The 55,565-nt window shown below is 63.9% G+C and carries 55 protein-coding genes and 1 tRNA gene (1 of these 56 only partly in view); 41 read left to right on the top strand and 15 right to left on the bottom strand.

Going from position 1 to position 55,565, the window contains the following annotated elements; genetic code table 11:
* A protein-coding gene (locus ACFVTG_RS06705; RefSeq protein ID WP_390279060.1) for a GlxA family transcriptional regulator crosses the window boundary here: on the top strand, positions 1-538 show its 3' portion. It extends 431 nt beyond the left edge of the window; 538 of the gene's 969 nt are visible here — the last part of the coding sequence; its start codon lies off the left edge, out of view; the stop codon is at positions 536-538.
* Here ACFVTG_RS06705 and ACFVTG_RS06700 read toward each other — a convergent pair.
* The 7 genes from ACFVTG_RS06700 to ACFVTG_RS06670 all read right to left on the bottom strand — a co-directional run bounded on the left by ACFVTG_RS06700 (position 535) and on the right by ACFVTG_RS06670 (position 5,462).
* On the bottom strand, positions 535-858 hold the full coding sequence (locus ACFVTG_RS06700; protein WP_390279058.1) for a protealysin inhibitor emfourin: 324 nt from the start codon (positions 856-858) through the stop codon (positions 535-537). The genes ACFVTG_RS06705 and ACFVTG_RS06700 overlap by 4 nt on opposite strands.
* Positions 859-891: 33 nt before the next feature.
* Positions 892-1,908, bottom strand: a complete 1,017-nt coding sequence (locus ACFVTG_RS06695) for a M4 family metallopeptidase (protein ID WP_390279056.1) — start codon at positions 1,906-1,908, stop codon at positions 892-894.
* Between the two features lie 115 nt (positions 1,909-2,023).
* Entirely contained in the window at positions 2,024-2,194 is a 171-nt protein-coding gene (locus tag ACFVTG_RS06690) for a hypothetical protein (RefSeq protein ID WP_284751241.1), read from the bottom strand.
* A 295-nt stretch (positions 2,195-2,489) separates the two neighbouring features.
* Positions 2,490-2,562, bottom strand: a tRNA-Arg gene (locus ACFVTG_RS06685).
* 86 nt (positions 2,563-2,648) lie between these two features.
* Positions 2,649-4,169 (bottom strand): FAD-dependent oxidoreductase, encoded by a 1,521-nt coding sequence (locus ACFVTG_RS06680; RefSeq protein ID WP_390279054.1) that lies wholly within the window; start codon positions 4,167-4,169, stop codon positions 2,649-2,651.
* Positions 4,166-5,038 (bottom strand): FAD:protein FMN transferase, encoded by an 873-nt coding sequence (locus ACFVTG_RS06675; protein ID WP_390279052.1) that lies wholly within the window; start codon positions 5,036-5,038, stop codon positions 4,166-4,168. Before ACFVTG_RS06675 ends, ACFVTG_RS06680 begins: the two co-directional genes overlap by 4 nt.
* Positions 5,039-5,042: 4 nt before the next feature.
* On the bottom strand, positions 5,043-5,462 hold the full coding sequence (locus ACFVTG_RS06670) for an FMN-binding protein (RefSeq protein WP_284751238.1): 420 nt from the start codon (positions 5,460-5,462) through the stop codon (positions 5,043-5,045).
* Between the two features lie 232 nt (positions 5,463-5,694).
* Between ACFVTG_RS06670 and argS the strand changes: the two genes are divergently transcribed.
* The 10 genes from argS (at position 5,695) to ACFVTG_RS06620 (ending at position 18,416) form a co-directional block, all read left to right on the top strand.
* Complete coding sequence (argS, locus tag ACFVTG_RS06665; protein WP_390279050.1) at positions 5,695-7,344, top strand: arginine--tRNA ligase; 1,650 nt, start codon at positions 5,695-5,697, stop codon at positions 7,342-7,344.
* A gap of 5 nt (positions 7,345-7,349) precedes the next feature.
* Complete coding sequence (gene lysA / locus ACFVTG_RS06660; protein WP_390279344.1) at positions 7,350-8,831, top strand: diaminopimelate decarboxylase; 1,482 nt, start codon at positions 7,350-7,352, stop codon at positions 8,829-8,831.
* A complete protein-coding gene (locus ACFVTG_RS06655) occupies positions 8,824-10,140 on the top strand; it encodes a homoserine dehydrogenase (protein ID WP_284751235.1) in 1,317 nt (438 codons plus the stop codon). The genes lysA and ACFVTG_RS06655 overlap by 8 nt, the downstream gene beginning before the upstream one ends.
* Positions 10,141-11,247 (top strand): threonine synthase, encoded by a 1,107-nt coding sequence (gene thrC / locus ACFVTG_RS06650; protein WP_284751234.1) that lies wholly within the window; start codon positions 10,141-10,143, stop codon positions 11,245-11,247. It begins immediately after the preceding gene.
* Positions 11,248-11,249: 2 nt separating this feature from the next.
* The gene (thrB, locus tag ACFVTG_RS06645) at positions 11,250-12,224 is read left to right on the top strand and encodes a homoserine kinase (RefSeq protein ID WP_390279048.1); all 975 of its coding nucleotides are present in this window, start codon (positions 11,250-11,252) and stop codon (positions 12,222-12,224) included.
* A gap of 301 nt (positions 12,225-12,525) precedes the next feature.
* Entirely contained in the window at positions 12,526-14,661 is a 2,136-nt protein-coding gene (rho, locus tag ACFVTG_RS06640; protein WP_390279046.1) for a transcription termination factor Rho, read from the top strand.
* Between the two features lie 177 nt (positions 14,662-14,838).
* Complete coding sequence (prfA, locus tag ACFVTG_RS06635; protein ID WP_028264759.1) at positions 14,839-15,912, top strand: peptide chain release factor 1; 1,074 nt, start codon at positions 14,839-14,841, stop codon at positions 15,910-15,912.
* Between the two features lie 18 nt (positions 15,913-15,930).
* Positions 15,931-16,803, top strand: a complete 873-nt coding sequence (gene prmC, locus ACFVTG_RS06630; protein WP_390279044.1) for a peptide chain release factor N(5)-glutamine methyltransferase — start codon at positions 15,931-15,933, stop codon at positions 16,801-16,803.
* Positions 16,804-16,815: 12 nt separating this feature from the next.
* Positions 16,816-17,622: an L-threonylcarbamoyladenylate synthase gene (locus tag ACFVTG_RS06625; protein ID WP_390279042.1), complete on the top strand. Its 807-nt coding sequence runs from the start codon at positions 16,816-16,818 to the stop codon at positions 17,620-17,622.
* Positions 17,619-18,416 carry a WecB/TagA/CpsF family glycosyltransferase gene (locus ACFVTG_RS06620; protein WP_390279040.1) on the top strand — a complete coding sequence of 266 codons (798 nt, stop codon included), beginning with the start codon at positions 17,619-17,621 and terminating at the stop codon, positions 18,414-18,416. The genes ACFVTG_RS06625 and ACFVTG_RS06620 overlap by 4 nt, the downstream gene beginning before the upstream one ends.
* On the opposite strand, the gene ACFVTG_RS06615 is transcribed toward ACFVTG_RS06620, so the two are convergent.
* A complete protein-coding gene (locus ACFVTG_RS06615) occupies positions 18,413-19,309 on the bottom strand; it encodes a glycosyltransferase (protein ID WP_284751227.1) in 897 nt (298 codons plus the stop codon). The two genes, ACFVTG_RS06620 and ACFVTG_RS06615, sit on opposite strands and share 4 nt — an antisense overlap.
* A 213-nt stretch (positions 19,310-19,522) precedes the next feature.
* Between ACFVTG_RS06615 and ACFVTG_RS06610 the strand changes: the two genes are divergently transcribed.
* The 14 genes from ACFVTG_RS06610 to ACFVTG_RS06545 all read left to right on the top strand — a co-directional run bounded on the left by ACFVTG_RS06610 (position 19,523) and on the right by ACFVTG_RS06545 (position 33,007).
* On the top strand, positions 19,523-20,632 hold the full coding sequence (locus ACFVTG_RS06610) for an MraY family glycosyltransferase (RefSeq protein WP_284751226.1): 1,110 nt from the start codon (positions 19,523-19,525) through the stop codon (positions 20,630-20,632).
* A 128-nt stretch (positions 20,633-20,760) separates the two neighbouring features.
* Entirely contained in the window at positions 20,761-21,249 is a 489-nt protein-coding gene (locus ACFVTG_RS06605) for a hypothetical protein (RefSeq protein ID WP_390279038.1), read from the top strand.
* Positions 21,236-21,574 (top strand): hypothetical protein, encoded by a 339-nt coding sequence (locus tag ACFVTG_RS06600; RefSeq protein ID WP_390279036.1) that lies wholly within the window; start codon positions 21,236-21,238, stop codon positions 21,572-21,574. The genes ACFVTG_RS06605 and ACFVTG_RS06600 overlap by 14 nt, the downstream gene beginning before the upstream one ends.
* An 81-nt stretch (positions 21,575-21,655) precedes the next feature.
* Entirely contained in the window at positions 21,656-22,456 is an 801-nt protein-coding gene (gene atpB / locus ACFVTG_RS06595) for a F0F1 ATP synthase subunit A (protein ID WP_284751224.1), read from the top strand.
* An 81-nt stretch (positions 22,457-22,537) separates the two neighbouring features.
* Positions 22,538-22,756, top strand: coding sequence for an ATP synthase F0 subunit C (atpE, locus tag ACFVTG_RS06590; RefSeq protein ID WP_028264751.1), 219 nt, complete (start codon positions 22,538-22,540; stop codon positions 22,754-22,756).
* A 54-nt stretch (positions 22,757-22,810) separates the two neighbouring features.
* A complete protein-coding gene (locus ACFVTG_RS06585; RefSeq protein WP_284751223.1) occupies positions 22,811-23,371 on the top strand; it encodes a F0F1 ATP synthase subunit B in 561 nt (186 codons plus the stop codon).
* Positions 23,371-24,198 (top strand): F0F1 ATP synthase subunit delta, encoded by an 828-nt coding sequence (locus ACFVTG_RS06580; protein ID WP_390279034.1) that lies wholly within the window; start codon positions 23,371-23,373, stop codon positions 24,196-24,198. The genes ACFVTG_RS06585 and ACFVTG_RS06580 overlap by 1 nt, the downstream gene beginning before the upstream one ends.
* A gap of 83 nt (positions 24,199-24,281) precedes the next feature.
* Positions 24,282-25,919, top strand: a complete 1,638-nt coding sequence (gene atpA / locus ACFVTG_RS06575; protein ID WP_078108478.1) for a F0F1 ATP synthase subunit alpha — start codon at positions 24,282-24,284, stop codon at positions 25,917-25,919.
* Positions 25,920-26,012: 93 nt separating this feature from the next.
* Positions 26,013-26,900, top strand: coding sequence for a F0F1 ATP synthase subunit gamma (locus ACFVTG_RS06570; protein ID WP_284751221.1), 888 nt, complete (start codon positions 26,013-26,015; stop codon positions 26,898-26,900).
* Positions 26,901-26,986: 86 nt separating this feature from the next.
* Positions 26,987-28,441, top strand: a complete 1,455-nt coding sequence (gene atpD, locus ACFVTG_RS06565) for a F0F1 ATP synthase subunit beta (RefSeq protein WP_284751220.1) — start codon at positions 26,987-26,989, stop codon at positions 28,439-28,441.
* A gap of 1 nt (position 28,442) precedes the next feature.
* The gene (locus tag ACFVTG_RS06560) at positions 28,443-28,727 is read left to right on the top strand and encodes a F0F1 ATP synthase subunit epsilon (protein WP_059387616.1); all 285 of its coding nucleotides are present in this window, start codon (positions 28,443-28,445) and stop codon (positions 28,725-28,727) included.
* Between the two features lie 10 nt (positions 28,728-28,737).
* A complete protein-coding gene (locus ACFVTG_RS06555; protein ID WP_284751219.1) occupies positions 28,738-29,169 on the top strand; it encodes a DUF2550 domain-containing protein in 432 nt (143 codons plus the stop codon).
* A 23-nt stretch (positions 29,170-29,192) separates the two neighbouring features.
* A complete protein-coding gene (locus ACFVTG_RS06550; protein WP_390279031.1) occupies positions 29,193-30,446 on the top strand; it encodes an alpha/beta hydrolase in 1,254 nt (417 codons plus the stop codon).
* Between the two features lie 68 nt (positions 30,447-30,514).
* Complete coding sequence (locus tag ACFVTG_RS06545; RefSeq protein WP_390279342.1) at positions 30,515-33,007, top strand: bifunctional lysylphosphatidylglycerol flippase/synthetase MprF; 2,493 nt, start codon at positions 30,515-30,517, stop codon at positions 33,005-33,007.
* Between the two features lie 140 nt (positions 33,008-33,147).
* Here the strand turns inward: ACFVTG_RS06545 and ACFVTG_RS06540 are convergent, their stop codons facing one another.
* The 3 genes from ACFVTG_RS06540 to nucS all read right to left on the bottom strand — a co-directional run bounded on the left by ACFVTG_RS06540 (position 33,148) and on the right by nucS (position 35,679).
* Positions 33,148-33,351 carry a cold-shock protein gene (locus ACFVTG_RS06540; RefSeq protein WP_028264741.1) on the bottom strand — a complete coding sequence of 68 codons (204 nt, stop codon included), beginning with the start codon at positions 33,349-33,351 and terminating at the stop codon, positions 33,148-33,150.
* 320 nt (positions 33,352-33,671) lie between these two features.
* A complete protein-coding gene (gene nagA, locus ACFVTG_RS06535) occupies positions 33,672-34,919 on the bottom strand; it encodes an N-acetylglucosamine-6-phosphate deacetylase (protein ID WP_284751217.1) in 1,248 nt (415 codons plus the stop codon).
* A 64-nt stretch (positions 34,920-34,983) separates the two neighbouring features.
* Positions 34,984-35,679, bottom strand: coding sequence for an endonuclease NucS (gene nucS / locus ACFVTG_RS06530; protein WP_284751216.1), 696 nt, complete (start codon positions 35,677-35,679; stop codon positions 34,984-34,986).
* Positions 35,680-35,748: 69 nt separating this feature from the next.
* Here nucS and ACFVTG_RS06525 point away from each other — a divergent pair, with 69 nt between their 5' ends.
* Positions 35,749-36,081, top strand: coding sequence for an ATP/GTP-binding protein (locus tag ACFVTG_RS06525; protein WP_284751215.1), 333 nt, complete (start codon positions 35,749-35,751; stop codon positions 36,079-36,081).
* 18 nt (positions 36,082-36,099) lie between these two features.
* The gene (locus ACFVTG_RS06520; RefSeq protein WP_284751214.1) at positions 36,100-36,894 is read left to right on the top strand and encodes an alpha/beta hydrolase; all 795 of its coding nucleotides are present in this window, start codon (positions 36,100-36,102) and stop codon (positions 36,892-36,894) included.
* A 24-nt stretch (positions 36,895-36,918) separates the two neighbouring features.
* Here the strand turns inward: ACFVTG_RS06520 and ACFVTG_RS06515 are convergent, their stop codons facing one another.
* Positions 36,919-38,109 carry an AI-2E family transporter gene (locus ACFVTG_RS06515; protein ID WP_284751328.1) on the bottom strand — a complete coding sequence of 397 codons (1,191 nt, stop codon included), beginning with the start codon at positions 38,107-38,109 and terminating at the stop codon, positions 36,919-36,921.
* Between the two features lie 299 nt (positions 38,110-38,408).
* Here ACFVTG_RS06515 and ACFVTG_RS06510 point away from each other — a divergent pair, with 299 nt between their 5' ends.
* The 8 genes from ACFVTG_RS06510 (at position 38,409) to ACFVTG_RS06475 (ending at position 48,027) form a co-directional block, all read left to right on the top strand.
* Positions 38,409-40,223: a hypothetical protein gene (locus tag ACFVTG_RS06510; protein ID WP_390279028.1), complete on the top strand. Its 1,815-nt coding sequence runs from the start codon at positions 38,409-38,411 to the stop codon at positions 40,221-40,223.
* Between the two features lie 36 nt (positions 40,224-40,259).
* Positions 40,260-41,225: a co-chaperone YbbN gene (locus ACFVTG_RS06505; protein WP_390279027.1), complete on the top strand. Its 966-nt coding sequence runs from the start codon at positions 40,260-40,262 to the stop codon at positions 41,223-41,225.
* Positions 41,225-42,328, top strand: a complete 1,104-nt coding sequence (locus ACFVTG_RS06500) for an NADH:flavin oxidoreductase/NADH oxidase (RefSeq protein WP_390279025.1) — start codon at positions 41,225-41,227, stop codon at positions 42,326-42,328. The genes ACFVTG_RS06505 and ACFVTG_RS06500 overlap by 1 nt, the downstream gene beginning before the upstream one ends.
* A 145-nt stretch (positions 42,329-42,473) precedes the next feature.
* Positions 42,474-43,265, top strand: a complete 792-nt coding sequence (locus ACFVTG_RS06495; protein WP_284751210.1) for an ABC transporter ATP-binding protein — start codon at positions 42,474-42,476, stop codon at positions 43,263-43,265.
* Positions 43,247-44,818 (top strand): transporter, encoded by a 1,572-nt coding sequence (locus ACFVTG_RS06490; protein WP_390279023.1) that lies wholly within the window; start codon positions 43,247-43,249, stop codon positions 44,816-44,818. The genes ACFVTG_RS06495 and ACFVTG_RS06490 overlap by 19 nt, the downstream gene beginning before the upstream one ends.
* Positions 44,819-44,910: 92 nt before the next feature.
* A complete protein-coding gene (nagB, locus tag ACFVTG_RS06485) occupies positions 44,911-45,693 on the top strand; it encodes a glucosamine-6-phosphate deaminase (RefSeq protein WP_390279021.1) in 783 nt (260 codons plus the stop codon).
* 36 nt (positions 45,694-45,729) lie between these two features.
* A complete protein-coding gene (locus ACFVTG_RS06480; RefSeq protein ID WP_390279019.1) occupies positions 45,730-46,068 on the top strand; it encodes a DUF3039 domain-containing protein in 339 nt (112 codons plus the stop codon).
* A 180-nt stretch (positions 46,069-46,248) separates the two neighbouring features.
* Positions 46,249-48,027 carry a DEAD/DEAH box helicase gene (locus ACFVTG_RS06475; RefSeq protein WP_284751206.1) on the top strand — a complete coding sequence of 593 codons (1,779 nt, stop codon included), beginning with the start codon at positions 46,249-46,251 and terminating at the stop codon, positions 48,025-48,027.
* Positions 48,028-48,051: 24 nt separating this feature from the next.
* Here the strand turns inward: ACFVTG_RS06475 and ACFVTG_RS06470 are convergent, their stop codons facing one another.
* Both ACFVTG_RS06470 and ACFVTG_RS06465 read right to left on the bottom strand, forming a co-directional pair.
* Complete coding sequence (locus ACFVTG_RS06470; protein WP_284751205.1) at positions 48,052-48,678, bottom strand: isochorismatase family protein; 627 nt, start codon at positions 48,676-48,678, stop codon at positions 48,052-48,054.
* Complete coding sequence (locus tag ACFVTG_RS06465) at positions 48,679-50,007, bottom strand: nicotinate phosphoribosyltransferase (RefSeq protein WP_390279017.1); 1,329 nt, start codon at positions 50,005-50,007, stop codon at positions 48,679-48,681.
* A 201-nt stretch (positions 50,008-50,208) separates the two neighbouring features.
* Here ACFVTG_RS06465 and clpS point away from each other — a divergent pair, with 201 nt between their 5' ends.
* The 6 genes from clpS to rdgB all read left to right on the top strand — a co-directional run bounded on the left by clpS (position 50,209) and on the right by rdgB (position 54,627).
* Positions 50,209-50,628, top strand: a complete 420-nt coding sequence (clpS, locus tag ACFVTG_RS06460; protein ID WP_284751203.1) for an ATP-dependent Clp protease adapter ClpS — start codon at positions 50,209-50,211, stop codon at positions 50,626-50,628.
* Positions 50,621-51,187 (top strand): DUF2017 domain-containing protein, encoded by a 567-nt coding sequence (locus tag ACFVTG_RS06455; protein ID WP_284751202.1) that lies wholly within the window; start codon positions 50,621-50,623, stop codon positions 51,185-51,187. Before clpS ends, ACFVTG_RS06455 begins: the two co-directional genes overlap by 8 nt.
* A 104-nt stretch (positions 51,188-51,291) precedes the next feature.
* A complete protein-coding gene (gene murI / locus ACFVTG_RS06450) occupies positions 51,292-52,380 on the top strand; it encodes a glutamate racemase (protein WP_390279014.1) in 1,089 nt (362 codons plus the stop codon).
* Entirely contained in the window at positions 52,377-53,174 is a 798-nt protein-coding gene (locus tag ACFVTG_RS06445; protein ID WP_284751200.1) for an MBL fold metallo-hydrolase, read from the top strand. Before murI ends, ACFVTG_RS06445 begins: the two co-directional genes overlap by 4 nt.
* Positions 53,175-53,230: 56 nt before the next feature.
* Positions 53,231-53,989 (top strand): ribonuclease PH, encoded by a 759-nt coding sequence (gene rph / locus ACFVTG_RS06440; RefSeq protein ID WP_078108499.1) that lies wholly within the window; start codon positions 53,231-53,233, stop codon positions 53,987-53,989.
* Positions 53,986-54,627 (top strand): RdgB/HAM1 family non-canonical purine NTP pyrophosphatase, encoded by a 642-nt coding sequence (gene rdgB, locus ACFVTG_RS06435; protein WP_284751199.1) that lies wholly within the window; start codon positions 53,986-53,988, stop codon positions 54,625-54,627. Before rph ends, rdgB begins: the two co-directional genes overlap by 4 nt.
* Before the next feature lie 74 nt (positions 54,628-54,701).
* Here the strand turns inward: rdgB and ACFVTG_RS06430 are convergent, their stop codons facing one another.
* Positions 54,702-55,466, bottom strand: coding sequence for a VTT domain-containing protein (locus ACFVTG_RS06430; protein WP_390279339.1), 765 nt, complete (start codon positions 55,464-55,466; stop codon positions 54,702-54,704).
* Positions 55,467-55,565: the final 99 nt, after the last annotated feature.

Below are 55,565 nucleotides of genomic sequence, written 5' to 3'. Positions count from 1 at the left end.
CGAAAATGTGCTCTACGTCCAGGACGGAACGATCATCTCAAGTGCCGGCACGGCGGCCGGCATTGACGCCTGCCTGCATCTGATTCGCGTCGAGCTCGGCGCCAACGTTGCCGCCGCCATCGCCCGCGACATGGTGGTTCCGCCGCACCGCGACGGCGGCCAGGCCCAATTCATCGACCGGCCCATGCCCACGTGCGGCTCCGCGCCCATGGAGGCCTTGCTTCGCTGGATGGTGGAGAACCTCGAGCACGAACACAGCGTCGGAGAGTTGGCGTCCCGGCTGCACATGTCAGCCCGGACCTTCGCACGCCGGTTCCGGGCCGAAACGGGTGCCACACCGGCGGCGTGGCTCAACTCGCAACGGGTGCTCCGGGCGCAGGAGCTCCTGGAAACCACGGAGTTGAATATCGACGAGGTCGCGCGCGAAGCCGGGTTCGGACATTCCGTGCTGCTGCGGCACCACTTCGCCAAGGTCCTGGACACGAGCCCGCAGTCGTACAGGAGGGCTTTCCGCGGCCAGCTGGCGGAGGTTGGCTAGCGGCGGAGGGTCTCCCGGCCCTCTACCTTGGCATTCTCAACGAGGGTGTGCCAAGGTCCGGTGACATCGGTCTCGGGAAGGGTGGCCCTGTGTTGTCCGGCGCGGATCGAATACATGAACCGGTCGGCTTGCCCGGACGCTTTCCCGGCTGCCCGCGCGGACGTTTGCCCTTTGGCCTGTGCGCCGGATGGCACCTGGTCCCAAGGGCAGGCCTCCACGATCGGCATCCAGCGCTGTTTATCTTCGGAGGTGGCGGCATCCACGGTCCAGACGCGTGTGATCGCGGCGACGCCACCGCTGCGCTGGACAGTGATTTTCATGTTCTGCGGCTTCCACTGCTCTGAGAGGTGTTGCTAGAGCTTTACCTTCACAGTTTCCCATGCCTTACGGACTGCGTCATGCTCGTTTGAGCCAGCGCCGAAGAGTTCCTCTGCCGACGCCACTGTGGCCTTGGCGAAGCGCCCGAAGGTGCACGTGGCAGGCAGTGAGCCGCTAGTCAGCGTGTTGTACCAGATCTGTCCCGGGGCCTCCCACGCATTGCCACCCAGCTCCAGGGCGACAAGGGAGAACGCCCGGTTGGGGATGCCTGAGTTGATGTGGACACCGCCGTTGTCCGCGGTGGTGCGGACGTAGCTGTCCATGGAGTCCGGTTGCGGATCCTTGCCGAGCACGTCGTCGTCATACGCGGTCCCTGGTGCTTTCATGGACCGGAGCGCGGCGCCTTGGACGGCGTCGGTGAACAAGCCCTCGCCGATCAGCCAGCTCGCCTCGGCGGCAGATTGCTTTTTGGCATATTGCTCCACGAGCGCCCCGAAAACATCAGACATGGACTCGTTGAGCGCTCCGGCCTGGTTCCGGTAGGCGAGGGCTGCCGTGTACTGGGTGACGCCGTGGGCGAGCTCGTGCCCTATCACGCTGAGCGACTTCGTGAACCTCTGGAAGATCTCGCCGTCGCCGTCACCGAAGACCATTTGGCTGCCGTTCCAGAAGGCATTGTCGTACAGCTCGCCGTAGTGGACGGTGGCATCGAGTTTCAGCCCGGCGCCGTCGATCGAATTCCGGCTGAACGCCTCGGCATAAAGCGCGTGTGTCTCGCCCAATCCGTCGTAGGCCTCATCCGCGGCCGCATCGCCCGTCGCCGGACCCTTCTCCTTGCGGACGAGCTTGCCGGGCAAGGCTTCGGTGGAGTTGGCATCGTAGATGGTCCTCTTGGGCGGACCGGGCTTGGCCTGGCGCGCTGTGGGCACCGGGACCGGCACCGGAAGCGAGCGGGCGGCCTGGAGGTTCTTGATGTGGAGCAGGGACTCCTTGGCCGCGCGCGCAATCACCCTCAGGCGGGGCTCGTGCTGTGCCGCCAGCCTTCGCAGCATGTAGGGAGGAATGATGGAACAGATCACGGCGAACCCTTTCGCACCTGTTGGACGGGTACGAACAGCTTAGGAGCGGCCACTGACTTTATAGCCGGCCCGGCGCGGCATGTCCGCTTCACGACGACGATGAGGCCTCATGCGGGCATGCCGGCAACGGTTCCGCGTCGCCTTCGGGGCCCTTCAGGATCCGTTGCAGCTTGCCGAGGTTCACGATGCCATTGCCCCATGCCAGCTCGATTTCGTGGAGGGCTTGTTTGTTGCGGCGGGCGGCTTCACATTCAGGCATGGGTGTCCTCGGGTTGTGGGCAAAGGATGGTTGCGAGTTGCCCTGCTGGGAGCCGCGAGAGTTTCCCGGCGAGGACCGGGGCCGTGGCATCGAGCTCGGGGAACGCTGCCGCGGGCTCCTCTTGAGGTGTCTGCTCAAGTCTTTTTGTCGTCTGCACAAGAACCTTGTGTTGGCAGACGGCCAAACGTGACGCAGTTTTCCACCTTTTGTTGCCTGGTACGGAACCTGCCAGGCGCAACGTGGCCACGCAAAGAAAAACCCCGCCGGTTCCTTGAACTGGCGGGGTTTTCTGTTGTGCCCTCGATAGGATTCGAACCTACGGCCTTCTGCTCCGGAGGCAGACGCTCTATCCCCTGAGCTACGAGGGCATCCGGGGCTCCCGTCCGTTGCCGGAGGGACGTCCACGAGCTTAGCAGGTCACCGCGCCGCAATGGAAAACGGGCGCGGCGAGCCGTCAGTAGCCCGCGAAAGCGTCCACGTGGATTCGCCGGGCTCCGGCATGGCGGGCGGCGGAGCGAAGGGTGTCCACGTTTGCCGGAGACCCTGAGATATACACGTCCCGCTCGGCCACATCGGGGATGAGCTCACGCAGGGAGTCGCCGTCGATGCGGCTCCGCCCGGCGTCGTGCATGAACGACGGCGGCGGGGAACCGTCCGAAAGGCGGGCGATGACCCGTGCGCCCGAGGCCTCCAGGACATCGCTCCCGGCGAGTTCTGCGGCGCTGGGGGCGAGATACAGCACGACGATGTCCCTTCGCGCGGAGTCGCCGGACGCCAGTTGGGAAAGGAAAGGCGCAATCCCGATTCCCGCCGCGATGAGCAACACGGGTTTGCCGGCGTCGGGCGGCAGAACAAAGTCGCCACCCACCGCGGTTCCGCTGACGCACTCTCCAGGCTCGAGCGCGAGCAACGCGCGCTTGGCGGCGGAGACTGGTTCCGCCGTGCCGACGCCGAATGTCATCTGGGGCGAGTCGGGCGGGCTGGTGATGCTGAAAACCCGTCGCCGCCCTTTACCGTCCGAGCGCGAGTGCGGAAGGTTGAGTTCCATGAACTGCCCGGGGAGGAAACGGACGGGCCGTCGTGGTTCAAAGCGGAATTCGGTAGTGAACGGCGTCAGAGGACGCGAACCCTTGAACGTCAGCATGATTCCGCCCCGCTGTCCCACGAGGAATGCGAGGAGGTTCCCGATCAGCAGAGCGAGTTCCGGCGAATTGGCCACGCCAGCCACGTTGTACGGCACAGCAAAAAACAAGGCCACGACGGCGGCCAGTGCCACTTGCTGCCAGCGGCGGGGAGGCAGGGTGAGGGGCTCGGTGAGCATGAAGCCGACGAAAAAGAGAAGCGGCTGCTGCGCGATCGGTTGCCACAAAGCGGGTCCGAAGGTCATGCCGCCCCGCAGGAGCACGGCGCACACCACCGACAGCGCCACCACGAGGAAAGCGCAGGCCATGAGCACCTTCAGCGTCCGGTACAGCACCAGCAGCACACCAGGGACCAAGAGCCACAACATGGCTGGAGTCGCTGCCCACCACGTGGCGATGTTCAAGCCGGTGAGCCCGGCGATGAAGGCGCCCGCCGCAGCGGGATTGAAAATGTGCCGGCCGCGGAAGGCCAAGACGTATTTGGATGCCGAGGCCAGGACGCATGCCACGGCGACTCCGGCGAGATCGGGGATCTGGACCGAGGGAATCAGCGCGGTGGGCCAGAACAGGAAGTACAACAAAAGGCCCGTGATGAGCGAGGATTCCGAGTGCGGCTGGACCTTGAAGAGCATGGCCATGAGCCGGTTGGATGCGTATGTCAGGCCCAGGCACAGCACAAGGTGGAAAAGCATTTCGGGCAGTCCGAAGCTCAGCCAGCCCAAGGCGTTCAGCACGAGGCTGTACGCCGCGAGCACGGCAAGGACCCACAGGATCAGCCGGTACATCGTGAAATGGCCGAGCCAGGCATCCACTCGCGCTTTGATGGCAATCATGAAAACAGTGTCCCTTCGAAGCCGGCCGAATAGGCGGCGTGTCCGTCCGAAAAGACCTTGAGCCAGGAGAACTCGAATTCTCCCTCAAGCACTTTCGGATCCACCATGAAGAGCGCCGTGGCCAGGGCATCGGCTTCCATTGCCGTTGCAGCCATCGTCCACGTGGCCACCACCGTCTCCACCGGGCGCCCGGTGGCGCCGTCGAGGACATGGTGGAGGCCGTCGCCCCACGCGCGGCGGTTGGCGGCGGAAGCGCAGAGCGCGCCGTCGTGGAGTTCGACGACGCCGATCGCCTGGGTGGGGTCGTAAGGGTGCTCGAGGCCCACGCCCAACGGCTCCGCCCCGCAATGGAGCATGTCGCCGCTGGCATCGACCAGGAACTCAGTGATTCCGGCCCCTCGCAGGACTGCAGCCACAATGTCCACCAATTGGCCCTTTCCGGCGGCTCCGATGTCCAGGACTATCGGTGCGGAAGCGGAGATCTCCGTGCCGCTCCATACGAGGACGTCTTCCCAGCGCGGTGCCGGCACCGGATGGCCGACGGGCCGCAAGGCATAGTCCGCCCCATAGCCCAGCCGCTCGAGGCTGCCGCCGATGAGGGGCGTCATGGCGCCGTTGCTGAGGCGGTACAGCTTCCTGAAAAGCTGTTCCAGTTCGCCGGCCCCGGCCGGGAGGGTGACGGTGCCGGGTTCACGGGCGAGCGCGGCAAGCATGGAGTCGTCCCGGAAGCGCGAGTAGCTTCGGTCGTAGTCCTCCACGACGTCGAGCAAGCCGGAGCGCACGTCCTCCGGGAGTTCCTCCGGCGTCGAGATTTCCCACGTGGTCCCGATACCGTCGAAGCCGAAAACGCTCCAGCCCGTGTGCGTCATGCGCCTATTTGGCCTCGGCCTTGATGGTTTCCACGGCCTTGTTGAATCCTTCGCTCGTCAGGGAGGAGCCGGCTACTTTTGAGACGTTGATCTCATCCAGTTTCTTGCCGACCACCTGCGCGGCGATGCCGTTCTTGAACTGCCCCTGGAATTCCTTGGTGTTCGGGTTGTTGGCATGGACGGTGATGTCCACCGCGGAAATAGTCCCACCAGCCAAGGTCAACTGGACGCCCACGGTTTCACCGCCGTTGGGTGAGATGTAGTCACCGTCCGCACTGTAGGTTCCGTCCTTGTACGGGCCGGAAATTGTGGAGGTCTTTTGCGGCGTGCTGCCTTGGGCCGAAGGGGCGCAAGCTGCCACCGAACTGGCCAGGGAGAGGCCGGCGGCGCCCACCAGGAGGCCCTTGCGGAGTGGCGTAGTCATGGTTCTGCTCGTTTCAACTGGACTCGTCAACTGGACAAGAAAAATGGTCAATGCAAAGTGCTCCGGACGGTGGCCGCCCGCACCATTGACGTGGATTTCAGCCTATCGGTTCAGTCTGGGAGCTCTACTGGCCGAAGCTGGGCGTCGGCTGGGTGCGCGCTGGTGCGTGCGTGTGCGCATTACTAAGCATAAGAATTCCACCAGTTGCAAGCCCCACCGGTAGGCTAGACGGGTGACTCCCGAAGAACTCTCCGCCGCCATATCCGCCTGCCTGAAAGACGCTGTCGCCGCCGGCGAGCTCGCGCTTTCCGAATCTGCCCTCCCCGAGGACGTGCGCGTGGAGCGACCCAAGAACCGGGAGCACGGCGACTGGGCCACCAACATCGCCTTGCAGCTTGCCAAGCATGCCGGGACCAACCCGCGTGAATTCGCCACGATCCTGAGTAAGCGACTGGAGGCGATCGACGGCGTCACCGCCGTGGACATCGCGGGCCCGGGCTTCCTTAACATCACTGTGGATGCAGCCGCCGCCGGCGCGCTGGCCAAGGCCATCGTCGAGGCGGGAAGCTCCTACGGAACCAACCAGGCGCTCGCAGGCCACGTGGTCAACATGGAATTCGTGTCGGCGAACCCCACTGGACCGCTGCACATTGGCCACACGCGTTGGGCCGCCCTGGGTGATTCGATTGCCCGCGTACTCCGCGCCTCCGGTGCGGACGTCACCGCTGAGTACTACATCAACGACGCCGGCTCGCAGATGAACGTCTTCGCGAACTCGGTGCTGTCCCGCCTGCACGGACGCGGCGTTCCCGAGGGCGGCTACCCCGGTGAGTACATCCGGGAACTCGGCGACGAGGTCCTCAAGGCCCATCCGGCAATCCGCGAGTTGACCGACGAGGCAGCACTGCCGGTGATCCGTTCCGCCGCTTACCAGGCCCAGATGAAGGACATCAAGGACACCCTGGCCGAATTCGGCGTGGCTTTCGATGTCTTCTTCTCCGAGCAGGAACTGCACGACGGCGGTGCGATCGAGTCCGCCGTCGCCCGCCTCCGGGAGCAGGGCCACGTGTTCGACGACGGCGGGGCGGTCTGGCTGCGCACCACCGACTTCGGCGATGACAAGGACCGCGTCATGATCCGGGCCAACGGCGAACCCACGTATTTCGCCGCCGACGCCGCCTACTACCTGTCGAAGAAGGACCGCGGCTTCACGGAGAAGATCTACCTGCTGGGTGCCGACCACCACGGCTACATCAACCGGCTCAAGGCCATCGCCGCCTGTGCGGGCGACGACCCCGAGGTCAACATCGAGGTCCTGATCGGACAGTTGGTCTCCGTCAACGGCGCCAAGCTGTCCAAGCGTGCCGGCAACATCATCGAGCTCAAGGACCTTATCGAATGGCTCGGTAAGGACGCTGTGCGTTACTCGTTGGCGCGATTCCCCGCTGATTCGCCGCTGACACTGGACCCGGAACTGCTGAAGAAGAACAGCAACGAAAACCCTGTGTTCTACGTGCAGTACGCGCATGCCCGCTCCCGCGGCACGGCACGCAACGCGATCGAGGCCGGCGTGGACCACAGCGCCTTCGACGCATCCCTGCTGGACCACGCCACCGAGAACGAGCTGCTGTCCTACCTCGGCAGCTACCCGTCCATCGTTGCCAAGGCCGCGGAGCTCCGCGAACCGCATCGTGTGGCCCGCCACCTCGAAGTCATCGCCGGTGCCTACCACCGCTGGTACGACGCTTGCCGCGTTTCGCCGCTTGGCGACGAACTGGTCCAGGACGTCAACCGCACACGGCTGTGGCTCAACGACGCCACGAGCCAGGTGCTGGCCAACGGGCTTGAACTCCTCGGCGTTTCAGCTCCGGAACGGATGTGATCAGGGTGCAAAACAACGCCGCAGCCTCGCCCCTTGCCCCCGAATGGCTCGCCGTGCCGGAGGACACGAACGCGCTTCGCGCACCGATGTGGGCCGAAGGAGTTCAGAGGAACGACGACGGCCAGCTCGCCATTGACGGGGTTCGCGTCAGTGAGCTCAAGGCACAGTTCGGCACACCGCTGTTCGTCATGAGCGAGGGTGATTTCCGTGCCCGCGCCCGCTCCTTCAAGGACGCCTTTGACGCAGCTTTCGAGGACATCTGCGGGGGAGTGGACGTCTACTACGCCGGAAAGTCCTTCCTGTGTACTGCCGTGGCCAGTTGGGTGGCCGAGGAGGGCCTGCGCCTGGACACCTGCTCCGGCGGCGAACTCGCCGTCGCGGCCCGCGCCGGCATCGACGGCGCCAATTTGGGGCTGCACGGCAACAACAAGTCCGACGCCGAGATCAACCGCGCACTGGACATGAAGCTCGGCCGCATCGTGGTGGACAGCCTCGACGAGCTTGAGCGGGTTGCAAAGATCGCCTCCGGACGCGGCGAGACGGCGAAGGTCATGCTGCGGCTGACTCCCGGTGTCCACGCCCACACGCACGAATTCATCGCCACGGCCCACGAGGACCAAAAATTCGGGCTCTCCATGGCCGGGGATTCCACGGAGTCCGCCGGCCTCTCGGCCGCGGAGGAAGCCGTCGCTGCGGCCACTTCGTATTCCAATGTGGAACTCCTGGGACTGCACTGCCACATCGGTTCCCAGATCTTCGAGCCTGACGGCTTCGCCCTGGCAGCCGAGAAGCTTCTGGGATTCCTCGCCGCGATGCAAGCGAAGTACTCCATCGCCTTGCCGGAACTGGACCTGGGCGGTGGCTACGGCATCGCCTACACACCGGTGGACACCCCCCGCCCGCCGGCCGAAATCGCGCAGGCGATGGCCGCCGTCGTACGCTCGAAGTGCGCTGAACTGGGCATCACCCCGCCGCGCATTTCGATCGAACCGGGCCGTGCAATCGTGGGCACCAGCACCTTCACCTTGTACGAGGTCGGGACGCTGAAAACGGTCCGCGTGGACGCGCCTGCAGAAGCGCCTGTAGATGCCGGTGGCAACCAAAACGTTACGTTCCCGCGTCGCTATGTGTCGGTGGACGGTGGCATGAGCGACAACCCCCGTCCGGTGCTGTACGACGCGGATTATTCGGCCGTTCTCGCCTCGCGGAGCTCGGACGCTGCCCCGCAACTGTCCCGAGTAGTGGGCAAACATTGCGAGAGCGGCGACATAGTTGTTAGAGATGTATATCTGCCCGAAGACGTGGCAGCCGGTGATCTGCTCGCTGTACCGGGAACCGGCGCTTACTGCTGGGCCCTCTCAAGCAACTACAACTATCTGGCCAGGCCTGGCGTTGTCGCTGTGCGCAATGGATCCGCCCGGCTGATCGTCCGCGGGGAAACCGAAGAAGATCTCTTGAACCGCGACATGGGAGTGGCGAATGTCTGAAGTGCGAACCCTGAAGGTGGCCCTGCTGGGCTGTGGCAACGTGGGAGCCCAGGTAGCGCGGATTCTCCTTGACGACGCCGACGCCCTTGCGGCCCGCACCGGCGCGCGCTTGCAGCTGTCCGGCATCGCCGTGCGAAACCTTGATTCAGAGCGCGACGTCGAACTGCCGCGCGATCTGTTCACCACAGACGCCGACACGCTGGTCAAGGACGCCGACCTGGTGATCGAGCTCATGGGCGGCATCGAGCCGGCCCGTTCGCTCATCCTGACCGCCATGCAGAACGGCGCCTGCGTCGTGACCGGCAACAAGGCGCTCCTGGCACAGGACGGCCCCACGCTCTACGAAGAGGCCGACAAGGCCGGCGTCCAGCTCTCCTACGAGGCCGCCGTCGCCGGAGCCATTCCGATCCTGCGGCCCATCCGCGACAGCCTCTCCGGCGACCGCATCACCCGGGTCCTGGGCATCGTCAACGGCACCACCAACTTCATCCTCGACCAAATGGACAGCACCGGTGCACAGTTCGCCGACGCGCTGGCCGAGGCCCAGCGGCTTGGATACGCGGAAGCCGACCCGACTGCCGACGTCGAAGGCCATGACGCCGCAGCGAAGGCCGCCATCCTGGCGTCGTTGTCCTTCCACACGCGCTTCGCCCTCGAAGACGTCTACTGCGAAGGCATCACGAAGGTCAGCGCAGCCGACATTGCCGCCGCGAAGGAAGCCGGCTTCGTCATCAAGCTGCTCGCCATCGCCGAGAAGATCACCAACGCAAATGGCGACGGCGGCATTTCAGTCCGCGTCCACCCCACCCTCCTGCCCCGCGAACACCCGCTTGCAGCCGTTCGCGGTGCGTTCAACGCCGTCTTCATCGAAGCCGAGAACGCGGGCCAGCTGATGTTCTACGGCCAGGGCGCCGGCGGAACCCCGACGGCGTCTGCCGTCCTGGGCGACCTCGTTTCGGCGGCCCGCCGTGTGGTGCTTGGTGGTCCCGGTCGTACCGAGACCACCACCGGTTACGTGCCCGCGCTGTCGATCGATGCCTCGACCACGAGCTACTACATCGGGCTCGACGTCGCCGACCAGGCCGGCGTGCTGGCCCGGATCACCCACATCTTTGCGGAGAACGGCGTATCGATCGAAATCATGCGCCAGACGATCCACCGCGATGCCGCCTCGAATGTTGAGTCGGCCGAACTGAAGATCGTCACCCACCGCGCATCCGAAGCCGCACTCGCGGCAACCGTCGAGGCCGTCAAGGGCCTGGACGTCATCAATTCTGTGACATCCGTCCTGCGGGTAGAAGGGGTCTAAGTGGCTCACCAATGGCGCGGAGTAATCCGCGAATACGCTGATCGTTTGCCTGTAACTGAAGCCACGAAGGTCATTACCCTCGGCGAGGGCGGAACCCCGCTCGTCCACGCGCAGAAGCTCTCCGAACTCACCGGATCCACCGTGTACCTGAAGGTGGAGGGCATGAATCCGACCGGTTCATTCAAGGACCGCGGTATGACGATGGCCATGACGGCAGCTGTCGAAGCGGGCGCCAAGGCGGTTGTCTGCGCCTCCACGGGCAACACTTCGGCCTCGGCAGCAGCCTACGCCACGGCCGCCGGGCTCAAGTGTGCCGTGCTGGTTCCCGAAGGCAAGATCTCCATGGGCAAGCTCAGCCAGGCCATCGCGCACGGCGCCACGCTCCTGCAGGTGGACGGCAACTTCGACAACTGCCTGGACATTGCCCGCAAACTCGGCGAGTCCTACCCGGTGTTCCTTGTGAACTCCGTCAACCCGGCGCGTATCCAGGGCCAGAAGACGGGTGCCTTCGAAATCGTCGACGCCCTCGGAGACGCCCCGGACATCCACGTCCTGCCGGTGGGCAACGCGGGCAACATTAGCGCGTACTGGAAGGGCTACAAGGAGTATTCCGCGCCCTTCGAGTCGGCAACCGCGGGCACCCTTCCCGCCGTCTCCACCAAGACGCCGGCCATGTGGGGATTCCAGGCAGCAGGCGCCGCACCGTTCGTGGCAGGCCACCCCATCACCGAACCGGACACGATCGCGACGGCCATCCGCATCGGCAACCCGGCGTCCTGGGACACGGCCATCGCGGCACGTGACGAATCCGGCGGATTCATCGACGCCGTAACTGACGAGGAAATCCTCGATGCCCACCGCTGGCTCTCCGCCAAGGAAGGCGTCTTCGTGGAACCCGGTTCCGCGGCAGGCGTTGCCGGTCTCATCAAGAAGCACGCCGCAGGCGAGGTTCCCGCCGGCAAGACGATCGTCATCACGGTCACCGGACACGGACTCAAAGACCCGCAGTGGGCCCTCCGCACCGAAGACGGCAGCGAGGTCCAGCCGGTCAAGGTGCCGAACGACGTCGTGACCGTGGCATCCGAACTGGGACTGGAAGAAAACTAAGAGTGGAAACCACGCAGCCCACCGCGACCGGTCTTAAGCTCGTCGCGGCAGGCCAGCAGCTGACCGTCAGGGTCCCGGGCACCAGCGCCAACCTGGGCCCCGGCTATGACAGCCTGGGCCTGGCATTGTCGATCTACGACACCCTGACCGTCGAAACTCTCACCACCGGAGAGCTTGAGTTCGAGCTCTCCGGTGAGGGAGCCGATACCCTTCCCCGCGATGCGAGCCACCTCGTCGTGCGTGCCCTCAGCACGGCTTTGGAGCGCCTCGGTTTCCGGCACAGCGGCCTCAAGATCACTGCGGACAACGTCAACCCCCACGGCCGCGGGCTTGGCTCCTCGGCCTCGGCAGTGGTTGCGGCCGTGACCGCGGCCAACGCCTTGGTGCCCGAATCCGCACAGCGCGACCGCGAATGGATTCTGCAACTCACGAGCGAGATGGAAGGTCACCCGGACAACGTCGCACCCGCGATTTTCGGCGGACTGGCCTTGTCGTGGCAGGACAGCGAGCAGTACAGCAGCACCCGCGCAGAAGTGGTCCCGTCGGTCATCCCGATCGTCGCCGTGCCTGACTACGAACTGTCCACCGAAACCGCACGCGGCTTGCTGCCGGCTTCCATCGGCCACCACGCAGCGGCCATGAACTCAGGACGCGCCGCGCTCCTGATCCACGCATTGACGGCCGACCCCCGTTTCCTGCTTCCCGGAACCGAGGACTACCTGCACCAGAGCTACCGTGCAGAGGCAATGCGGCCAAGTGCGGCGTTGATCAAGGCACTGCGGTCTTCGGGCCATGCAGCCGTCGTTTCGGGAGCAGGACCCACAGTTCTCGCATTGGCCAACGGCGCGGACGAGGCCGAGGCGATTGCCGAAATGATCATTGCGTTCACTGCGGACAACACTCCGGACGTGGCTTGGCGCGTGATGACACTGGCAGTGGACGTTGAAGGTGCTAGAGTGGACTTGCACCGGCGGTAGAACCGCGGGCAGTTCCCTGACATTGGATCCCGGCTTAACGCCGTTCCCGTCTCCTACTGTGTCGAAGTCTGCCGGTGTCGTCTCCTTATCGGCCTGTCGCAGGTGCCACAGAACCCTTTCTGTTACCCGAACCGTCAGCCCGCGCCCCGCCCGCCGGAGCATCGAAGACGTATTAGTATCCGGCCCTGCTGAAACTAAACCGGCAAGACCGAAATCACGGCTGCAGATCTGAACTGCAGTCCAGAACAAATCATCGCGTCCAGCTCTAGGTCTGGACGCCGTCGAGGGGGAAGGATCCTTCGTGACAGAAACCACTGAGCTGGCTTCAGCTGTGGACACCACATCTTCTGCAGCTGAATCAACGGCCGCAACCGCTAAGAGCAGCGGCCTTGCAGGCCTCAAGCTCGCGCAGCTCCAGGCTCTCGCCAGTCAGCTGGGCATTTCGGGCGGATCCCGGATGCGCAAGGGGGACTTGGTCTCGGCCATTTCAGCCCACCGTGCCGGCGCAACCACCAGCAAGGCTCCCACCGGGGCCAAGGCCGTAGCAACAAAGGCCGCGCCCGCAGCTCCGGAAGCTGAGACCGCTGCCGCACCTGCCGCAGCGTCCACCGAAGCTCCCGCGCAGGAAGGCACCCGGGCACGTGGCCGTGGCCGAAGCCGCCGCGCCACCAGCGACGGCGTTGTTGCCACTCCTGCCGCCGCGGAAACCGCGGAGGCTCCCGCCGTCGCCGTCGAGGCTCCTGCCGCTCCCGCCGCCGAAGCAAGCGAGGCGGCCGGCGAACGCCGCCAGCCGCGCACGCGGAACCGTCGTCGTGGCGAGGCCGTTGCTCCTGCGGAGACCGGTGAAGTCGCCGAGACCCGCGCGCCGGAGCAGCCCCAGGCCGAACAGCCCCGCGCAGAACAGCGTCAGGCCGAGCAGCGCCAGCCGGAGCAGCGTCAGCCCGAGCAGCGCCAGACGGAGCAGCGCCAGCCCGAGCAGCGCCAGGCACAGCCGCGCCAGGGCGAGCAGGCCTCGGTCGAGGCCGGCGAACCCGCCCAGCGCGAACGCCGCGACAACACCCGTACGCGTCGCGAAGACACTACCGAAGGCGATGACGCCGGCAACCGCCGCAATCGTCGCAACCGCCGCGACCGCAACGATCGTCCGGGTCCTCAGGACAACCGTGACAACCGTGATGGAAACACCCGCAGCGACCGCTTCCGCGACCGCAACGAACGCCGCCGCGGCCGTGGCCAAGGCCCGGACGTCGACGACGTCGAGGTCACCGAGGACGACGTCCTGCTGCCGGTCGCCGGCATCCTGGACGTACTGGAGAACTACGCGTTCATCCGCACCTCGGGGTACCTGCCCGGCGCCAACGACGTGTACGTGTCCCTCGCCCAGGTCAAGAAGTACAACCTGCGCAAGGGCGACGCCGTGGTCGGCGCAATCCGCGCCCCACGTGACGGCGAGGACCGCAACCAGCAGTCCGCGCGCCAGAAGTTCAATGCGCTCGTCCGTGTCACGTCGGTCAACGGCAAGACGCCGGAAGAGCTCAAGGACCGCGTTGAATTCGCCAAGCTCGTCCCGCTCTACCCCTCGGAGCGCCTGCGCCTCGAAACGGATCCCAAGAAGATCGGCCCGCGCGTCATCGACCTCGTGGCCCCGATTGGCAAGGGCCAGCGCGGCCTGATCGTCTCCCCGCCCAAGGCAGGCAAGACGCTCATCCTGCAGTCCATCGCCAACGCGATCACCACCAACAACCCTGAGGTCCACCTCATGATGGTGCTGGTTGACGAACGTCCCGAAGAAGTCACGGACATGCAGCGCACCGTCAAGGGCGAGGTCATTGCCTCCACCTTCGACCGTCCCGCCGATGACCACACCACGGTTGCCGAGCTTTCCATCGAACGCGCCAAGCGCCTCGTGGAAATGGGCATGGACGTGGTGGTCCTCCTGGACTCCATGACCCGCCTGGGTCGCGCCTACAACCTGGCAGCACCGGCCTCCGGCCGCATCCTGTCCGGTGGTGTCGACTCTGCTGCGCTCTACCCGCCGAAGCGCTTCTTCGGTGCTGCGCGCAACATCGAGAACGGTGGCTCGCTCACCATCCTGGCAACCGCGCTCGTGGAGACCGGTTCCAAGATGGACGAAGTCATCTTCGAAGAGTTCAAGGGCACGGGCAACATGGAGCTCCGCCTGTCCCGCCAGCTGGCGGACAAGCGCATCTTCCCGGCCGTGGACGTCAACGCTTCGGGTACCCGTCGCGAAGAGAACCTGCTTTCGGCCGAAGAGGTCAAGATCATGTGGAAGCTGCGCCGTGTCCTGTCCGGACTCGAGACCCAGCAGAGCCTTGAACTCCTGACCAACAAGATCCGGGAGACCGGGAGCAACGTCGAGTTCCTCATGCAGGTACAGAAGACGACTCTTGGAGCCAAGTCGGATAACGACAAGTAGCTGTTTTAGGGGCGGGCGCTGGTTCGTTCGTGCGGTTGGTGCCGCGCGGATGTTCCGCCCCGCCCCTTCCCGTTGCAACGCGGGGTCAGATACGGCCCATCTTGGCCCTCGGCATGGGCCGTAAGTGACCCCGCGTTGCAGTTATTAGACTTGTAGAAGTCGAAAGAGGTTCTGAAAATGTTTGAGTCCGTACAGGGATTGCTTGATGAGCATGCTGCTATCCAGGCGCAGTTGAGTGATCCTGCTGTTTATGCCGACCAGGCTTTGGCCCGCAAGCTGGGCCGGCGGTCTGCCCAGTTGCAGGGCATCGTTGAGGCGTACAACCGTTGGCGCGGGCTCATGGACGATCTTGAAGCGGCCAAGGAAATGGCTTCCGAGGACGCCGAATTTGCCGCCGAGGTCGACGAAATCGAGGCGAAGCTTCCGGCAGCGCAGGAGAAGTTGCGCAGGCTGCTGATTCCGCGCGATCCAGACGACGCCCGCAACGTCATCCTCGAGGTCAAGGGCGGCGAAGGCGGCGACGAAGCTGCCTTGTTCGCCGGAGACCTGCTGCGGATGTACATGCGTTACGCCGAGTCCCGCGGCTGGAAGACCGAACTCATCTCGGCCACGGAATCGGACCTGGGCGGCTACAAGGACGTCCAGATGGCCGTCAAGGGCAACTCGAACGATCCCGCAGAAGGCGTGTATGCCCGCTTGAAGTTCGAAGGCGGCGTGCACCGCGTCCAGCGTGTTCCCGTCACGGAGTCGCAGGGCCGCATCCACACTTCCGCAGCCGGTGTGCTGGTGCTCCCGGAAGTGGATGAGCCCGAAGAGCTCGAAATCAACCAGAACGACCTCAAGATCGACGTCTACAGGTCCTCGGGTCCTGGCGGCCAGTCCGTCAACACCACGGACTCGGCGGTCCGCATTACCCACCTCCCTACGGGCATCGTGGTGGCCATGCAGAACGAAAAATCCCAGCTCCAGAACCGTGAAGCCGGCATGCGCGTCCTTCGTGCCCGTATCCTGGCACACCAGCAGGAGCAGATCGACGCCGAGAACTCGGCCCAGCGCAAGTCGCAGATCCGCACCATGGACCGTTCGGAGCGCATCCGCACGTACAACTTCCCGGAAAACCGGATTGCCGACCACCGTACCGGTTACAAGGCCTACAACCTCGACGCCGTCATGAACGGCGACCTGGAGCCGGTCATCCAATCGGCCATCGAAATGGATGAACAGTCGCGCCTGGATGCCCTGGGCGAGTAACAGCCTGCAAGGATCTTCATGACGTTCTTTCCGGGCCAAAGCCTCGCCGACGCCGTCCGCGAGGCAACAGCCGTCCTGTCCGACGCCGGAGTCCCCACTCCGCGAGTGGACGCTGAACTCCTCGCGGAACACCTCCTGGGTGTCGGCCTCGGCCGACTGCGGGCCATGCTGCTAGGCGATTCCGAGGCCCCGGAAGGCTACGCGGATTTGGTGGCCGAGCGCGCACAGCGCGTTCCGCTCCAGCACATTACCGGCGTCGCGCACTTCCGATACCTCACGCTGGCTGTCGGCCCGGGGGTGTTCATTCCGAGGCCGGAAACGGAATCGGTGGTCCAGCTTGTCATCGACCACCTCCAGGGACTCCAGCACCCCAAAGTGGTTGATCTTGGCACAGGCTCCGGCGCCATTGCAGCTTCGATCGCCCACGAAGTGCCCGGGGCCGAGGTCCACGCCGTCGAATTCAGCACCTTCGCCCATGCCTGGGCCACCAAGAACCTGAAGCCACTCGGTGTGAAGCTCGTGCAGGGCGACCTCCGCAATGCCTTGCCCGAACACGACGGAACGTTCGACGTCGTCGTTTCCAATCCGCCGTACATTCCGGCTGAAGCCATTCCGAACGAACCCGAAGTGGCACTGCACGATCCGCCGGAGGCATTGTACGGCGGGGGAGCGGACGGAATGGAGCTTCCGACGGCGGCTGCCGCCTCGGCTGCCCGCCTCCTCAAGAGCGGCGGGTTCTTCGTGATGGAGCACGCGGAGGTGCAGGCAGGGTGGATTTCCGAACACCTGAAGGCTGCAGGCTGCTGGACGCAGGTCACTACCCACCTCGATCTCAACGGCAAGGAACGTGCCACGAGCGCAGTGTTGGCAATCGCTGCCTCCGGGAAATGAAAGAATAGCGCTGTGACCACAAGCTACAACTGCACGTCAGAGGAACAACGCGCCGAAGGCCTGGAGCATGCGCAGCGCGCCATCAGCGAGAAAAAGTGTGTCGTCATGCCGACGGACACCGTCTACGGCATTGCCGCCGACGCGTTCTCGCCGCAAGCCGTGACCATGCTGCTTGTCTCCAAGGGCCGCGGCCGCCATATGCCGCCCCCGGTGCTGATCCCGCGGCCCAATGCGCTGGACGGGCTGGCAACTGATGTATCGGAAGATGCCCGCAAGCTGGCAGATACCTTTTGGCCCGGCGGCCTGACGCTCATCTTCCATGCCCAGCCGTCCTTGGATTGGGACCTGGGGGAGACCCGCGGAACCGTGGCCCTGCGGATGCCCGACGACGATATTGCGCTTGAACTGCTCAACCGCACCGGCCCACTGGCAGTGTCCTCGGCTAATCGCACCGGTCAACCGGCCGCGCAGACAGCCGCCGAGGCGAGGACCCAGCTTGCTGAATCGGTCGAGGTATACCTTGAGGGTGGGTTCCGGCCCCTCGAGGGAACCGAGCCGGTGGCATCCACGATTGTTGACGCCACCACCGTGCCACTCCGTGTGGTCCGCGATGGTGCCATTTCCCTGGAACGACTTCGCGAGGTTGTTCCCGGAGTGCTGGCCCTCGGGGAAGCCGAGCCTGAGCCAGCGTCGGAGGCTCCTGCTCCCGACGAGGCTCCTGCTCCCGACGAGGCTCTTGCTCCCGGCGAGGCTCTTGCTCCCGGCGAGGCCCCGATACCGGGCGAGACCGTTGTCCACACGGAGACCGGGGCCGAATGAGCCTGGTCCGGGACCGTGTCCCACTACTGGACGTAGACGTCACCGCCCTGTGCGCCGAGCAACTTATAGAAGCCATCAGCGGGTACGTTTCGGACGGCACTACCAAGGTTGTCCTCGGACACAATCTGCACAGCGTCACGTTGTTTCATTCGAGTTCCGACTTCCGGCATCTCTATGAACGCAGCGATGTGGTGCTCATGGATGGTGCGCCGGTCGCAATGCTCTGGGGGCTTGGACGCCGCGGAGGTCCGCGGGACGATGGCGCGGGGTTGATGGAATACCGTTTGGGATCCACGGACTGGGTGCCGGCGCTCGGCGGCGTCGAAGGACTACGCCGGATCGCCGTCGTCGGCGCCGGCCCCGAGGCCAACGGCAAGACGGTGGAACGCCTTCGCGAAATCGTGCCCGGCGCCGAGGTCTCCGGACGGCCCGGTGAGAATTGGAACGATGCCAGCGAAGCGGCCACCGTTGCTTGGCTGGCGGAATTCCGTCCCCAGCTGGTGCTTCTTGGCCTTGGAATGCCGTTGCAGGAATCGGTGCTGCACCGTCGCCTGGATGAGCTTCCACCCGCCGTCTACTGCACCGTCGGAGGGGCTATCGAGCAGCTGGCTGGCCTCCAGAAGCTCGCTCCACGCTGGCTGGGCCGCCTCGGGCTCGAATGGGCCTGGCGGCTCGTCCTGCATCCGGGACGCGTCGCTTACAGGGTCTTCGGCGAGCCGTGGGTGCTCCTCGGCCTGCTTGTGCGCCGTCGGCTCGCCGGCAGGAAAAGCACGCCGCGCCCGGCGGACCGCTAGAACTTCTGATCCTCCAACGGGCCGAAGCCCTTGTCCCGCAAACCGGCGGAGAATGCCCGGAACCACTCCGCGAGCCCGCGGAAGTCACCACGGGGGAGGAAATAGCCCAAGTAGCCTCCGACGTCGGCCACCATCGACTTGCCGCGCCGGTAGCGGCGGATCAAATAGCCCCGGTTGCGGTAGTAGAAGTAGCGCTTGAACGCTGAATCCGGCACGATCACGTGCCAGCGCGCGCCGAAGACATGCTTTGTCTCGGAAAACGCATGCGGGTGGCTGATCCACGCCGTCGCGACCGTACCAAAGCGGATTCCCGCTTTCCGGAGGCGGATCATGAAGTCCACCTCGTCGCCCCGGATGAACAGCCGGATATCCGGCACTCCCACTTTGAAGAAGACATTGGAACGGATGAGCGCACCGTTGAAGAAGTGCCCGACGTCGGGCAGGAACCCCGCCTTCTCGACTTCGGCGCGGTCGTGGGTCACCTTGCCGTCAATCCGGAAGAAGAAGGAGAGCTTGTCCGGGTGTCCGGGCGCGACGACGAGCGGGACGACGGCATCGAGTCCACGGGCCTCCGCTTCGCGGACCAGGGTTTCGAGGCATTTGGGATCGCCGGGTTCGGCGTCATCGTCCATGATCCACACCCATTCGGCGCCGCTGGCCACCGCCTTGAGGATCGCAAGGGCGAAGCCGCCCGCCCCGCCCAGATTCGCCTCCGAGCGGACGTAGTCCACCTTTGGATGGCTTGACGCAAGCTCCCGCGAAGGGGTGGTTCCGCTGTCCACGAGGCAAATGGTGTCCACGGGCATCGATTGTTTGTTGATAGCGTCGAGCAGGACTGCTAGCTCTCCGGGGCGGTCAAAGGTCACAGCCGCTACGGCAACGGAGACAGTCATGTAGGGTTCCTTCCGGGCAGTTGCGGGGAGGGTCCTCCCGGCTCGCCCTAGGGGCGCGTGAAACGGAGCAAAGCCGCCGTAGCCGCTAGTATCTTGACAGAGTCCAACTGTAGTACAGCAATATTCGGCGGTGCGCAGAGGTGTTGCAGGTGTTGTGCCGGCAGCTAGTCGCCAGGGACAAAATCCACCACCACCGCCAACAGGAGCCGCCACGTGATCATGTATTCGCTCATGATGCTCACGGCTGCCGTCGTGTCGTATCTCGCTACGTGGGTAGCCCGCCAGATGGGTAACAAACTCCGGCTTTTCGCCCCTATCCGCAGCCGGGACATGCACTCGGTGCCAATTTCCCGACTCGGTGGCCTAGGACTCTTCGCGGGCTTCGCCGTGGCCCTCGTCGTGGCCAGCAATTCGTTCTTCGTGAAGGACATCTTCCACGGGAACGGTGCGCCGTGGGGAATCCTGGCAGGTGCCCTTGTGATTGTCGCGGTGGGTGTCGCCGACGACGTGATGGACATCCGCTGGTGGGTTAAGCTGATCGGCCAATGCACGGCCGCTACGATCGTCGCAGTCTGGGGGGTGCAGATGTCCGTCCTTCCCTTTGTTCCGGAGCCCATACGGATTGATGCGGAACCGCTGCGGATCGTCTTGACCGCCCTCCTCATCGTGACCACCATGAACGCCGTCAATTTCATCGATGGACTCGATGGCCTGGCGGCAGGCGTCGCCGCGATTGGCGGGGTTGCGTTCTTCCTGACGGCGTATTGGGTCCACCGCAATGCAACACTCACGGACCGCTCGGATCTGGCGGCGCTGCTGATGGCCATCATTGTGGGTTGTTGCATCGGATTCCTGCCGCACAACTGGTTCCCGGCCAAAATCTTCATGGGCGACTCGGGCGCCATGCTTTTGGGCCTCGTGATGGCCTCGGCCGGCGTGGTGTCCACGGGCCAGATCAGTTCAGGTCTTTACGACCGCGCGAATGGTATTCCCACCATCGTTCCCATTCTGTTGCCGTTCGCGATTCTGTCGCTACCGTTGCTGGACCTCGGCCTTGCGGTGTTGCGGCGTACAGCACGTGGCCAATCGCCCTGGTCGGCTGACCGAGGACACTTGCACCACAAGCTCATCGAGCTCGGCCACACCCACCGAACGGCGGTGCTCATGATGTACGTGTGGACCTGCATTCTGGCGTTTGGAGGCCTGGCGTTTGCCATCTTCCCTTGGCAGATGGTCCTCACCGTGGACATCGTGGCCGCCCTGATCATGGCCGGAGTGACAGCGTGGCCGTACTTTGCCCGAAAAGGGCGCGAAGCCCAGTAGACGGTGTGTGACAAGGGCGTTAACATCACAGTTCTATCTCATGTAGAATTTTAGGGCGGACAGTCACTCGCCCGCGCACCCACCCTTTTTGAGACTTTGGCATTTTTGCCACGACGATTGGCATCCCCATGACCTCCAACGCCGGCGGACAGCAGTCCGACTCGAGCGGCGTTGCTGCCCCACGCTCCACTTCTTCGCTCTGGCTGCGGCTTCTTTTCCTCAGCTCGACGGCGGCAGTGGTGGCTCTCGCTGCAACGTCGGTTGTCGCGGCGGTCATGAACGGTGGCGTAGGAGTGCTTTCTGCCGCATTCGGCGGGGCACTGGTCATGGTCTTTTTTGCCATCAGCCTCTTGATCGGCCATTTTGTCGGCCGGGATAATCCTTCCGGCGCGGTCGGCCTTTTTGTTGCCAGCTACTTTGTCAAGGTCGTCGGTTTCGCGGTGGTGCTTTTCGTCTTAGGCGCCCCCGCATGGCTGCACGGACGCTGGTTCGTGATAGGCGCCGTCGTCGCGGTTGTCTCGTGGCAAGCCGCCGAAATCTATGGCTTCAGTAAGGCCCGGCTGCAGATCTACAACGGCCCCGCAGCAGGCAAGGGAGGCGACGATGTTCACTCCTAGGAACAAGCGACCCTCCGTCACACCCCATGCCGCAAAACCCGGCGATTCCACTGAGCAAGCGAGCGACGGAAGCGACGGCGGATACAACGCCGGAATTGCCGTCTTTAGCTACATTGTTGGCGGAATCATAGTCTGGAGTTTGATAGGCTGGGGTCTGGATATTCTGTGGGGGACTCGCTGGATTGTGCTCGTTGGCGCTCTGCTCGGAGCCGCAGGGGGGTTCTATCTTTCCCACATGCATGGCCTTACCAGTCAGCGGTCTTCATCTGGTGAGAGCAAAGCAGACAGCGGTCCGCCCCACGACGGGGACAGTAATGCCAAATAATTTCACACGGGAAATGGCTGCAGGAAACGCGGCCGGATCCTCAACAACGCCCAATGATGGACACTGCAGAGAGGAAACGCGTTGATCGCGCTTGCGCTCCCGGCCCAGGATTCAGGGACCTTCACTCCTCCCGGAATCGACCAAATGCACCTGCCGGCTATCCTGCCGTGGGGTGCGAGCGATGGCTTCTCCAAGCAGATGTTGCTGGTGATCCTGTCGGTCGTCCTTATCGCTTCATTCTTCATCGCTGCTGCACGCAAGCAGCAGTTGGTCCCCGGCAAGTTGCAGTTCGCGGGCGAGATGGCCTACGGCTTCGTCCGCAACAGCATCGCCAAGGACATTATCGGCGGCCGCGACTTCATGAAGTACGTACCGCTCCTGTTCACCTTGTTCTTCTTCATCCTGGTGAACAACATCTACGGCGCCATTCCCGTGATCCAGCTCCCGAGCTTCTCGCACGTCGGCGGGGCCTACGTGCTGGCCGCGGTTGTATACGTCACCTGGATCGGCATCGGCATCAAGAAGAACGGCTTGAAGTACTTCAAGCTGGCCACGGTTCCCTCGGGCGTCCCGTGGTTCATCCTGCCGATCGTCGTACCGATCGAAATCATCTCGAACTTCCTGGTCCGGCCGGTGACGCACAGCCTCCGTCTCTTCGCCACCATGATGGCCGGACACCTCATTGTCATGATCGCCGGCTCGGGTATCGAGTTCCTTGTCATGCAGGAAAACGTCCTCCTCAAGGGCGCATCGGTGCTGGTCCTCGCAGGGGCCATCGCCATGTACATGCTCGAAGCCCTGATCATGGTGCTGCAGGCATACGTCTTCACCCTTCTGACTGCGATCTACATCGAAGGCGCACTCCACGCCGACAGCCACTAGGCACAACCCTTAATCTTCCCCCTCGGGGGTTGAAGCAAACCAAACAACCTGCCGCGACTGCGGCATCTTGAAAGGAATACAATGAACGGCGACATCAACGGCTCCCTTAACCTCATTGGCTACGGTCTCTCCGCCATCGGCGGTGGTATCGGTGTGGGTCTCGTATTTGCTGCTTACATCAACGGTGTTGCACGTCAGCCGGAAGCCCAGCGCGTGCTCCAGCCGATCGCGTTCCTTGGTCTGGCACTTACCGAAGCCCTCGCCATCCTCGGCCTGGTCTTCGCTTTCGTTCTCAAGTAAACAGCTAAGAACCAAGCGAACATTCAGAACCGAGTAGATAAGGACGGGTGAAAAATGAATCAGCAGATCATCTCAGCCGCCGCTCAAGGCGCCGCCGAGTCGGCTAATCCGCTCCTTCCCAACCCGTGGGAAATGGGCGTCGTCTTCGCCGGCTTCGCGGTCCTCTTGTACATCGTGGTCAAGTTTGTTGTCCCGATGTTCGAGAAGACCTTCGCGGAGCGCGCAGAGGCGATTGAGGGTGGCATTGCCAAGGCTGAAAAGGCCCAGGCTGAAGCTTCTGCAGCTCTCGAAGAGTACAAGCAGCAGCTCCACGACGCCCGCGCCGAGGCTAACCGCATCCGCGAAGAAGCTCGAGCTGAAGGAGCCCAGATCCTCGCGGAGCTGAAGACCAAGGCAGCAGCCGAGTCGGCACGCATCACCGAGCAGGCACACGCCCAGATCGAATCGGAGCGCCAGGCAGCTGTTGTCGCCCTGCGTTCCGAGGTGGGCACCCTGGCCACGACTTTGGCAGAGCGCATCGTTGGCGAATCGCTCAGCGATGACGAGCGTGCCGCCCGCGTGGTGGACCGCTTCCTCGCAGATCTGGAGACCCAGAGCGCAGGTGCAGCTAAGTAATGGCAGGTGTATCGAGCGAATCGCTGACCAAAGCGCTGGAGCAGTTGGAAGCCATGCTTCCGACGGCCTCGCTGCAGTTGGCTAGGGACCTCTTCGGAATCCTGGGAACGGTGGACAGCTCGGCTGGCTTGCGCCGCGCCCTGACTGACCCCTCCCGCAGCGGAGAAGAAAAGTCGGCGCTGGTCAAGCAGCTGGTTGGCGGGAAAGTCTCCGCTGATGCTGCGGAAATCGCGAGTGGATTGGCCAGCTCACGCTGGGCATCGGCACGCGATATCGGCGATGCACTCGAGACTCTTGCCGCCACGGTGGTCATCGCCGTGGCTGAAAACAAGTCGGCCGTTTCTGCCTCCGGAATCACGGGGCTGGAAGAGCTGGAAAACGATCTGTTTGCTTTCAACCAGACCGTTGCTTCCAGCCACGAGGTACAACGTGCTCTGGGAGAGTCGCAGGCAAGTGCTGCGGCCAAGATCACCCTGGCGGAGAAGTTGGTTCCTGGCGCAAGCCCGGAGGCCCAGCTTCTCATCGGCCAGGCCGTGTCGCAGCCGCGCGGCGTCAAGCCGAGCAAGCTCATCGACAACTTCGCAAAGCTTGCAGCCAAGCGCCAGCAGCGCTGGATCGCAACTGTCCGCGTCACCCGTCCGTTGACGGATGCGCAGGCCAGCCGCCTGCAGGCCGGGCTTGATGCCCTCTACGGCCGCGAGCTGAAAGTCAACGTCAGCGTTGATCCGACTCTGATCGGTGGAATCCGGGTCCAGGTGGCAGACGAAGTGCTTGACGCTTCCGTCGTAGCCCGCCTGTCCGAACTCCGCCGGCAACTCGCTGGCTAGCCAGACAAGCACAACTTAACTGATACAAACACCGGTCATCGTGAGCAGCGATGATCACGAAAACAGGAGAGCAGGGACTGCAGATGGCCGAATTGACCATCAACGCCGACGACGTCCGTAATGCGTTGAACGAGTTCGCGGCGTCCTACGAACCCGGAAACGCAGAGCGCGTAGAGGTCGGCCGCGTGACCGCCGCAAGTGACGGCATCGCCCGTGTTGAGGGCCTTCCCTCGGTCATGGCGAACGAGCTGCTTCGCTTCGAAGACGGCACCCTGGGCTTGGCCCAGAACCTCGACGTCCGTGAGATCGGCGTCATCATCCTCGGTGACTTCACCGGCATCGAAGAAGGCCAGGAAGTCCACCGCACCGGTGAAATCCTGTCCGTCCCGGTAGGCGACGCCTTCCTGGGCCGCGTGGTTGACCCGCTGGGCCAACCGATCGATGACCTCGGCGAGATCAAGGCCGAGACCACCCGTGCACTGGAACTCCAGGCCCCGGGCGTGACCCAGCGTAAGTCGGTCCACGAGCCCATGCAGACCGGTCTCAAGGCTATCGACGCCATGATCCCGATCGGCCGTGGCCAGCGTCAGCTGATCATCGGTGACCGCCAGACCGGCAAGACCGCCATCGCCGTGGACACGATCATCAACCAGAAGGCCAACTGGGCTTCGGGCGATGTCACCAAGCAGGTACGCTGCGTTTACGTCGGCGTCGGCCAGAAGGCTTCCACCATCGCCGCTGTCCGCCAGACCCTGGAAGACCATGGCGCGCTGGAATACACCACCATCGTGGCTTCCCCGGCATCGGACCCCGCCGGCTTCAAGTACTTGGCTCCGTACGCGGGCTCGGCCATCGGCCAGCACTGGATGTACGGCGGCAAGCACGTACTGGTGATCTTCGACGATCTGTCGAAGCAGGCTGAAGCCTACCGTGCAGTGTCCCTGCTGCTCCGCCGCCCGCCGGGACGCGAAGCGTACCCGGGTGACGTTTTCTACTTGCACTCCCGTCTGCTGGAGCGTTGCGCCAAGCTCTCCGACGAGCTGGGCGCAGGCTCGATGACCGGTCTTCCGATCGTCGAAACCAAGGCAAACGACGTCTCGGCCTACATTCCGACCAACGTTATCTCCATCACCGATGGCCAGATCTTCCTGCAGTCGGACCTCTTCAACGCCAACCAGCGCCCCGCTGTTGACGTCGGTGTATCCGTGTCCCGCGTTGGTGGTGCGGCACAGGTCAAGTCCATGAAGAAGGTCTCCGGTACCTTGAAGCTGGACCTGGCGCAGTACCGCGACATGCAGGCGTTCGCGATGTTCGCGTCCGACCTCGACGCTGCTTCACGCCAGCAGCTGACCCGTGGTGCCCGCCTGATGGAACTGCTCAAGCAGGGCCAGTACTCGCCGTTCCCGGTCGAGGACCAGGTCGTTTCCATCTGGGCCGGTACGAAGGGCTACTTGGACGATGTCCCTGTTGAGGATGTCAGCCGTTTCGAGTCCGAGTTCCTGGAGCACCTCAAGCACAAGTCCTCCATCCTGACCACGCTGGCGCAGACCAACGTCCTGGACGACGACACCGCTGAAGCGCTGAAGTCCTCGATCATCGACTTCAAGAAGGGCTTCTTCGGAGAAGGCGACAACCGCTTGGTTGGTGCCGGCCACGAAGAGCACGAAGCGATTTCCGGTGGCGAAGTCGACCAGGAAAAGATCGTCAAGCAGAAGCGCTAGAGCATTGGTTCCCGGGCCTGCGGTATCCGCAGGCCCGGGGCCTTCGCCAAAGCCTTAGCCGCTGATCCATCGGGATCTTAGGAAAGGAAATGTATGGGAGCCCAGATCCGGGTCTACCGCCAGAAGATCAGCTCGACGACGTCGATGCGCAAGATCTTCAAGGCGATGGAACTGATCGCTACCTCGCGCATCGGTAAGGCCCGCGCCCGCGTTGCAGCTTCGACGCCCTACGCAAACGCGATTACCCGTGCTGTTTCTGCTGTCGCAAGCCAGAGCGAAATCGATCACCCGCTAGTCACCGAGCCGGAGCAGATCCGCCGTGCCGCCGTCCTGGTTATCACCTCGGACCGTGGCCTGGCTGGTTCTTACTCCGCAAGCGTGCTCAAGAAGGCCGAAGGTCTCAACGAGCTTCTCCGTGCAGAGGGCAAGGAAGTCAAGACCTACCTGGTTGGCCGCAAGGCCCAGGCATACTTCGACTTCCGCAGCCGTCCGTACTCCCGCGTGTGGACCGGCGGAACGGACGCACCGGAATTCGAGACTGCCAAGGAAGTCGGCGCCGCTCTTCTCGAAGAGTTCGCCAACGACTTCGCTGAGGGTGGCGTGGACGAGATCCACGTCGTTTACACCCGCTTCAAGTCGATGGTGACGCAGGAGCCCACGGTTGTCCGTCTGCTGCCGCTTGAAGTCGAAGAGCAGGCTGTCACCGAGTCCGAGCTTCTGCCGCTGTACGAGTTCGAACCGGAATCGGAGCAGGTGCTTGACGCACTGCTGCCGCGTTACATCGAGTCCCGCATCTTCGCAGCAATGCTGCAGGCAGCAGCTTCCGAGCTCGCAGCCCGCCAGCGCGCCATGAAGTCGGCAGGCGACAACGCGACCGAACTGATCAAGAAGTACACGCGTCTGCGCAACACGGCCCGCCAGGCTGAGATCACGCAGGAGCTTTCCGAAATCGTGGCCGGCGCCGACGCCCTGAGCGCGTAGTTGCCGGTGCATGGTTCGGCGCAAGCCACACCTGCACCAAATAGATAAACTTAACCCCACGCCATCTACTGAGTGAAGTGAGAGAGATGACTGCCACCGCTACCGAGCACGCAGCCGCAACGGCCGGCGCCACCGGCCGCATTGCCCGCGTCATCGGCCCGGTTGTCGACGTCGAATTTCCGGCTGACGCAATCCCGTCGATCTACAACGCACTCACCACCGAGGTAACCCTCAACGGTGAGACCAAGACCATCACGTTCGAGACCTCCCAGCACCTGGGTGACAACCTTGTCCGTGCCATCTCCCTGCAGGCCACCGACGGACTCGTCCGCGGCACCTCCGTGCGGGACTCCGGCTCCCCGATCTCCGTGCCTGTCGGCGACGGCGTCAAGGGCCACATCTTCAACGTTCTCGGCAAGCCGCTGGACGTCGACGAGTCCGAGATCAACGCGGACGCTTACTGGCCGATCCACCGCAAGGCCCCGGCCTTCGCGTCCCTCGAGGGCTCCACGGAGATGCTCGAGACCGGCATCAAGGTCATCGACCTCCTCACCCCGTACATCAAGGGTGGAAAGATCGGTCTGTTCGGTGGCGCCGGTGTCGGCAAGACCGTTCTGATCCAGGAAATGATCACCCGTGTTGCCCGCAACTTCGGTGGTACTTCGGTATTCGCCGGTGTCGGCGAGCGTACTCGTGAAGGCAACGACCTCTGGGTTGAAATGGAAGAGGCAGGCGTCCTCAAGGACACCGCCCTTGTATTCGGCCAGATGGACGAGCCGCCGGGAACGCGTCTGCGCGTGGCACTGTCCGCCCTGACCATGGCGGAGTACTTCCGCGATGTGCAGAACCAGGACGTGCTGCTCTTCATCGACAACATCTTCCGCTTCACCCAGGCCGGTTCAGAGGTCTCCACGCTGCTCGGCCGTATGCCGTCCGCTGTTGGCTACCAGCCGAACCTCGCCGACGAGATGGGCCTCCTGCAGGAGCGCATCACCTCGACCAAGGGCCACTCGATCACGTCGATGCAGGCCATCTACGTGCCTGCTGATGACTACACCGACCCGGCTCCGGCAACGACCTTCGCACACCTCGACGCGACCACGGAACTTTCCCGTGAAATCGCCTCCCGTGGTCTGTACCCGGCCGTTGACCCGCTGACGTCGACGTCCCGCATCCTGGACCCGCAGTACATCGGCAAGGACCACTACAACACGGCTGTCCGTGTGAAGCAGATCCTGCAGAAGAACAAGGAACTCCAGGACATCATCGCCATCCTCGGCGTTGACGAACTGTCCGAAGAAGACAAGATCGTCGTGTCGCGTGCACGCCGCATCCAGCAGTTCCTGTCCCAGAACACCTACACCGCCAAGCAGTTCACCGGCGTCGAAGGCTCCACCGTGTCCATCAAGGACACCGTGGAAGGCTTCACGGCGATTTGCGACGGCGAGCTGGACCACATCGCAGAGCAGGCGTTCTTCAACGTCGGTGGCCTGGATGACGTCGAGCGCCAGTGGGCCAAGATCCAGGAACAGACCAAGTAGTATGGCTGAGCTCGAGGTTGAGATTGTCGCAGCGGACCACTTCGTGTGGTCCGGTGCGGCCAAGATGGTCAAGGCCCGCACCAGCGATGGTGAAATCGGGATCCTGCCGGGCCACTCGCCGCTCCTCGCCATTCTGGCCGCGGGCGAGCTGGCCATCGAGCCGGTTACCGGAGACCGCCTTGCAGTAGTTGTGGACGGCGGATTCTTCTCCGTCGACAACAACCGCGTGGTGATCGTCGCTGACAACGCCCAGTTGGGCGATTCAGCTACTGCGGGGATCCGATAGCAAGACCTTGATGGACGATTCTGCTATTCCGTTCATCGCCTTGGCAACGGCGTTTGCGTTGCTGATCTTTACACTGTGCCTCGTCGGGGTGCGCCGCTTCAATTTGCGGCGCGCCCTCGGCACGGTCGACGCCTCCATTTGCACGGCTGGAAACAGCTGGCGGATGGGGGTTTGTCGTTATCAGGACTCGGAGCTTGAGTGGTTCCGCCTGCTGTCCCTCAGCTTCCGTCCGAAACATAGCTTCCGCCGCAGCTCTTTGGAGCTCCTTGGCCGCCGGAAGCCAACGGAGGAAGAGCTGACGAGGCTCCAACCCGACGTCGTGGTAGTCGAACTGCAGCATGAAGGCCAGCGGTTCATGCTGGCAATGAGATTTGATGCCTACGCCGGGCTGTCGTCCTGGCTGGAGGCCGGCCCAGTGGTGGGCGTCGGCACCTGGCGCTGAGGACAGTGGACTTCCTATTCAACATGAGACTTGTTGACGGTCCCTTTTACTGGACCGTCCTTGGTGCCGGAATTGCCGGGAGTGCCTTCCTCCTCCTGCGGCGGGACCGGCGCTGGTTACTTTCCATAGTTGTCTCGCTTGCGGTGGCGAGTGGAGTTGTCGCAGTCATCCACTGGCTCCTCGTCAACGTCCTCACCGTGTTCCCGGAGGACCTTCCCGTCGATGTCCTCATTTGGTCGACCGTTGCCTTCTCTGCGTTCGCCCTCTTCCTTGCCAGGCTCCCTGGTTCGTCGTGGCGCGGCAGGAGCGCCGCAGGGGTCTCGTGCGTCTCCGTGCTGCTCCTCTCCGCGCTTCAGATCAACAGCTACTTCGGGCTCAACCACACGGCGGCTGATCTCTTCGGCCACAACGTGGGGCGGATCCCGGAGCTTGAGGAGGGGTTCAAAAGGGGTGTTTCCGGAATCCTGCCGGTGTCAGCGCCTAACGGGGGAATAGTCCGGAGGGCATCGATTCCCGGGATTGAATCGGGTTTCAAGGCCCAGGACGCTTTCATTTACCTGCCGCCGGCTTACCTGGCCGCCGATCGCAGCCAACTACCCGTACTGGTTCTCTTTGCCGGCCAGCCCGGACGTCCCGCCGATTGGCTGACCGGCGGCCTGCTTGAGCCGACCATGAACACCTTCGCCGCCCGGCACGGAGGCGTGGCGCCCGTCGTCGTGGTGGTCGATCCAAACGGTTCCGATACCGCAAACACCATGTGCATGGATAGCCTTATCGCACGTGCCGACACGTATCTCTCGATCGATGTTCCGCGCTGGATCAACCAGACGCTCGAGGTTTCCGCCGACCCGAGGAAGTGGGCTGTCGGCGGGTTTTCCTTCGGTGCAACCTGTGCGGTGCAGATGACTGCTTTGCATCCTGAAATCTACCCTTCCTTCATCGCCTTCTCGGGAGAGCGGGAACCTTCGCTTGGTCCTGATCGCCAGCGGACCATCCAGACCGCATTTGGCGGCGACTCTGCGGCCTTCGAGGCCTTGACACCGTTGAACCTGATGAAACAGCGGAGCTATGACGGCCATGCAGGCTACTTCGCGGTCGGGGCCGCGGACAGCGAATTCGTCCGTTACTCCACCGAGGTGGCGGCAACTGCCCGCACCTCCGGGTTCGACATCAGGCACGCTTCGGTTGCCGGCGCCGGCCACTCGTGGGCAGTGGCAGTGCAAGAACTTCCATCCGCAATGGAATTCCTGGCCCCCCGCTGGGGGCTCGTTCAGTGAGTATCCAGGAAGCCCGATTGTCCAGAGACCAGGCGCCTGAACCCGAAGATGGCAAGCCCGCCCGGAAGATGGTGGCAGTCCTTGCCCGGGCCATGCTTGGCAACATTGCCGCCCATATTGGCGCGATCCCCTTCACCGTGATTGTGCTCGCGCTGTACCTGCTCACTCCGGCGATCTTCGACCCCGATATCGGGTACGGCCCGGATGCCTTGCGGCACATCTCGAGCGTGAGCGGTGGGGGATTGAAGGCGGGGGACTGGTGGTCCATGTGGACCTCGATGTTTTTCGCCGCCAACCCTGTCGACTACGTCTTGAGCTCGTTGTTGTTCGTCGTGTTGCTGGGTTCTGCGGAGCGCAAGCTGGGGTGGGTCCGCACTGCCGCGGGCTTCTTCGGCGGGCAGTTTGCCACGGTCACTGCCTTTTTGCTGGTGGTCCAGTTGGCGGCCTACGCCGACGACGGTTGGCTGGGTCGGATGATGGATGCCAGGACCTCCGGACCCCTTCCGGCGACCCTCTTCGTCTCGATGGCGGCCAGTGGCCTCCTCCCGACTTTGTGGCGCCGGCGATTGAGGGCGACGGTCGTGTCCCTGGCGCTTCTCCTGGTCCTGTACGTTGGCGATCCCTCGGCTGTCATGGCCCTGACTGGTGCCCTGCTCGGCCTGGGGGCCGGTCTTTGGCTCCAGCTCGATCATGGCATCCAACCGAGCCACCGTGCGACCAGGCGTGAGACGCGAAACCTGTTGTCGCTCATGGTGGCGATTTTCGGCGTCGGGCCCTTGGTGGCGGGCGCCGTGAGGAGCCCCGCGGGGCCGCTGGCGTTGCTGCGCGAAATGGTGTTGAACCCTGTTCCGACGCTCAATCAGTTGCAGGCGAACTGCGGTGGAACCGTGGACATCAGCTGCCTCGAACTTGGACGCCAAGGCTACCCCGGGCCCGCCGGCGTGGCCCTCGCGGTGGTACCGGCATTGCTCCTCTTGATTTGTGCGGTGGGTATGCGCCAAGGAAGGCGCCTGGCGCTGAAAATCGCCATCGGCGTGCAACTTGGCGTAGTGGCGCTCTCCTTCGCCTACCTGGTGTTGTTTGCCAGCATTCCGCATTTTCCAGGCCGGGGCCGCACCGTCGTTTTGGGCTCCGCGGTGTTCCACATCCTGACCCTCGCCCTGGTTCCCTTTATCCTCGCGGTTCTGCTTTTCCTGTTCAGGGGAAATTTCGTGGTGGGCTCGAGGGCGCCGCTCCGCCGGAAGATGGCGTGGCTGGTTGGCACAACGTGGCTCGTATTGGCGAGTGGCTACACCGGGGCCTGGCTCGGCTCCGGCGGTTTGGCGCACGACGGCGGCATCCTGGGTCTTATTGCGGAACTCGCCCGGCAGTATCTTCCCTTGCCCATACCCACGGCATTTGGTCGCGTGTTCGCGGAGCGGAGTGCCGCGGAGTCAATATTGTTCGCGTGGTCAGGGATCATCTTCTGGCTCGTGGCCCTGGCAGCGGTGTGGACGCTGCTCCTCAAACGGCAGCACGGTCCTGGCGGTGATGATCCGGCTCGCTTGGCGGCCAGGGATTTGGTCAAGCGCGGCGGAGAGTCCCTTTCCTGGATGGCGCTATGGGAGCCGAACAAGTTCTGGTTCACCCCCGGAATGGACGCCGGAGTTGCCTACCAGCAGCACGGCAACGTCGCGCTGACCCTCGCCGGTCCGTTCGGTGATCCCGAACAAGCCGCTGCCGCGACCGAGGGTTTCCTCGACTACTGCGCGCACCACGCATTGGTGCCATGCCTTTATTCCTGTACTGAAGAGTTGTGGCCGATGCTGCAATCCACCGGATTTCGCCGAATCGCGGTCGCCCAGGAAACCCGGCTCTCCATCGGTGATCTCGAGTTCACGGGCAAAGCGTGGCAAAACGTGCGCACGGCCAAGAACCGTGCACTGAAGGCCGGCGTTGAAGCCCGGTGGGGACGTTATTCGGAGTTTTCGCAACACATACGCTCCCAACTCGGCGAGGTGTCGGAAGAGTGGGCCGCCAGGAAAAAAGTGCCTGAAATGGGCTTTACCTTGGGTTCCCTCGACGAGCTGATGGACGATGAAGTGCTTTGCTGCATAGCCGTCGACGGCAAGGGCTTTGTCTATGGGGTCACCAGTTGGCTACCGGTGTTCCGCGACGGCCAGGTGATCAGCTGGACATTGGATTTCATGCGCCGGCGCAGCGACGCCTTCCCTGGCCTCATGGAATTCATGATTGCCTCGGCAGTCCACGAGTTGCGGCAGGGAGTGGAAGTCATTTCCCTGTCGGGCTCGCCTTTGGCTGGGGACACCGAGGAATTCTCCCGTGGGGAAGCCGGCATGGCGGGCATTCTGGACCTCGTTGGCAGGACCTTGGAGCCTGTTTACGGATTCCGCTCCCTCGCCCGCTTCAAATCGAGGTTCCAGCCGGAGTACAGGACTTTGTATATGTATTACCAAGACAGCCTAGAGATTCCCGCGATCGGCGCCGCGCTAAGCCGCGCATATTTGCCGGGGCTGTCCGTCCGGCAAACTGCCAGGCTCCTCCGCACCCTCGTTGCTTGAAAACCCAACTGACTCGCATTTGTTGTCGTTTTGACGCCCCATAACGACAACTAATGCGAGCCAGTTGGGAAGAAAAAGGGGTCCCGCAGGTGTGCGGAACCCCTTCGGTGAATCCTTCAGGCAGAATTCAAACAGTCAGACTAGACGGCGGTTACGCCGGTGGCCTGCGGGCCCTTTGCGCCCTGACCGATCTCGAACTGAACACGCTGGTTCTCGTCGAGGGTGCGGAATCCGCCGGTCTGGATCTCGGAATAGTGGACAAAGACGTCGCCTTCGGCGTCGTCCGGGGTGATGAAGCCGAAGCCCTTTTCAGCGTTGAACCACTTGACGGTGCCCAGTGCCATTTTTGTTTCTCCTCATTGTGGAACTTTTAAGTCCGGCACACCGCGTGCCGGCCTTGGTTACTCCGCGAGAAGACCTGGTTTTCCGCCCAAGCCAGGCTTGGTTGGCTTCGCAGGAGCTTCACGCTCGCAACACGTCTTGCGAGCATGAATCACACCTACACAAAGACTGCTACAACACTTTCATGGCGAATACTGGAGGTCAACGGTCTGCTGGGGAATTCCGACAAAATTTAAGTAAAAAGAAGGTAACGGAAGAAAGCGCGCTTGCCACTGGATCCGGCATTGGGGGCCGCAAATTCGGGCTAGGCCAGCCAATCCACCTATGCCAGCCAATCACCATTGCGCAATACGCCCGCGAGCTGCAGTTCCTTGTCCACGACGACGAGATCGGCCCGCAGGCCCCGCCGAAGGCCGCCAAGTTCGTCGGACAGCCCCAGGACTGCGGCGGGAACCGCCGTCGCCGAGGCAACCGCGTCGGCGAGCCCGACGCCGGCCGCAACCGTGCGCCTGACGACGTCGAGCATGGTTGCAGTGCCACCGGCGATGGATCCCGTGGCATCCAAGGTAGCGACGCCGTCCGTCACGGTCACCGGGGAGGGGCCGAGCATGTAGTTTCCGTCAGAGAGTCCCGCTGCCGCCATTGAATCGGTCACGAGGACAATGTTTGGGGCGCCTACCAGCTGAAAAACGGTTGCGACAGTGCTTGGGTCAAGGTGGGTGCCGTCCGCGATCAGTTCCACCACGGCCTTGCCTTCCTGGGCGGTGCGAAGGGAGGCGGCCACGGGGCCGGGGGAGCGGTGGTGCATGGGGGGCATCCCATTGAACAAGTGCGTGACAGTCGGCAACGAGCTTACGCCGTCGAAACCAGCGGATTCCAAGCCCTCCCGCGCTGCGGTCAGGGAGGCGGCGGCCGTCGCGTCGTCGCAATCCGTGTGGCCAAGGGACGGCGTCACTCCGTGGAACGTCATCAGGTCCACGAGTGCCGCTGCGCCGGGAAGCTCGGGGGCGTAGGTCATGGTGGCGAGCTTGCCGGCGGCGGCTTCAACCAGCTCGGTCATGAGATCCAGGTCCGGCTCCAGTAGATAGGCGGGGTTCTGCGCGCCGCATCGTGCGTGGGAGAGGAATGGCCCCTCAAGGTGGATTCCGGCTACGAGCCCTTCATCGGCCAAGCGTACGAAAAGCTCGATGCCGCGGAGCAGGTCTTCCCGGGGTGCCGTGACCATGCTGGCGAGGAGGGTGGTGGTTCCGGAGCGGTGCAGGAAATCGATGGCCTTTCGTGCCGAGGACTCATCGGCCCCGGGGAAGTCGCCTCCATTGCCGCCATGGCAGTGAACATCCACGAATCCGGGAACGATGTACCGGTCCGTGGGGAAATCGGTCCGCGGAGTTTCCTCGAACCCCTCGAAGGCTGCTTCGTGGAATTCGGCCGCCGGCCCGGCGAAGGCTATGCGGTCGTCCTCCACCGCCACCAGGCCATCTTCGATCACCGCACCGTCGCTGACGATGGTTCCGGTAATCAGGTGGCGCACGGGCGCAGAGGAAGATACAGGCCGGTCTGGGACAGTCATGTTTTGATTCTAGTTGCCGGGGCCCACGCTTGACCTGGTTTACCAGGGATGAAGGTCCGGACAGCTAGAACAAGCGTGACTCGCTGTCGTCCACGCCGCGCATCGCGTCATAGTCCAGGGTGATGCAGTCGATTCCGCGGTCATTGGCAAGGACCTTCGCCTGCGGCTTGATCTGCTGGGCGGCGAAAATGCCCCGCACCGGGGCCAGCAGTGGATCGCGGTTGAGTAGTTCGAGGTAGCGCGTGAGCTGCTCGACGCCGTCGATGTCGCCGCGCCGCTTGAGTTCGACGGCGACTGTCCCGCCGTCGCCGTCCCGGGCGAGGATGTCCACGGGACCGATGGCAGTGAAGTACTCGCGCCGGATGAGCGAATAGCCGGCACCAAGGGTTTCGATCTGCTCGGCGAGCAGTCGCTGCAGATCAGCCTCGACGCCGTCCTTGATGAGCCCGGGGTCCGTTCCCAGGTCGTGGGACGTGTCATGGAGTTGCTCGTAGATGTTGATGATGAGCCGGTCGTCGGTCTTGGCCGACTGCACGGTCCACTGCTCCACCACGCCTTCCTCGACCTCGGTCTCCTCCGGCGTGGTCACCCGCAGGGTAGCGGGCGGGCTCATCCAGTTCAGCGGCTTGTAGGAGCCGCCGTCGGAATGGACCAGCACGGAACCATCGGATTTGACGAGCAAGAGCCGGGTGGCAAGCGGGAGGTGGGCCTTGAGGCGGCCAACGTAATCTACGGAACAACGGGCTATGACGAGTCGCACCCGCTCCACTTTACTTCCTCTGCCGCTTACCCTGCCGCGCGCAACTAGCGACTGGGGCAGAATGGAGTCATGCCTCGCTCCAACCGCCCCCGACGCACCGAATCAGCCAAGGCAAGCTGGAAACGGACAGGCGAGTCGCCGGAACTGGATCTGGAACGTGCCCGTTCGGGCATTGCCCGCAGGGAAAGCGCCCCCGACGGCGACTGGATGGTCCGGACCATGACCGCGCGGAATGCCGAGAAGACCTATATCTGCCCAGGTTGTTCGATGGCCATCATGCCCGGCATCGCCCACTTGGTGGTGTGGTCCGAGACCCACCTCTTCGGCGATGCCGCCGGGTTGGCGGAACGCCGCCACTGGCACAACAACTGCTGGACAGGCCGGACCTACAGGTACCGCTGAGCACTTAAGCTTGGAAGCATGAGTTTCGATCCCGCTTCCCTCGTTTTCAGCCAGCCGGAGTCTGCCACGGACATCAGGGCATCCACGGTTTTGCCGGCGCACCGCGAGAACGTGGAGTTCCTCACCGAAGACGGCAAGCGGCTCGTGGGAGAGTTGGCGCTGCCGGAATCCGGCGAGATCTCGGCGACGCTCATCATGCTGCACCCCTTGCCGACGCATGGCGGATTCATGGATTCGCACGTCTACCGGAAGGCTTCCTATCGGCTGCCGGCACTCGCCGGCGTCGCGGTACTGCGCTTCAATACGCGCGGGACGCATTCGCCGCGGGGTACCAGCCAGGGGCATTTCGACGAGGGAATCGGTGAGCGGTACGACGTCGAGGCTGCCGTTCGCTTCGCGGTGGAACGCGGGCTTCCGAACCGCTGGTTGGTGGGCTGGTCCTTCGGCACCGAGCTGGCCTTGATGTACGGGGCCGTTGAGCCCGTGGCTTCCCAAGTGGAGGGTGCCGTCCTGCTGTCTCCGCCGCTGCACCGGGCCACGGATGTGCATTTGAAGGAATGGGCTGCCTCGGGAAAACCGCTGACGGTCCTGGTTCCGGAACACGACGACTATCTTCAGCCCGCCGAGGCCGCCGAACGATTCAGCTTGGTGCCCCAGGCCCGGGTCTTGGGCATCGACGGCGCCAAGCACTTGTGGGTCGGCGAGAAATACGCGGCCCGGGTTTTGGACGAAATCGTCGACGACGTGACGGAAGCCGGCTCAGGACCGGATGGCCTGCCGCGCCGCTGGACAGGTCCAGTGGCCACGGCCTAGTCGCCCCGGCCTAGTCGTCACGGCCTAGTGGCGGTCTTGGCGGACGATGAAGACTTCCTTGATCAGCAGCATGATGGCTGCCGCCGTCGGGATGGCGATCAAGGCGCCGAGCACGCCCAGCAGGCTGCCGCCCGCGATCACTGAGATCACGGCGACGGCACCGGGAACGGCAACGGCCTTCTGCATGATGCGCGGGGAGATGAAGTAGGCCTCGAACTGCAGGTAGGCGAAGTAGCAGATGGCGTAGACCACGGCGGTCTGCCAGCCGGCGGTCAGGGCTACCAGAATGACCACCACAGCGGCAATCATGCCTCCCACCAAGGGGATGAACGCAAGCAGGGCAACCACGAAGGCCAGCAGGACGCTGAACGGAACGCCCAGGATGCTCATGACGATGAAGGCGAACAACGCGTTGAGCAAGGCCACGCAAACCTGGCCGATCACATAGTTGCCCACGGAGCGCGTAATTTCCTCGGACAGCGCCTCCACGCGGGGCCTGCGCGACCGTGGTGCGAGCCGGTATCCCCATCTCTTCATGGCGGGCAGGGCGCCGAGGAAGTAGAGGCTGAGGACCAGGACGATCAGCGTCCCGAAGACCCCGTTGGCCACCGTGGATCCGAAACCGACCACGCCGCCGAAGATGCCGCCCATGGCATCGGGGTTCTTGACGAACTTGTCGAGTTCCTGGCTGATCTTGTCGCGAACGCCGAATTGGCTGTCAAGGGAGCGGAAGAAGTCCGAATCCACGAAGCCCCGGATCCAGTCCGGAGCCTGCCGGACGATCTGCGAGACCTGTTCCACGATGGTGGGGATAAGGGTGGCGAAAAACGCCGCCACTCCGGCAACGAGGACCCCGACGGCGATAACGACGCCGGCCGGGCGGGGAACCTTGCGGTTTTCGAGCCAACGGACCACGGGGTCCAGTCCCAAGGCAATGAACAGGGCCGTAACGATCCACAACAACAGTTGGACGGTACTGGTGCCGATGTAATACAGCATGAGGGCCACGCCGACGCCGGCCGTGCCCATGAAGCCGACATACAGCGGATGTTGTGCGGACATCCTCGGGCCGGGGGAGCCGAAACGCGGACCGTCGGATTCATCCGGGGCGGGCTCGGTTATTGCATCGTGCTCAAGCTCGGGAGGCATTTCGAAACGGACCCGCGGTTGGGCGCCCGGAATGGGCTGGCGGAGGCGGCGGACGAAGGATGCCATCAGGCCCTCGCCGTGATCCCTGCCGTCCGGGGCAGACCCGTTGGCCAAGCCACCCGGGGTGGCTCCGGGGCCTTGATCAGCGGTAGTGGGATCCTTGCGCTCTTTCACGTGCTTCAGCTGCCTTTTCGTTCCGCGGTCAGGCTCGATGAGTGCCCGATGTCATGTTGTTCGCCACACTATCAGCAGGCCGGAATTGGCGAATTCTAGGGGTTGAGCCGTGCTCCGGGAAGCCCTTTGCGAGGACCCCGAACTGACTCTTAGGTAACAAAACCGTTACCCTTGAAGTTCAACGACCGCTGATGATTGGTATTCCTGTGCGATTGAAGACTGCAGTTTCGCTGGTGCTGCTTGGCCTGCTGACACTGTTGGCCGGCATTGGCCAGCTGACCTTTTGGGCCCCGGCCGAGACGGTAACCGCGTCCGCCCCCGGCGACTCCAAAGCCGCTCCGCTGACCGTGATCACCCAAGACGTGTTGGCCCACAAGGGCGGTCCCAAACAAATCAGCATCAAGGGCGACGGCAAATTCGTGTTGGCTGTCGGACGGCCCGATGACGTCGATGCGTGGGTAGGCAAGACCGCGCACAACAGCATCACCGGTGTCTCCGAGGACGGCAAGTCCCTGCAGCTTGCCGGCACCGACGGCGAAGCAACCGCCCCGTCGCCTGCGGGATCGGATCTGTGGGTGGAAACGGAGAACGCCAGCGGACAGCTGGACTACACCTTCACCCCGCCCGCGAGCGGCAACTGGTCGCTCCTCCTGGCCAGCGACGGAACCAAGCCGGCGCCGTCGTCGGTCTCCGTCACGTTCGCCAACGATGCCACCATGCCGTGGGCCGTCCCGCTTATCGTCATTGGCGCGATCCTCATTGCCGCGGGTGCGGCGTTGCCGTTCGTCAACAAGTTCACCAGGGGCCGGGGCAAAGGCCCTCGCGCCAACGGTCCGCTGGGCGGCGGGAGCACGGAAGCCGACAAAGAGACCGTCGGTGAGGACGCTGGCGCGCAAAGCAACAAGGACATCATTGGCGAGGACACCGCTGCCGAGGACACCAAGAAGGGCACGGGCGGGGGTCCCGCACTTCGTATTTCGCTTGTAGCTACCGCCATTGTGACGGCCCTCGTGGGTGGCACCGCGGCAGGCGCGCAGGCGGCCGAGACTCCTTCTCCTTCGGGGTCCGCGATTCCCTCCGGATCCGCGACGGCGAGCCCGGGAGTGACCGCCGGTGCGCAGGCCGTCCCCGTCTTGGTGGACGCTCAGCTCAAGCGCATCCTGGACCAGGTCGCGGGCGCCGTGGCCGCCGGGGATGCCGCACGCGATGCCTCCAAACTCGCTCCCCGGGTTGACGGCACGGAGCTTCAAGTTCGCACGCAGAACTACAAGATCCGGTCCCAGGTTGCCACGCACGAGGCGCGGATGCCCGTCCGGTCCAGCAAATTGCTCGGTAGCGTCATCTCCACCCAGCGCACCTGGCCGCGGACCGTGATCGCCTTGACCCAGGGCGATGGCAACGTGGTTCCCCAGGTCCTGACCCTCGTGCAGGCCTCGCCGCGGGAGAACTACAAGCTGAAGAGCACCTCCCCGCTTCAGCCGGGAACGTCCTTCCCGGCGATCCCCTTGGGCGGAACCGCGCAATTGGCTGCCGGAGACAAGTCCGGGCTGCAATACAGCGGGACCGAAGCGATGGCAGCCTTGGGCGATCGTTTGACCAAGGCGGATTCGGCGTTCAAGGACAAGCTCGTGGAAGGCACCAACTCGCCTTACATCGCAGATGTCCTGGACTACCAGGCGAGCACTGTGAAGTCAGGCACCAACGGCAATTTCACCTTCACGCACACACCCTCTCCGGCGGATACGGCCGTGTTCCGGACCTCGGACGGTGGTGCCGTGGTGGTGGGAAAGCTTGACTTCGATTTCACCAGCAAGCCCAAAGCCGACGGCGACACGCTGACCGTGGACAAAGCCGCGGCAGTGCTTGCGGGCGGGGATTCCACGAAAGTCGGCCTCGTGCAGACCTTCTCGGAGTCGGTAGCCATCTACATTCCACCGGCAGGCTCGACTGCTCCCATGAAGCTCGTTGCCGCGGTCCGCGGTCTGGTGGGAGCCAGCTTCAAGTAGGCAAATGCTGTTGGCGCAGCGGCTAGAGTGGACGGTATGAGTTCGCCAGGATCCCGTCCCGTCTCTCCAGCCGCCGCCAGCCAGCTCAACCTGCGCGGCGCCGTCGACCTCTCCGCATTGCGGCGTCCCGCGCCGGCGGCATCGAGCGGTGCCCCGGCTGCGTCGGGTGGGAGCCCGGGAAGCAGCCAGCCCCTTCGCGTAGATGCCACCGAGGCCAATTTCCAGGACCTCGTCCAGCTGTCCGCGCAGATTCCCGTCCTTTTCCTCTTGTGGTCCAATCGATCCTTGGAGGCTTCGACCCTCCTGCATAGCCTGGAAGGTGTCGTCGAAGGCTACGCCGGCAAAGTAGTGCTGGCCGCGGCGGACGTTGACGCGTTCCCACAGCTTGCGCAGGCATTCCAGGTCCAAGCCGTCCCTACCGCCGTCGCGGTCTTGAAGGGCCAGCCCGTTCCGCTCTTCGAGGGGCCTGCTTCGGACGAGGAAATCCGCAGCCTCATCGATGAGCTCCTCAAGGTGGCTGAAGCCAACGGCGTAACGGGCAGTATCGGTGCGGGTGCTGCCAGTGCGGAGGCCCGTCCTCTCCCGCCGTTGCACCAGGCAGCCTTCGACGCGATTGAAGCCGGGGACTACGCAGCTGCCGCCACTGCCTACCGCCAGGCGCTGGCAGAGAAACCCGCCGATGCCGAGGCGAAGGCCGGGCTCGCCCAGGTGGAACTGATGGGCAGGCTCGAGCCGCTGACGGCGACGGAAGCCGAAGCCATCCGTCAGCGGGCGGCAGAGGAGCCGGACAACATCGAAGTACAGCTCACGGTGGCCGACCTTGACATCTCGGGCGGACACATCGAGGACGCGTTCAACCGCATCATCGCCTTCATCGGCCGCAACTTCGGTCCCGAGCGCGAGACGGCGCGCGTGCGCCTGCTGGAACTGTTCGACGTCGTCGGCATTTCGGACCAACGTGTGGCGAAGGCCCGGCAAGGTCTGGCGCGGGTCCTGTTCTAATGACACAGCCGGCGTTGTTCAGCCCGCTTCAATTGCGCTCCTTGACGTTGCCGCATCGTGGCTGGGTCTCGCCGATGTGCCAGTACAGTTGCTCGCCCGACGGCGGAGGCGGCGTGCCGAACGATTGGCATCTGGTGCATCTTGGAGCGTTTGCCACGGGCGGCGCTGCCCTCATCCTCACCGAGGCGTCGGCCGTCAGCCCGGAGGGACGGATCAGCCCGCGCGACGCCGGGCTGTACACGGATGAGCAGGCGGCCGCTTGGGAGCGGATTGTGGATTTCGTCCACCGCAACAGTGCCGTGGACGGCAAAATCGGCGTCCAACTGGCGCACGCCGGCCGCAAGGCTTCCACCTACTGGCCCTTCGCCGAAGAGAGCGGATCAGTAGCGGAGTCCGACGGCGGATGGGTCACCCGGGGCCCGGGGGTTGAGGCCTTTGCAGGTCTTGCAAGTCCTGTGGCCATGGGCGAGGCGGACATCCAAGCCGTGATTGCCGATTTCGCGGCGGCAGCCAGACGGGCTGTGGACGCCGGATTCGACACGGTGGAGATCCACGGCGCGCACGGCTACCTCCTGCACCAATTCCAAAGCCCCTTGATCAACAAGCGCGACGATGCCTGGGGCGGCAGCGAGGCGGCACGAAACCGCTTGATGCTTGAGGTCATCGACGCCGTGCGTGCGGTCATCCCCGATTCGATGCCGTTGTTGCTGCGGATTTCCGCCACTGATTGGGCTGAGGGCGGCGTGGACATTGACGCCTCCGTGCGCCTCGCGCGGGCGGCGTCCGAGCACGGCGTGGACTTGGTGGACGTCTCCAGCGGTGGCGCCGTGGCCCACCAACGGATCAAGGCCGGTCCCGGATACCAGACGGGATTCTCGGAACAGATCAGGCGCGAAGCGGGGGTTCCCACCGGGGCCGTCGGCTTCCTGACGTCCTCGGGACAGGCCGAACACACGGTGGCCACAGGCCAGGCCGACGGCGTATTCATGGCAAGGGCAGCCCTCCGCGATCCGCACTGGTGGCTTCGCGCGGCTTTTGAACTCGGATTCCCCTTGGAATGGGCGCCGCAGTATCAGCGCGCGGTTCCGCGGCACAGCTTCTAGGAGCTGCTCTTTTCGGGAGCGGACCCTCTCGGGAGCCAATCATTTGGCGATCTAGTCCTTTGGGATGAGGCCGCCCCGGAAAGGTGTCCCGTAGTTACCCCTCGGGGACGACCCCTGGAAGCGCCCCCGGGGCTAGGCTGGCTGCATGAATGTCCAGCTTCCCGGTCCGTCTCTTAATTCCCCGGTGCCTGCATTGGCCTTGCGCGGATTGGCAAAACGCTTCGGCGGCAAGATCGCCGTCGATGGGATCAGCCTGGATGTGCCGGCCGGCTCCTTCTATGGGGTCGTGGGTCCCAACGGGGCGGGCAAAACGACCACGTTGTCCATGGCCACGGGGCTCCTGCGGCCGGATTTCGGGACGGCCTACATCCATGGCGTGGACGTTTGGGCGAAACCGCTCGAAGCCAAGAAGCTCATGGGGATACTGCCCGACGGCGTCCGCCTCTTCGACCGCTTGACGGGTGAACAGTTGGTCACCTACGCCGGCTTGCTCCGCGGCATGGACAGGGACGTCGTTGCCCAACGGGTGGGAGAACTGATGGCCGCGCTGGACCTGAGCGGCGACGCCGGCACCCTCGTGGTGGACTACTCCGCCGGCATGACAAAGAAGATTGCCCTCGCCTCGGCGCTCATTCATGCGCCCAGGCTGCTGGTGTTGGACGAGCCCTTTGAGTCCGTGGATCCCGTCTCGGCAGCCAACATCAGGGGAATTCTTGACAACTACGTGGCCTCGGGAGGAACGGTCATCGTCTCAAGCCATGTCATGGACCTTGTGCAGCGCATGTGCGACCACGTGGCCGTTGTGGCTGCAGGCAGGGTCCTCGCCGCCGGAACCGTCGAAGAGGTCCGCGATGGCGCCACGCTCGAGGACCGTTTTGTGCAGCTGGTGGGCGGCGGAAACCAGACGGGGGGCCTGGAATGGTTGCGCACCTTCTGAGCCTGAAGTGGCGGCTCCTGCTGAACGGCTTCCGACGCAGCCCGGGCCAGCTCGTGGGAATCGCGATCGGCGGGCTTTATGCATTGGGAGTCGTCGCGACCCTGGTGGGGACACTCGTCGCCTTGCGGTGGGCCGACCCCGAGACGGCCCATACCGCCGTCGTCCTCGGTGGCGCCGCCGCGATCCTGGCCTGGGCAATCGTGCCCCTCATGGCTTCGGCAGCTGACATGACGCTTGACCCTTCCCGCTTCACGACGTCGGCGATCCCCATGCGCCAGCTGCTGACCGGGCTCGCCCTCGCCGGATTCATCGGCGTGCCCGGACTGTCCACGATGATCGTGGCGCTATTCACGGCGGCAACATGGTGGCGCAGCGTGCCGGCCGTGCTCGGCGCCCTGTTAGGCGCCGCGCTTGGCGTGCTGAGCTGCGTGGTCTTGTCGAAAGTCATCACGACGGCGACGGCCAGCCTCGCAGCCTCCCGCCGTTTCAAAGACGTAAGCAGCATCGTTGTCTTTGTGCCACTCGTGCTGATGGGACCGATCGTGGCCGGCGTCTTCAGGGGAGTGTCCGGTTCCACCGGGTATCTCCCCGAACTTGCCCGGACGGTCTCCTGGACTCCACTCGGAGCTTCCTGGTCGCTTGGCGGCGATCTGGCGTCCGGAGACGTTGCTGCTGCCGGCCTGAAGGCGTTGATCGCGCTGGCCACTCTCCTCGCGTTATGTGCCGCTTGGAATCTCCTGCTCAAGCGCGCGCTGGTCACTCCGCCATTCTCGGGCGGTTCAGGGAAACGCGGCGGGAAACTTGGCTTGTTCGGACTGCTGCCGGCAACTCCTACCGGGGCAGTAGCAGCGCGGGCCCTCAGCTACTGGATCCGCGACCCGCGCTACGCAGCCTCGCTGATCGTGGTCCCGTTATTGCCCGTCATTTTCCTGTTCCAGTCCGCTCAGTCCGGAAGCTACTCCATGCTGGTGATTCTGGGGCCAATGGCTGCCTTTGTCCTCGCATGGTCCATTGCCGCGGATGTCTCCTACGACAGCACCGCGTTCGCCTTGCATCTGGCCACCGGGGTCCGCGGTATCCATGACCGGCTCGGCAGGGCCTTGGCCTGCCTGGCATTCGCCCTCCCGGTGGTGTTGATCTTCGCCGTCGGGCCGTTCTTCCTGACGGGAGAATGGGGCTGGTTGCCGGGCATCCTGGGTCTTTCCCTGGGCGTGCTGTTCACTGGCCTGGGATTAGCCTCCATCGTCTCGGCGCGGTACACGTCCACCGTGCCGTTGCCCGGGGACAGCCCGTTCAAGAAGCCACCGGGGAACGTTGCCCAGACGCTGGCTGTCCAGTTCGGGGGAATGGCGGTGCTGTTCCTTTTGGTCCTTCCTGAACTTGCACTGGTCATAGTCCAATCAGCCACGCGCGATCCGCTGTGGGGATGGATCAATCTGGCAATTGGTACGGTTCTTGGGACGGCCTTGTTCGTGGCGGGTGTCCGGGTCGGAGGACGCTGGCTTGACCGACGCGGGCCGGAGCTCTTCGCGCAATTGAGCGTCAACCGGTGACTCCATGACCAACAATGACAAGTTATGGGACATGGGATAACCTCGAGTTTGAACCAGTCGATCCGGAAACACAGCTAGAAAGGTCGTGGACGATGGAAGTTGTCATCCTTCCGGGAAGCAAGCAGATCGGGGCGCTTGCCGCGGATGCCATCGAGGCGCTTCTCCTCCGAAAGCCGAATGCCGTCCTGGGCCTGGCCACAGGGTCTTCTCCGCTCCCTGTCTACGACGAACTGGCGCGCCGCCACCAGGAACGGGGACTCGACTTCAGCCAGGCGCACGCCTTCGCACTTGACGAATACGTCGGGCTCGAACCCGGGCATCCGGAGTCGTACCGGGAGGTCATACGGCGTGAATTCACGGACCGGGTCAATATCGACCCCGCCAATGTCCACAGCCCGGACGGCACCGCCACCGACCTTCCCGCGGCCTGCGAAGCCTACGAGGACTCCATGCGGGCACTTGGCGGCGTTGACCTGCAGATCCTTGGCGTAGGCACGGACGGCCACATTGGATTCAACGAGCCCGGCTCCTCGCTCGCTTCGCGGACACGGATCAAGACGCTGATCGAGCAGACCCGGAAGGACAACGCCCGCTTCTTCAAGAGCATTGACGATGTCCCGCACCATGTGGTGACTCAAGGCCTTGGAACCATCATGGATGCCCGGCATGTTGTCCTGATTGCCACGGGGGCGCAGAAGGCCCAGACCGTCAGGGACTTTGTGGAGGGACCGGTGGCGGCCATCTGCGCGGCATCGGTGCTGCAGATGCACCAGCACGCCACCATCATGATCGATGAGGCTGCGGCTTCCTCGCTCAAGCTCGCGGACTACTATCGCCACACCTATGACAACAAGCCGAAATGGCAGAGCATCTGACGCGGTGCATCGGATAGGGAAGCTGCAGCGGCTAAGATGGATGGCATGACGACGCTGCCTCCGGACCCATTCGAAAACGATCCCATGCGCGAGCTTTCCGGAGCCGGAACTTCCACTGCAACCATTGAGCGCGAGGAAGTGCGCCAGGAAGTGGAACCCGGTGACCGGGAGCGTTTCTCGCACTATGTCCGCAAGGAAAAGATCATGGAGTCCGCTATGACAGGCGAACCCGTGATTGCGCTGTGCGGTAAAGTGTGGACCCCTGGACGCGACCCGCAAAAGTTCCCGATCTGCCCTGAATGCAAAGAAATCTATGAAGGACTTCGCCCCGGTAACGACGGCGGAGACAAGGGCGGCTCGGGCGACTCCAAGTAGTAGGTAAGCCCCAGTAGTCGGGTATTTCCTGGTAGTAGGCGGGGGAGCGCTTTCCCCTGCCTGTTTGCTGCCCTGCGTGATTCGGCGCATCCGGAACAGATTGGTGTTTTTTGTGGTTATTTGGGTTTCGCTGGCTGCAGCGGCCTTGCTTGGAATCGTTGCTGGTCGGGGGGAAACCGCGTGACTGAAACACTCTTCGGCGGCCCTGCGCTGCCTCCGGCTTATCCGGAACGCGCAGCCTGGGGAACCGCCCCGAAGCTGCGCGCCTGGCAGCAGGAAGCGCTGGATCTGTACCTGAACGCGAGCCCGCGCGATTTTCTCGCCGTGGCAACGCCGGGCGCAGGTAAGACCACCTTCGCCCTGCGGATTGCGTCGATACTCCTTGACAGTGGAACCGTGAACCGCGTGACGATCGTCGCTCCCACCGACCACCTGAAACGGCAGTGGGCGGACGCCGCGGCCAGGGTGGGCATTGCCATCGATCCGAACTTCAAGAACGCAGACGGCCAGCACGGCAGGGGCTTCGTCGGCGTCGCGGTGACCTACGCACAGGTGGCCAGCAAGCCCATGCTCCACCGGGCCAAGACCGAGGCTGCCCGCACGCTGGTCATTCTCGACGAAATCCATCACGGCGGCGAGGCGTTGTCCTGGGGCGACGGATTGCGCGAGGCCTTCGACCCTGCCGCGCGGCGCCTGGCCCTGACGGGCACGCCTTTCCGTTCCGACACCTCACCCATCCCGTTCGTCGAATACGCCGAAGACCGCGACGGCATCCGCCGCTCGAAGGCGGACTACACCTACGGTTACGGCAATGCCTTGAGGGACCACGTTGTCCGTCCAGTGCTCTTCATGGCGTATTCGGGCCAGATGCGTTGGCGTACCAGCGCGGGGGACGAAATGGCGGCTTCGCTCGGCGAAGCTGCCGTCACCAAGGACATCACCTCCCAGGCATGGCGCACCGCGCTCAACCCGGGCGGCGAATGGATCCCCGCGGTTCTTGCTGCCGCCGACAAGCGCCTCAGCGAAGTGCGCCGTACCGTGCCCGACGCCGGCGGCCTCGTGATTGCCACGGATCACGACGACGCCCGCGCCTATGCCGGTCAGCTCAAGAAGATTACGGGCCAGTCGCCCACGGTGATCCTGTCCGATGATTCCAAGGCTTCGCACAAGATCGAGGAGTTCACCGCCAGCGACAAGCGCTGGATGGTGGCCGTGCGCATGGTGTCCGAAGGCGTTGACGTCCCGCGGCTTTCAGTGGGCGTCTACGCGACGTCCACGTCTACGCCGCTGTTCTTCGCCCAAGCCGTGGGCCGCTTCGTCCGTGCCCGCAAACGCGGCGAAACGGCGTCGGTCTTCTTGCCGTCCGTGCCGCCCCTCATGGCCTTGGCCAACTCCATGGAAGCCGAGCGGGACCACGCGCTGGACCGGCCGGAGAAGGAAGATCCGGACGGCCTCTTCAACCCCGAAGAGAACCTGATGGCTGAGGCCAACCGCGAAGAGAAGGCCTCGGACTCCCTGGAGAAGGGCAAATTCGAGGCCCTCGATTCGCAGGCATCCTTTGACAGGGTGCTGTTCGACGGCGGCGAATTCGGCACGGGAGCCGATATCGGCTCCGAGGACGAACTTGATTTCCTCGGGATCCCGGGACTGCTCGACGCCGAACAGGTGGGAACGTTGCTCCGGCAGCGGCAGCATGATCAGCAGTCGAGGAAGAAACGCCAATCTCCGTTGGCTGCCGCCGCGTCACCCGCTGTTCCGGACCACCGCATGCTGATGGACTTGCGCAACGAGCTCGCAAAAAACGTTGCGGCCTGGTCCGCCCGCACCGGTACCCCGCACGGCGTCGTCCACAACAAGTTGCGCGAGGTGTGTGGCGGACCGGCAGTCGCGCAGGCAAACGAGGAGCAATTGCAGTCACGGCTGCGCAAGCTTCAGGACTGGTTCATCGGACGGAAGTAGAACTTCCTGGCAGGGCTCCTGTCCTTAGCGCTGCCCCAGTTCGACGCCGTTTTCTTCCAGCTCTGCGTAAGTCTCGTCAAGATCTTCCGCGATTCCGGCGGTGAGATCACCGATCACTGTCACGGAGTAGCCCGCTTGCACGGCGTCCAGCGCGGTGGCCCTGACGCAGTAGTCCGTGGCGATTCCCACTACGACGACTTCTTCCACCCCGTGGCTCTGCAGCCAGTCATCGAGCCCGAGGGCGTCCTCGTCCAGCTCGACGGAGGGGACCGCGCCGGGCGTGAGCTCGCCCATGGGCACTTCGTCTTCAGGCGCGAGGACTCCTTCGAAGCCTGAATAGGCGGCGGTGTACTGTCCCTTGCGGAAGTAGGCCTGGACGTATTCGGCGTCGAGATCCGGGTGGAGTTCGGCGCCCTTGCTCCCGGCGCGGCAATGCGGCGGCCAACTGTCCACGAAGTCCGGGGTTTCCGAAAAATGGCTGCCCGGGTCCACGTGCCAGTCCTGCGTGGCCACGACATGGTCGAAATGCTGATGGTTCTCGTCAAGGTATTCGCTGATAGCGGCAGCCGTAGCGGCGCCGCCTTCCACGGCGAGGGAGCCGCCCTCGCAGAAATCGTTCTGGACGTCCACGATGATCAGGGCGCGGGACATTCAGTCCTCCTCGTAGACGGTGGGGATTGCGGGCTCGCCGCGCTGCAGCCTCCGGACTACCGGGGGGAGTTCGGCCATGGTGGCAGCGTGGCGTTCCTGTGCCCGGACCACGCCCTCGTGTCCGGTCCATCCCGGGAGCAGCTCACCGTTCTTGACGAACTGCTGGAGCAAGGGGCGGTCGTTGCCGTCGTCTTCAGGGCGGTGTCCGATGCCCACGATCTCCTGGGTTGCGATGCCGAGTTCGTTGAGTTTGCGGAGGGCGTATTTGCGGCCGCCCACGCTGGCCTTGTTCTTGGCTATTTTGGCCACGGGAACGAATTCACCGTCATCGTTGGTCCGGCTGACGAGTTTGTAGACCATGCTGGCCGTCGGAGCTCCCGATCCCGTGACCAGCGAGGTGCCCACGCCGTACACATCCACCGGGGCCGATTGCAGGGCCGCGATGGCGAATTCATCGAGATCCGAGGTGACGACGATCCGGGTGTTGGTGTTGCCGAGGTTGTCCAGCAGCTCGCGGACCCACTGGGCCTGGGCCACGAGGTCTCCGGAGTCCAGGCGGACTGCCCCGAGCTTGTCACCCGCGAGTTCCACCGCGGTGCGTACGCCGACCTCGACGTCGTACGTGTCCACCAGGAGCGTGGTTCCCGGTCCGAAGGCCGAGATTTGCGCTTCGAAGGCTTCGCGCTCGGTGTCGTGCAGAAGCGTGAACGAATGGGCGGCTGTGCCCACGGTCTTGATGCCGTAACGGCGGCCGGCCTCAAGGTTGGAGGTACTGCCGAAACCGGCGATGACCGCGGCGCGGGCTGCAGCCGTCGCCGATTCCTCCTGGGTGCGCCGGGAGCCCATCTCGATGCACGGCCGGTTGCCGGCCGCGCTGGTCATGCGTGAAGCAGCCGAAGCAATCGCGGTGTCATGGTTGAGCACGGACAAGATGTACGTTTCAAGGATGCAGGCTTCCGCGAATGTGGATTCGACGATCAGGATGGGGGAGCCGGGGAAGTAGGCTTCGCCCTCCGGATAGCCCCAGATGTCGCCCGAAAACCTGTAGTCCGCGAGGAAGTCCAATGTCTGCCTGTCAACGACTTTGTGCTGATCGAGGAACGCGAGCTCGGCGTCTCCGAAACGGAAGTCCTTGATTCCCTCAAGCAGCCGGCCGGTGCCGGCCACGATGCCGTAGCGGCGGCCATCGGGCAAGCGGCGGGCGAAGGCCTCGAAGACGGAGCGCCGGTGCGCCGCGCCCGAATGGAGGGCAGCTTCCAGCATTGTCAGCTCGTAGTGATCGGTGTACAACGACGTGCGGGGGTGGTCCCAGGCGACGGATCTACTCACGAATTCACTCTAGTCCCCACCGGCTCCCACGTCTCGCTCCGCTCAACGCGGGGCCCTCGCCGGTGTGGGCCCACCCACCGGCTCCCACGTCTCGCTCCGCTCAACGCGGGGCCCTCGCCGGTGTGGGCCCACCCACCGGCTCCCACGTCTCGCAGGTCCACCGTCATTAGCTCGCCCAGACAACGCCATTAGAATGGACAGATGACCACTACCGTCGGCCCCGGCACAGCCCCCGGCACCTCTATAGCCACCTGTACGGGCACCAACACAGTGACAGACGCAGGCTTAAAGGGAGAGGAAAGGACGGACATCTCGGAGCAGTCGTCCACCGACCTCCTCAGCGCTGCTGACATCCCTTGGAACCTCGTAGTCTGGAACGATCCCGTCAATCTCATGAGCTACGTGAGCTACGTGTTCCAGAGCTACTTCGGCTATTCCGAGGCCAAATCAAACAAACTCATGCTTGAGGTCCACAAGAAGGGCCGTTCCATCGTGGCGTACGGTGGCAAGGAACAGGTGGAGCAGCACGCGGTTGCCATGCACGGCTACGGTCTGTGGGCAACGGTTGAAAAGGCAAGCAGCGGCGACGGCCGGGGACGCAAGGGCGGCGCACGTGGCTAAGGCTTTCAAATACGGACTCAAAGGCATTACCGGCTATCTTGAGCCCGCCGAGCGCGAACTCCTGCGCGGACTCCTGGACGATGTCATTTCGATGCTGGAACCAGAGCTGTCGAGGAACGAAGATCCCCTGACGGCCTTGATCGGCCTGGACATGAACGTCAAGGAACCGTCCGATCGCGCCCTTTTGCGGCTCTTGCCGAACGTCATGAAGAACGACGACGCCGCGTCCCTGGAGTTCCGCCAGCTCACCGAGCGCTCGCTGCGGGAAGGGAAAATCGGCGCGCTTCGGGCGGCCGCGATGGGCCTGGACCGAAACGAGCTCGTCCTCACCCGCGAGGAGGCGAAGCTCTGGTCCATGGCCCTCAACGATGTTCGTTTGGTGCTGGCGGAGCGCCTCGATATCCGCGACGAAGAAGATGCCGACCATGTGCACGCCATGCAGGACTGGTCGCAGGCCGAAGACGTAGAGAGCTACCTGGCGCTCGTCTACAACTTCACCACCTGGCTTCAGGAATCGTTGGTCCAGGCCATGATGGCCTCGATGGACCGGAAACCCTGAGTGGAATTGCCGGGGCTTGTGGCCGTCCGTGTGACAAAACAGACACGAGGCCCCCGCCACATGTCGTGGCTGCAGCACATGCCTTGGCTTATTCTCTAAGAATCATGAACTCAGCATCGGACCCGGTATCGGGTGGGGAGAGCGCCGCGGCGGCGCCGGAGTCACAACGCAAGCCCGAGTCACAGCGCAAACCGGAAACACTGAACAACCACGCACACAACCCCTTGCTGGGATCACGCCCCATCGGGGTCTTCGATTCCGGAGTCGGTGGACTGACCGTGGCACGGTCCATCATCGACCAATTGCCCCATGAGTCGATCATCTACGTGGGGGACACGGCCAACGGACCGTACGGGCCGCTCCCCATCGCCGAAGTCCGGGCCAATGCCCTCGGCGTCATGGACGAGCTCGTGGACTCCGGCGTGAAACTCCTGACCATCGCCTGCAACTCAGCCTCGGCCGCAGTCTTGCGCGATGCCCGCGAACGCTACACGGCCCGCTACGGGATCCCCGTCATCGAGGTCATCCAACCCGCAGTCCGCCGGGCGGTGGCAGCGACGAGATCCGGCAGGATCGGCGTGATCGGGACATCGGCCACCGTGGGGTCCCGCGCTTACGAGGACACCTTTGCCGCAGCCCCGGACCTCAGCATCACCTCGGTAGCCTGCCCTGAATTCGTGAGCTTCGTGGAGGCCGGCATTACGACCGGCCCCGAGCTGCTGGCAGCGGCCCACGAATACCTGGAACCGCTCAGGGATGCCGGCGTGGACACCGTGGTGCTGGGCTGCACGCACTATCCCTTGCTCACTGGCGTGATCTCCTACGTCATGGGGGACGACGTCACTCTTGTGTCGAGCGCCGAAGAGACCGCCAAAGACGTTTACCGCGCCTTGGCCACCCACGGGATCCAGCGGACCGATGCCGGCTTGCCCCGGCACGACTTCATGGCCACCGGCGACGCCGTGCAGTTTGAAACCCTGGCGCGCCGTTTCCTCGGCCCGGAGGTCCTGTCCGTGCGCCACGTGGACCATGTGGCCGCCCAATACCCGACCGGAAGCCTCGCCCGCATCACCCCGGAAATGTTGGAGGCCGCCCGCGCAGGCGGCCATCATGCGAGGACGTCCAATTTCGTTGACCCTGCAGCCTTCACCGTGAACGACTTCGGCGCGGCCCGCGGGGGCCGCATCCAATGAAACTGACCATTGTTGGCTGCACAGGTTCCTTCCCCGGTCCCGGGTCGCCGGCGTCGTGCTATCTACTGACCGCGCACGACGGTGAGCGCCAGTGGAAGATCGTCATGGACCTCGGCAGCGGCGCCCTCGGGGCCATACAGCGCTACACGGACCTCGAAGACATCGACGCCATCTTCCTGACCCACTTGCACCCGGATCATTGCATGGACCTTTGCGGACTGCACGTGGCCGTACGCTGGAAGCCGGGCGGCTGGGGGCGGGACAGGATCCCCGTCTGGGGGCCGGCCGCGACCGCCGACCGCATGGCCACCGCCTATGGGCTCGATCTGGACCCGGGAATGCACGAGGAATTCGACTTCAGCAACTGGAGCGAACGCCAATCCGTGCAGCTCGGACCGTTCACCGTGACGCCGTTTGCCGTGAACCACCCTGTGGAAGAGGCCTACGCCTTGCGCGTGGAGGTCACCGAGCCGGACAAAGAAGGCAAAGCGGTGAGCCGCATCCTGACGTACTCGGGAGACACCGACTCGTGCCAAGGCCTAGAGGATGCTGCCCGGAATGCCGATCTCTTCCTGTGCGAGGCCGCCTTTGAAGAAGGGCGCGACGACGACATCAAGGATGTGCACTTGACCGGCAAGCGCGCGGGCCAGGCGGCGACAGCCGCCGGAGCCCGACGCCTCCTGCTGACTCACATCCCTGTGTGGACATCGCAGACCAAAGTCATGGCAGAGGCGCGGCCCGAGTTTGCCGGCGATGTCGCCGTCGCGGTTGCCGGAGTCCACTACACCGTTTGAACCCGCAGTCCAACTGAGTAGTCCGGCGTGGGCCACCGGATCGCTAAGCTTGCAGTATGACTTCCGAAGCCACATCTGTCCCCGTCATCCGTGCCGACGGCCGCACGCCCGATCAACTCCGTCCCATCAGCATCACCCGCGGCTGGTCCAAGCAGGCCGAAGGTTCGGCCCTGATCGAATTCGGCAACACCCGGGTGCTGTGCACGGCTTCCCTGACCGAGGGCGTTCCGCGTTGGCTCAAAGGCGAAGGCCGGGGCTGGGTCACGGCCGAGTACGCCATGCTGCCGCGGGCCACGAACACCCGTTCCGACCGTGAGTCGGTCAAAGGCAGGATCGGCGGACGCACCCACGAAATTTCGCGCCTGATCGGCCGCTCGCTGCGTTCCATTATCGACACCAAGGCCCTGGGCGAGAACACGATCGTGCTGGACTGCGACGTCCTGCAGGCCGACGGCGGCACCCGCACCGCCGCGATCACAGGCGCCTACGTAGCGCTCGCAGAAGCGATTCGCTTCGCCCGCGAGAACAAGATGATCGCCAAGAACGCACAGCCGCTGATCGACACGATCGCTGCCGTCTCCGTGGGAATCATCGACGGCATCCCGATGCTGGACCTGCCCTACGTCGAGGACGTTCGCGCAGAAACCGACATGAACGTGGTGGTCACGGGCTCCGGGAAGTTCGTGGAAGTCCAGGGCACCGCGGAGGGAGCCCCCTTCGACCGCGATGAACTGAATGCCTTGCTGGACCTCGCCCTCATCGGCACGGGCGAGTTGGCGGCAATCCAGCGCGAGACCCTGGCCGAGGCTCCGTGAGCGGGGCAACGACGCCGCGGCTCGTTCTCGCTACCCACAACAAAGGAAAACTGCGCGAACTCAGGGAACTGCTCAGGGGGCAGGTACCAGGACTCGACGTCGATACCCAAGTGATTGACGCGGCCGCGGCCGGCGCTCCCGATGTTGCCGAGACCGGCGTGACGTTTGCCGAGAATTCGCTGCTCAAGGCACGGGCCGTGGCTGAAGCCACGGGAATGGTAGCGATCGCCGATGACTCGGGACTGGCCGTGGACGTCCTGGGTGGGGCTCCGGGTATCTTCTCGGCCCGCTGGTCCGGCCGGCACGGTGACGACGCCGCCAACCTCCAGCTCCTGCTGGCGCAGCTCTCGGACGTCCCCGACGCACACCGGGGAGCAGCGTTTGTCTGCGCGGCGGCACTCGCTGTACCGGCCGCCGTCGACGGCGGGGCGCGCGAGGTGGTCGAGTACGGCCAGCTGGAAGGCACTCTTTTGCGTGAACCCCGCGGCGCGGGTGGATTCGGTTATGACCCCGTACTCCAGCCGCAGGGGCTGGACCGCAGTTGCGCGGAGCTGAGTTCCGAGGAGAAGAACGCCATCAGCCACCGCGGCAAGGCGTTCAGGGCTCTGCTACCGGCTATCGTGGACGCCCTGCGATAAAACTCCTGTAGGTATTAACGAGAGAGGCACCCCGCAGGCGAACTGCGGGGTGCCTCTTCTATAAGCCAGTGGGCTTAGCGCTCGCCGTGCTTTCCGGCTTCGTGTCCGTCGATGAACTCTTCGACTGGTTCAGTTCCACGGTCCGTGGCCTTGCGCTTGGCCAGGAGGCCGCGGATGACCTCGACGGCGACGGGGATCACCGAGAGCAGGACGATGACCACGAAGATGATGTCGAGGTTGTCCCGGACCCACGGAACCTTGTTTCCGAGAAGGTAGCCGAGCAGGGTGACGCCGCCACCCCAGAGCACGGCCCCGATAACGTTGAAAATGAAGAACTTGCGCTTGTCCATCTGCGCGACGCCGACGATCACCGGGACGAAGGTGCGGATGATCGGAACAAAGCGGGCCAGGATCAGGGCCTTGCCGCCATGTTTTTCGAAGAAGGCGTGTGCGCTCTCGACGTTCTCCCGTTTGAACAGCTTGGAATCAGGCTTGTTGAAGATCGCGGGTCCGGCTTTGGAACCAATGAGGTAGCCGCTCTGGTTGCCGATGATCGCAGACACGACGATGAGGGCGGCGAGTGCCCAGATATTGAACTTGATGGTATCCGTGGCGACCAGCAGCCCTGCGGTGAAGAGCATCGAATCGCCGGGCAGGAAGAAGCCCACCAAGAGTCCCGTCTCGGCGAACACAATGCCGCACACGAGCAGGACTACCCATGGTGCCAAGGCGGGGTCGGCCAGGAAGATCTGGGGGTTCAACCAGTCGGGGAGGAGCGCGGACATATGCGGCTGCACCTGCCCTGCACCCCCCAAAGCGGATACGGCAAAGTCGTTCATCGCAGAAAGGGTCACCCTTCAAGGGTACGGGACATCCGCCGTCGGGCCCTTGAGTCATCCGCTGGGGGTGTCTGACAGACACTGCCACCTTTCGCCGGA

It is taken from the genome of Arthrobacter sp. NPDC058127 (assembly GCF_042884555.1).
Taxonomy (GTDB): Bacteria; Actinomycetota; Actinomycetes; order Actinomycetales; family Micrococcaceae; genus Arthrobacter.
Note: the sequence above shows the minus strand (reverse complement) of the source record. Positions and strands in the feature narration are given on the sequence as shown.

Excerpts from the sequence above, each read along its gene's own strand:
- ACFVTG_RS06700 (WP_390279058.1), bottom strand. The coding sequence starts at position 858 with ATGAAAATCACTGTCCAGCGCAGCGGTGGCGTCGCCGCGATCACACGC.
- ACFVTG_RS06695 (WP_390279056.1), bottom strand. The coding sequence starts at position 1,908 with ATGCTGCGAAGGCTGGCGGCACAGCACGAGCCCCGCCTGAGGGTGATT.
- ACFVTG_RS06690 (WP_284751241.1), bottom strand. The coding sequence starts at position 2,194 with ATGCCTGAATGTGAAGCCGCCCGCCGCAACAAACAAGCCCTCCACGAA.
- ACFVTG_RS06680 (WP_390279054.1), bottom strand. The coding sequence starts at position 4,169 with ATGATTGCCATCAAAGCGCGAGTGGATGCCTGGCTCGGCCATTTCACG.
- ACFVTG_RS06675 (WP_390279052.1), bottom strand. The coding sequence starts at position 5,038 with ATGACGCACACGGGCTGGAGCGTTTTCGGCTTCGACGGTATCGGGACC.
- ACFVTG_RS06670 (WP_284751238.1), bottom strand. The coding sequence starts at position 5,462 with ATGACTACGCCACTCCGCAAGGGCCTCCTGGTGGGCGCCGCCGGCCTC.
- ACFVTG_RS06655 (WP_284751235.1), top strand. The coding sequence starts at position 8,824 with ATGTCTGAAGTGCGAACCCTGAAGGTGGCCCTGCTGGGCTGTGGCAAC.
- prfA (WP_028264759.1), top strand. The coding sequence starts at position 14,839 with ATGTTTGAGTCCGTACAGGGATTGCTTGATGAGCATGCTGCTATCCAG.
- prmC (WP_390279044.1), top strand. The coding sequence starts at position 15,931 with ATGACGTTCTTTCCGGGCCAAAGCCTCGCCGACGCCGTCCGCGAGGCA.
- ACFVTG_RS06620 (WP_390279040.1), top strand. The coding sequence starts at position 17,619 with ATGAGCCTGGTCCGGGACCGTGTCCCACTACTGGACGTAGACGTCACC.
- ACFVTG_RS06615 (WP_284751227.1), bottom strand. The coding sequence starts at position 19,309 with ATGACTGTCTCCGTTGCCGTAGCGGCTGTGACCTTTGACCGCCCCGGA.
- ACFVTG_RS06605 (WP_390279038.1), top strand. The coding sequence starts at position 20,761 with ATGACCTCCAACGCCGGCGGACAGCAGTCCGACTCGAGCGGCGTTGCT.
- ACFVTG_RS06600 (WP_390279036.1), top strand. The coding sequence starts at position 21,236 with ATGTTCACTCCTAGGAACAAGCGACCCTCCGTCACACCCCATGCCGCA.
- atpE (WP_028264751.1), top strand. The coding sequence starts at position 22,538 with ATGAACGGCGACATCAACGGCTCCCTTAACCTCATTGGCTACGGTCTC.
- ACFVTG_RS06585 (WP_284751223.1), top strand. The coding sequence starts at position 22,811 with ATGAATCAGCAGATCATCTCAGCCGCCGCTCAAGGCGCCGCCGAGTCG.
- ACFVTG_RS06580 (WP_390279034.1), top strand. The coding sequence starts at position 23,371 with ATGGCAGGTGTATCGAGCGAATCGCTGACCAAAGCGCTGGAGCAGTTG.
- atpA (WP_078108478.1), top strand. The coding sequence starts at position 24,282 with ATGGCCGAATTGACCATCAACGCCGACGACGTCCGTAATGCGTTGAAC.
- ACFVTG_RS06570 (WP_284751221.1), top strand. The coding sequence starts at position 26,013 with ATGGGAGCCCAGATCCGGGTCTACCGCCAGAAGATCAGCTCGACGACG.
- atpD (WP_284751220.1), top strand. The coding sequence starts at position 26,987 with ATGACTGCCACCGCTACCGAGCACGCAGCCGCAACGGCCGGCGCCACC.
- ACFVTG_RS06560 (WP_059387616.1), top strand. The coding sequence starts at position 28,443 with ATGGCTGAGCTCGAGGTTGAGATTGTCGCAGCGGACCACTTCGTGTGG.
- ACFVTG_RS06555 (WP_284751219.1), top strand. The coding sequence starts at position 28,738 with ATGGACGATTCTGCTATTCCGTTCATCGCCTTGGCAACGGCGTTTGCG.
- ACFVTG_RS06550 (WP_390279031.1), top strand. The coding sequence starts at position 29,193 with ATGAGACTTGTTGACGGTCCCTTTTACTGGACCGTCCTTGGTGCCGGA.
- ACFVTG_RS06545 (WP_390279342.1), top strand. The coding sequence starts at position 30,515 with ATGGTGGCAGTCCTTGCCCGGGCCATGCTTGGCAACATTGCCGCCCAT.
- ACFVTG_RS06540 (WP_028264741.1), bottom strand. The coding sequence starts at position 33,351 with ATGGCACTGGGCACCGTCAAGTGGTTCAACGCTGAAAAGGGCTTCGGC.
- nagA (WP_284751217.1), bottom strand. The coding sequence starts at position 34,919 with ATGACTGTCCCAGACCGGCCTGTATCTTCCTCTGCGCCCGTGCGCCAC.
- ACFVTG_RS06525 (WP_284751215.1), top strand. The coding sequence starts at position 35,749 with ATGCCTCGCTCCAACCGCCCCCGACGCACCGAATCAGCCAAGGCAAGC.
- ACFVTG_RS06520 (WP_284751214.1), top strand. The coding sequence starts at position 36,100 with ATGAGTTTCGATCCCGCTTCCCTCGTTTTCAGCCAGCCGGAGTCTGCC.
- ACFVTG_RS06515 (WP_284751328.1), bottom strand. The coding sequence starts at position 38,109 with ATGGCATCCTTCGTCCGCCGCCTCCGCCAGCCCATTCCGGGCGCCCAA.
- ACFVTG_RS06510 (WP_390279028.1), top strand. The coding sequence starts at position 38,409 with ATGATTGGTATTCCTGTGCGATTGAAGACTGCAGTTTCGCTGGTGCTG.
- ACFVTG_RS06505 (WP_390279027.1), top strand. The coding sequence starts at position 40,260 with ATGAGTTCGCCAGGATCCCGTCCCGTCTCTCCAGCCGCCGCCAGCCAG.
- ACFVTG_RS06500 (WP_390279025.1), top strand. The coding sequence starts at position 41,225 with ATGACACAGCCGGCGTTGTTCAGCCCGCTTCAATTGCGCTCCTTGACG.
- ACFVTG_RS06495 (WP_284751210.1), top strand. The coding sequence starts at position 42,474 with ATGAATGTCCAGCTTCCCGGTCCGTCTCTTAATTCCCCGGTGCCTGCA.
- ACFVTG_RS06490 (WP_390279023.1), top strand. The coding sequence starts at position 43,247 with ATGGTTGCGCACCTTCTGAGCCTGAAGTGGCGGCTCCTGCTGAACGGC.
- nagB (WP_390279021.1), top strand. The coding sequence starts at position 44,911 with ATGGAAGTTGTCATCCTTCCGGGAAGCAAGCAGATCGGGGCGCTTGCC.
- ACFVTG_RS06480 (WP_390279019.1), top strand. The coding sequence starts at position 45,730 with ATGGATGGCATGACGACGCTGCCTCCGGACCCATTCGAAAACGATCCC.
- ACFVTG_RS06470 (WP_284751205.1), bottom strand. The coding sequence starts at position 48,678 with ATGTCCCGCGCCCTGATCATCGTGGACGTCCAGAACGATTTCTGCGAG.
- clpS (WP_284751203.1), top strand. The coding sequence starts at position 50,209 with ATGACCACTACCGTCGGCCCCGGCACAGCCCCCGGCACCTCTATAGCC.
- murI (WP_390279014.1), top strand. The coding sequence starts at position 51,292 with ATGAACTCAGCATCGGACCCGGTATCGGGTGGGGAGAGCGCCGCGGCG.
- ACFVTG_RS06445 (WP_284751200.1), top strand. The coding sequence starts at position 52,377 with ATGAAACTGACCATTGTTGGCTGCACAGGTTCCTTCCCCGGTCCCGGG.
- rph (WP_078108499.1), top strand. The coding sequence starts at position 53,231 with ATGACTTCCGAAGCCACATCTGTCCCCGTCATCCGTGCCGACGGCCGC.
- ACFVTG_RS06430 (WP_390279339.1), bottom strand. The coding sequence starts at position 55,466 with ATGAACGACTTTGCCGTATCCGCTTTGGGGGGTGCAGGGCAGGTGCAG.